At 32.2% G+C, this 57,671-nt stretch carries 62 protein-coding genes and 1 tRNA gene (1 of these 63 running past the window's edge); 33 read left to right on the top strand and 30 right to left on the bottom strand.

Annotation, left to right across the window (positions count from 1 at the left end):
- Positions 1-1,185, top strand: the 3' portion of a protein-coding gene (locus ACW9JY_RS05540) for a 2,3-bisphosphoglycerate-independent phosphoglycerate mutase (protein WP_103078894.1). The gene continues 27 nt to the left of window position 1, outside the view; only the last 1,185 of its 1,212 coding nucleotides appear in the window; its start codon lies off the left edge, out of view; it ends in the stop codon at positions 1,183-1,185.
- A gap of 92 nt (positions 1,186-1,277) precedes the next feature.
- A complete protein-coding gene (locus tag ACW9JY_RS05535; RefSeq protein ID WP_211286454.1) occupies positions 1,278-1,841 on the top strand; it encodes a biotin transporter BioY in 564 nt (187 codons plus the stop codon).
- 12 nt (positions 1,842-1,853) lie between these two features.
- Here ACW9JY_RS05535 and ACW9JY_RS05530 read toward each other — a convergent pair whose 3' ends face one another.
- The 4 genes from ACW9JY_RS05530 to ACW9JY_RS05515 form a co-directional block, all read right to left on the bottom strand.
- On the bottom strand, positions 1,854-2,918 hold the full coding sequence (locus tag ACW9JY_RS05530; RefSeq protein WP_457283644.1) for a YqeG family HAD IIIA-type phosphatase: 1,065 nt from the start codon (positions 2,916-2,918) through the stop codon (positions 1,854-1,856).
- Positions 2,893-3,147, bottom strand: a complete 255-nt coding sequence (locus tag ACW9JY_RS05525; RefSeq protein WP_457283643.1) for a DUF4911 domain-containing protein — start codon at positions 3,145-3,147, stop codon at positions 2,893-2,895. The genes ACW9JY_RS05530 and ACW9JY_RS05525 overlap by 26 nt, the downstream gene beginning before the upstream one ends.
- Before the next feature lie 65 nt (positions 3,148-3,212).
- Complete coding sequence (locus ACW9JY_RS05520; RefSeq protein WP_457283642.1) at positions 3,213-4,499, bottom strand: PhoH family protein; 1,287 nt, start codon at positions 4,497-4,499, stop codon at positions 3,213-3,215.
- A 2-nt stretch (positions 4,500-4,501) separates the two neighbouring features.
- Positions 4,502-5,065 (bottom strand): 3'-5' exonuclease, encoded by a 564-nt coding sequence (locus ACW9JY_RS05515; protein WP_457283641.1) that lies wholly within the window; start codon positions 5,063-5,065, stop codon positions 4,502-4,504.
- 99 nt (positions 5,066-5,164) lie between these two features.
- On the opposite strand from ACW9JY_RS05515, the gene ACW9JY_RS05510 reads away from it, so the two are divergent.
- From ACW9JY_RS05510 to ispE, 12 genes are all read left to right on the top strand, one after another.
- Positions 5,165-5,241 (top strand) — tRNA-Arg (locus ACW9JY_RS05510).
- Between the two features lie 54 nt (positions 5,242-5,295).
- The gene (locus ACW9JY_RS05505; RefSeq protein WP_103078897.1) at positions 5,296-5,568 is read left to right on the top strand and encodes a stage V sporulation protein S; all 273 of its coding nucleotides are present in this window, start codon (positions 5,296-5,298) and stop codon (positions 5,566-5,568) included.
- A gap of 136 nt (positions 5,569-5,704) precedes the next feature.
- Positions 5,705-6,025, top strand: a complete 321-nt coding sequence (locus ACW9JY_RS05500; RefSeq protein ID WP_103078898.1) for a coiled-coil domain-containing protein — start codon at positions 5,705-5,707, stop codon at positions 6,023-6,025.
- 34 nt (positions 6,026-6,059) lie between these two features.
- The gene (locus tag ACW9JY_RS05495) at positions 6,060-6,374 is read left to right on the top strand and encodes a hypothetical protein (RefSeq protein WP_103078899.1); all 315 of its coding nucleotides are present in this window, start codon (positions 6,060-6,062) and stop codon (positions 6,372-6,374) included.
- Between the two features lie 14 nt (positions 6,375-6,388).
- On the top strand, positions 6,389-7,165 hold the full coding sequence (gene murI / locus ACW9JY_RS05490; RefSeq protein ID WP_245857192.1) for a glutamate racemase: 777 nt from the start codon (positions 6,389-6,391) through the stop codon (positions 7,163-7,165).
- A gap of 15 nt (positions 7,166-7,180) precedes the next feature.
- Positions 7,181-8,035: an RNase adapter RapZ gene (gene rapZ, locus ACW9JY_RS05485; RefSeq protein ID WP_169999569.1), complete on the top strand. Its 855-nt coding sequence runs from the start codon at positions 7,181-7,183 to the stop codon at positions 8,033-8,035.
- Positions 8,036-8,065: 30 nt separating this feature from the next.
- Positions 8,066-9,001: a gluconeogenesis factor YvcK family protein gene (locus ACW9JY_RS05480; RefSeq protein ID WP_103078902.1), complete on the top strand. Its 936-nt coding sequence runs from the start codon at positions 8,066-8,068 to the stop codon at positions 8,999-9,001.
- Complete coding sequence (gene whiA / locus ACW9JY_RS05475) at positions 8,989-9,909, top strand: DNA-binding protein WhiA (protein WP_103078903.1); 921 nt, start codon at positions 8,989-8,991, stop codon at positions 9,907-9,909. The genes ACW9JY_RS05480 and whiA overlap by 13 nt, the downstream gene beginning before the upstream one ends.
- A 27-nt stretch (positions 9,910-9,936) precedes the next feature.
- Positions 9,937-10,389, top strand: a complete 453-nt coding sequence (gene nrdR / locus ACW9JY_RS05470) for a transcriptional regulator NrdR (protein ID WP_103078904.1) — start codon at positions 9,937-9,939, stop codon at positions 10,387-10,389.
- A gap of 35 nt (positions 10,390-10,424) precedes the next feature.
- A complete protein-coding gene (gene greA / locus ACW9JY_RS05465; RefSeq protein ID WP_103078905.1) occupies positions 10,425-10,904 on the top strand; it encodes a transcription elongation factor GreA in 480 nt (159 codons plus the stop codon).
- Between the two features lie 46 nt (positions 10,905-10,950).
- The gene (gene lysS, locus ACW9JY_RS05460) at positions 10,951-12,459 is read left to right on the top strand and encodes a lysine--tRNA ligase (RefSeq protein ID WP_103078906.1); all 1,509 of its coding nucleotides are present in this window, start codon (positions 10,951-10,953) and stop codon (positions 12,457-12,459) included.
- A gap of 12 nt (positions 12,460-12,471) precedes the next feature.
- Positions 12,472-13,245 carry a 4-(cytidine 5'-diphospho)-2-C-methyl-D-erythritol kinase gene (gene ispE / locus ACW9JY_RS05455; RefSeq protein WP_103078907.1) on the top strand — a complete coding sequence of 258 codons (774 nt, stop codon included), beginning with the start codon at positions 12,472-12,474 and terminating at the stop codon, positions 13,243-13,245.
- On the opposite strand, the gene ACW9JY_RS05450 is transcribed toward ispE, so the two are convergent.
- The 3 genes from ACW9JY_RS05450 to ACW9JY_RS05440 are packed head-to-tail and all read right to left on the bottom strand — an operon-like array spanning position 13,238 to position 15,410.
- Positions 13,238-13,501 (bottom strand): EscU/YscU/HrcU family type III secretion system export apparatus switch protein, encoded by a 264-nt coding sequence (locus tag ACW9JY_RS05450; RefSeq protein ID WP_103078908.1) that lies wholly within the window; start codon positions 13,499-13,501, stop codon positions 13,238-13,240. The genes ispE and ACW9JY_RS05450 overlap by 8 nt on opposite strands.
- Positions 13,502-13,508: 7 nt before the next feature.
- Positions 13,509-14,540 carry a low-specificity L-threonine aldolase gene (gene ltaE / locus ACW9JY_RS05445; protein WP_103078909.1) on the bottom strand — a complete coding sequence of 344 codons (1,032 nt, stop codon included), beginning with the start codon at positions 14,538-14,540 and terminating at the stop codon, positions 13,509-13,511.
- 18 nt (positions 14,541-14,558) lie between these two features.
- Positions 14,559-15,410 carry a DMT family transporter gene (locus tag ACW9JY_RS05440; protein WP_169926321.1) on the bottom strand — a complete coding sequence of 284 codons (852 nt, stop codon included), beginning with the start codon at positions 15,408-15,410 and terminating at the stop codon, positions 14,559-14,561.
- 180 nt (positions 15,411-15,590) lie between these two features.
- Here ACW9JY_RS05440 and ACW9JY_RS05435 point away from each other — a divergent pair, with 180 nt between their 5' ends.
- The 10 genes from ACW9JY_RS05435 (at position 15,591) to ACW9JY_RS05390 (ending at position 24,513) form a co-directional block, all read left to right on the top strand.
- Complete coding sequence (locus ACW9JY_RS05435; RefSeq protein WP_103078911.1) at positions 15,591-16,019, top strand: ribonuclease H-like YkuK family protein; 429 nt, start codon at positions 15,591-15,593, stop codon at positions 16,017-16,019.
- Positions 16,020-16,148: 129 nt separating this feature from the next.
- Positions 16,149-16,466 (top strand): hypothetical protein, encoded by a 318-nt coding sequence (locus ACW9JY_RS05430; RefSeq protein ID WP_103076460.1) that lies wholly within the window; start codon positions 16,149-16,151, stop codon positions 16,464-16,466.
- 6 nt (positions 16,467-16,472) lie between these two features.
- A complete protein-coding gene (locus tag ACW9JY_RS05425; protein WP_457283640.1) occupies positions 16,473-17,522 on the top strand; it encodes a V-type ATPase subunit in 1,050 nt (349 codons plus the stop codon).
- A gap of 4 nt (positions 17,523-17,526) precedes the next feature.
- The gene (locus ACW9JY_RS05420; RefSeq protein WP_103078913.1) at positions 17,527-19,383 is read left to right on the top strand and encodes a V-type ATP synthase subunit I; all 1,857 of its coding nucleotides are present in this window, start codon (positions 17,527-17,529) and stop codon (positions 19,381-19,383) included.
- Positions 19,384-19,404: 21 nt separating this feature from the next.
- Positions 19,405-19,851, top strand: coding sequence for an ATP synthase subunit C (locus ACW9JY_RS05415; protein WP_103078914.1), 447 nt, complete (start codon positions 19,405-19,407; stop codon positions 19,849-19,851).
- A 3-nt stretch (positions 19,852-19,854) separates the two neighbouring features.
- On the top strand, positions 19,855-20,169 hold the full coding sequence (locus ACW9JY_RS05410) for a V-type ATP synthase subunit F (protein ID WP_103076464.1): 315 nt from the start codon (positions 19,855-19,857) through the stop codon (positions 20,167-20,169).
- Positions 20,162-20,737 (top strand): V-type ATP synthase subunit E family protein, encoded by a 576-nt coding sequence (locus tag ACW9JY_RS05405; protein ID WP_103078915.1) that lies wholly within the window; start codon positions 20,162-20,164, stop codon positions 20,735-20,737. Before ACW9JY_RS05410 ends, ACW9JY_RS05405 begins: the two co-directional genes overlap by 8 nt.
- Positions 20,737-22,485 (top strand): V-type ATP synthase subunit A, encoded by a 1,749-nt coding sequence (locus tag ACW9JY_RS05400; RefSeq protein ID WP_103078916.1) that lies wholly within the window; start codon positions 20,737-20,739, stop codon positions 22,483-22,485. The genes ACW9JY_RS05405 and ACW9JY_RS05400 overlap by 1 nt, the downstream gene beginning before the upstream one ends.
- A gap of 11 nt (positions 22,486-22,496) precedes the next feature.
- Positions 22,497-23,867: a V-type ATP synthase subunit B gene (locus tag ACW9JY_RS05395; protein WP_103078917.1), complete on the top strand. Its 1,371-nt coding sequence runs from the start codon at positions 22,497-22,499 to the stop codon at positions 23,865-23,867.
- 34 nt (positions 23,868-23,901) lie between these two features.
- The gene (locus ACW9JY_RS05390) at positions 23,902-24,513 is read left to right on the top strand and encodes a V-type ATP synthase subunit D (RefSeq protein ID WP_103078918.1); all 612 of its coding nucleotides are present in this window, start codon (positions 23,902-23,904) and stop codon (positions 24,511-24,513) included.
- Here the strand turns inward: ACW9JY_RS05390 and ACW9JY_RS05385 are convergent.
- The 7 genes from ACW9JY_RS05385 to ACW9JY_RS05355 all read right to left on the bottom strand — a co-directional run bounded on the left by ACW9JY_RS05385 (position 24,494) and on the right by ACW9JY_RS05355 (position 32,680).
- A complete protein-coding gene (locus ACW9JY_RS05385) occupies positions 24,494-25,591 on the bottom strand; it encodes an anaerobic sulfatase maturase (protein WP_457283639.1) in 1,098 nt (365 codons plus the stop codon). The genes ACW9JY_RS05390 and ACW9JY_RS05385 overlap by 20 nt on opposite strands.
- Before the next feature lie 224 nt (positions 25,592-25,815).
- Entirely contained in the window at positions 25,816-27,315 is a 1,500-nt protein-coding gene (locus ACW9JY_RS05380) for a sulfatase (protein WP_103078920.1), read from the bottom strand.
- 22 nt (positions 27,316-27,337) lie between these two features.
- On the bottom strand, positions 27,338-28,321 hold the full coding sequence (locus tag ACW9JY_RS05375; protein ID WP_457283638.1) for a hypothetical protein: 984 nt from the start codon (positions 28,319-28,321) through the stop codon (positions 27,338-27,340).
- Positions 28,322-28,447: 126 nt separating this feature from the next.
- Complete coding sequence (locus tag ACW9JY_RS05370) at positions 28,448-29,278, bottom strand: carbohydrate ABC transporter permease (protein WP_103899315.1); 831 nt, start codon at positions 29,276-29,278, stop codon at positions 28,448-28,450.
- Entirely contained in the window at positions 29,271-30,131 is an 861-nt protein-coding gene (locus tag ACW9JY_RS05365) for a carbohydrate ABC transporter permease (RefSeq protein ID WP_457283637.1), read from the bottom strand. The genes ACW9JY_RS05370 and ACW9JY_RS05365 overlap by 8 nt, the downstream gene beginning before the upstream one ends.
- Positions 30,132-30,193: 62 nt before the next feature.
- Positions 30,194-31,453 (bottom strand): ABC transporter substrate-binding protein, encoded by a 1,260-nt coding sequence (locus ACW9JY_RS05360; protein ID WP_457283636.1) that lies wholly within the window; start codon positions 31,451-31,453, stop codon positions 30,194-30,196.
- Between the two features lie 36 nt (positions 31,454-31,489).
- The gene (locus ACW9JY_RS05355) at positions 31,490-32,680 is read right to left on the bottom strand and encodes an ROK family transcriptional regulator (protein WP_457283635.1); all 1,191 of its coding nucleotides are present in this window, start codon (positions 32,678-32,680) and stop codon (positions 31,490-31,492) included.
- A 284-nt stretch (positions 32,681-32,964) separates the two neighbouring features.
- On the opposite strand from ACW9JY_RS05355, the gene ACW9JY_RS05350 reads away from it, so the two are divergent.
- From ACW9JY_RS05350 to ACW9JY_RS05340, 3 genes are read left to right on the top strand one after another with little or no spacing between them, the layout of a single operon-like run.
- Positions 32,965-33,669, top strand: a complete 705-nt coding sequence (locus ACW9JY_RS05350; protein WP_457283634.1) for a GntR family transcriptional regulator — start codon at positions 32,965-32,967, stop codon at positions 33,667-33,669.
- A gap of 13 nt (positions 33,670-33,682) precedes the next feature.
- Complete coding sequence (locus tag ACW9JY_RS05345) at positions 33,683-34,246, top strand: chromate transporter (RefSeq protein WP_103078927.1); 564 nt, start codon at positions 33,683-33,685, stop codon at positions 34,244-34,246.
- Positions 34,243-34,758, top strand: a complete 516-nt coding sequence (locus ACW9JY_RS05340) for a chromate transporter (RefSeq protein ID WP_103078928.1) — start codon at positions 34,243-34,245, stop codon at positions 34,756-34,758. Before ACW9JY_RS05345 ends, ACW9JY_RS05340 begins: the two co-directional genes overlap by 4 nt.
- Here ACW9JY_RS05340 and ACW9JY_RS05335 read toward each other — a convergent pair.
- Both ACW9JY_RS05335 and ACW9JY_RS05330 read right to left on the bottom strand, forming a co-directional pair.
- Positions 34,745-35,704: a P1 family peptidase gene (locus tag ACW9JY_RS05335; RefSeq protein ID WP_103078929.1), complete on the bottom strand. Its 960-nt coding sequence runs from the start codon at positions 35,702-35,704 to the stop codon at positions 34,745-34,747. The two genes, ACW9JY_RS05340 and ACW9JY_RS05335, sit on opposite strands and share 14 nt — an antisense overlap.
- 76 nt (positions 35,705-35,780) lie before the next feature.
- Complete coding sequence (locus tag ACW9JY_RS05330; protein ID WP_103078930.1) at positions 35,781-36,893, bottom strand: KamA family radical SAM protein; 1,113 nt, start codon at positions 36,891-36,893, stop codon at positions 35,781-35,783.
- A gap of 241 nt (positions 36,894-37,134) precedes the next feature.
- On the opposite strand from ACW9JY_RS05330, the gene ACW9JY_RS05325 reads away from it, so the two are divergent.
- Positions 37,135-37,440 (top strand): hypothetical protein, encoded by a 306-nt coding sequence (locus ACW9JY_RS05325; protein WP_169999571.1) that lies wholly within the window; start codon positions 37,135-37,137, stop codon positions 37,438-37,440.
- Between the two features lie 156 nt (positions 37,441-37,596).
- Here the strand turns inward: ACW9JY_RS05325 and ACW9JY_RS05320 are convergent, their stop codons facing one another.
- From ACW9JY_RS05320 to ACW9JY_RS05255, 14 genes are all read right to left on the bottom strand, one after another.
- Entirely contained in the window at positions 37,597-38,487 is an 891-nt protein-coding gene (locus ACW9JY_RS05320; protein ID WP_457283633.1) for a DUF5685 family protein, read from the bottom strand.
- A gap of 97 nt (positions 38,488-38,584) precedes the next feature.
- Positions 38,585-39,796, bottom strand: a complete 1,212-nt coding sequence (locus ACW9JY_RS05315) for a hypothetical protein (RefSeq protein WP_103078934.1) — start codon at positions 39,794-39,796, stop codon at positions 38,585-38,587.
- A gap of 28 nt (positions 39,797-39,824) precedes the next feature.
- Positions 39,825-40,931, bottom strand: coding sequence for an ATPase, T2SS/T4P/T4SS family (locus tag ACW9JY_RS05310; protein ID WP_457283632.1), 1,107 nt, complete (start codon positions 40,929-40,931; stop codon positions 39,825-39,827).
- Positions 40,932-40,936: 5 nt separating this feature from the next.
- A complete protein-coding gene (gene ftsZ, locus ACW9JY_RS05305; RefSeq protein WP_457283631.1) occupies positions 40,937-42,064 on the bottom strand; it encodes a cell division protein FtsZ in 1,128 nt (375 codons plus the stop codon).
- Positions 42,054-43,367: a cell division protein FtsA gene (locus ACW9JY_RS05300; protein ID WP_457283630.1), complete on the bottom strand. Its 1,314-nt coding sequence runs from the start codon at positions 43,365-43,367 to the stop codon at positions 42,054-42,056. Before ACW9JY_RS05300 ends, ftsZ begins: the two co-directional genes overlap by 11 nt.
- 1 nt (position 43,368) lies before the next feature.
- Positions 43,369-43,860: a hypothetical protein gene (locus tag ACW9JY_RS05295; protein WP_103897920.1), complete on the bottom strand. Its 492-nt coding sequence runs from the start codon at positions 43,858-43,860 to the stop codon at positions 43,369-43,371.
- On the bottom strand, positions 43,860-45,785 hold the full coding sequence (locus ACW9JY_RS05290; protein WP_457283629.1) for a DNA gyrase/topoisomerase IV subunit B: 1,926 nt from the start codon (positions 45,783-45,785) through the stop codon (positions 43,860-43,862). Before ACW9JY_RS05290 ends, ACW9JY_RS05295 begins: the two co-directional genes overlap by 1 nt.
- Positions 45,786-45,808: 23 nt before the next feature.
- Positions 45,809-46,099 (bottom strand): DciA family protein, encoded by a 291-nt coding sequence (locus tag ACW9JY_RS05285; RefSeq protein WP_457283628.1) that lies wholly within the window; start codon positions 46,097-46,099, stop codon positions 45,809-45,811.
- Between the two features lie 31 nt (positions 46,100-46,130).
- Entirely contained in the window at positions 46,131-46,946 is an 816-nt protein-coding gene (locus ACW9JY_RS05280) for an aminotransferase class IV (protein ID WP_457283627.1), read from the bottom strand.
- The gene (gene mtaB / locus ACW9JY_RS05275; RefSeq protein WP_457283626.1) at positions 46,936-48,240 is read right to left on the bottom strand and encodes a tRNA (N(6)-L-threonylcarbamoyladenosine(37)-C(2))-methylthiotransferase MtaB; all 1,305 of its coding nucleotides are present in this window, start codon (positions 48,238-48,240) and stop codon (positions 46,936-46,938) included. The genes ACW9JY_RS05280 and mtaB overlap by 11 nt, the downstream gene beginning before the upstream one ends.
- Positions 48,230-48,670, bottom strand: a complete 441-nt coding sequence (locus tag ACW9JY_RS05270) for a CBS domain-containing protein (protein ID WP_457283625.1) — start codon at positions 48,668-48,670, stop codon at positions 48,230-48,232. Before ACW9JY_RS05270 ends, mtaB begins: the two co-directional genes overlap by 11 nt.
- 34 nt (positions 48,671-48,704) lie before the next feature.
- Positions 48,705-49,667, bottom strand: a complete 963-nt coding sequence (locus tag ACW9JY_RS05265) for a 1-phosphofructokinase family hexose kinase (RefSeq protein WP_103076487.1) — start codon at positions 49,665-49,667, stop codon at positions 48,705-48,707.
- Between the two features lie 246 nt (positions 49,668-49,913).
- Positions 49,914-51,362: a radical SAM protein gene (locus ACW9JY_RS05260; protein WP_103076488.1), complete on the bottom strand. Its 1,449-nt coding sequence runs from the start codon at positions 51,360-51,362 to the stop codon at positions 49,914-49,916.
- A gap of 12 nt (positions 51,363-51,374) precedes the next feature.
- Positions 51,375-51,947 carry a TetR/AcrR family transcriptional regulator gene (locus ACW9JY_RS05255; protein ID WP_169925096.1) on the bottom strand — a complete coding sequence of 191 codons (573 nt, stop codon included), beginning with the start codon at positions 51,945-51,947 and terminating at the stop codon, positions 51,375-51,377.
- 436 nt (positions 51,948-52,383) lie between these two features.
- Between ACW9JY_RS05255 and thiI the strand changes: the two genes are divergently transcribed.
- The 5 genes from thiI (at position 52,384) to ACW9JY_RS05230 (ending at position 57,613) form a co-directional block, all read left to right on the top strand.
- Positions 52,384-53,592, top strand: coding sequence for a tRNA uracil 4-sulfurtransferase ThiI (gene thiI / locus ACW9JY_RS05250; RefSeq protein ID WP_457283624.1), 1,209 nt, complete (start codon positions 52,384-52,386; stop codon positions 53,590-53,592).
- Positions 53,593-53,640: 48 nt separating this feature from the next.
- The gene (locus ACW9JY_RS05245; RefSeq protein ID WP_103076491.1) at positions 53,641-54,417 is read left to right on the top strand and encodes a lysophospholipid acyltransferase family protein; all 777 of its coding nucleotides are present in this window, start codon (positions 53,641-53,643) and stop codon (positions 54,415-54,417) included.
- A gap of 29 nt (positions 54,418-54,446) precedes the next feature.
- Positions 54,447-54,965 carry a bifunctional nuclease family protein gene (locus ACW9JY_RS05240; RefSeq protein ID WP_457283623.1) on the top strand — a complete coding sequence of 173 codons (519 nt, stop codon included), beginning with the start codon at positions 54,447-54,449 and terminating at the stop codon, positions 54,963-54,965.
- Between the two features lie 27 nt (positions 54,966-54,992).
- A complete protein-coding gene (locus tag ACW9JY_RS05235) occupies positions 54,993-55,859 on the top strand; it encodes a polyprenyl synthetase family protein (protein WP_457283622.1) in 867 nt (288 codons plus the stop codon).
- A gap of 68 nt (positions 55,860-55,927) precedes the next feature.
- Positions 55,928-57,613, top strand: a complete 1,686-nt coding sequence (locus tag ACW9JY_RS05230; RefSeq protein WP_457283621.1) for an esterase/lipase family protein — start codon at positions 55,928-55,930, stop codon at positions 57,611-57,613.
- Positions 57,614-57,671 lie beyond the last annotated feature (58 nt).

Below are 57,671 nucleotides of genomic sequence, written 5' to 3'. Positions count from 1 at the left end.
ATAAAAGACTTAGTAGTTAAGACCGATTCAAAGATAGTATTACTTGTCATGGATGGATTGGGAGATCTGCCAAAAGATGGTAAAACTCCTCTTCAAGCTGCATACAAACCCAACATGGATGCTTTAGCCAAAGAAAGTGATTTAGGGCAAAGTGTACCTGTTCTACAAGGAGTCACTCCTGGTAGCGGTCCAGGGCATCTTTCTCTTTTTGGCTATGATTCCTTAAAGTATGACATAGGAAGAGGCATATTAGAAGCTCTTGGATTAGGAATAAAAGTGAATAAAAAGGACGTTGTTGCAAGAGCTAATTTGACAACAATAAAAGATGGAATAATAGTCGATAGAAGAGCTGGAAGACCAGCTAGTGAAGAATCAAAGAAAATTGTAGAAATTCTCTCCGAAAATATTAAAAAAATTGAAGATGTTGATATTACTTTCTATCCAGGGAAAGAACATAGATTTGTAGTTAAATTTACAGGAGAGGGCTTATTTGATGAAGTAACGGATGCTGATCCACAAAGAGAAGGGCTGCCAATGGAATGGGCTAAGGCAACCAATCCTGATTCAGAAAAAATGGCTAATATAGCGAACAAATTGATAAAAGAGATAGGGGAAGTGTTGAAAGATCAACCAAAAATGAATTTCGCACTATTACGAGGATTTTCCAAGCATCCTCTATTGCCATCTTTTGAAGAGAATTATAAACTAAAGGCCGCTGCTATTGCCACATACCCTATGTATAAAGGACTTGCAAAATTAGTAGGGATGGAAGTGTTAGAAGCAGGACAAACAACAGAAGATGAGGTCGAAACATTGAAAAAAGTATGGAATGAATATGATTTCTTCTACTTTCATGTGAAAAAAACTGATTCCTACGGTGAAGATGGGAATTTTGAGGAAAAAGTGAAAGTAATTGAAAATACCGATAAAGCTGTGAAAGAAATTTTAAACCTCAATCCAGATGTTTTAATCATCACCGGAGACCATTCTACTCCTGCTTTACTCAAAGCACACAGTTGGCATCCTGTCCCTGTTTTGATTTATTCGAAATATGTAAGAAAAGGATTGTCTGTATCTTTTGATGAATATGAATGCGCAAAGGGAACCCTTGGAACGATATCAGCCTTGGATATTATGCCGTTAGCTTTAGCAAATGCTTTAAAACTAGAAAAGTACGGAGCTTAATCAAAGCGGGCCCTATGGCCCGCTTTTTAATAAAGCTGATTATTTTGAAAATCCTTCTTTTATCTCAATGTTTATATTTTTTGATATAATCTATGAAACTATTGAAAAAATTTAATGAAAGGAGAACTGGAATAACGATAAGAGCTAAAGAACTTTCTTTAATAGCCATATTTGTTTCTCTAATGTGTATAGGCTCACAGATTATTATTCCACTGGGTCCTATACCTTTTACTCTTCAACTACTTTTTGTGTTTTTGACGGGATACTTTTTCTCTCCAAGAAAGGCTTTTGCTATTCAAATTATCTACTTATTATTGGGTGTAATAGGTTTACCGGTATTTGCAGGCTTCTCAGGAGGGATTGTTCACATTTTAGGACCTTCTGGTGGTTTTTTAGTTTCTTTCCCCTTAGCTGCTATTTGTATTAGTTTTCTTAAATTCAAAAAAGGTTTTTCAGATTATTCCTCTGGTTTATTAGGATTATGTGTAATTTACTCTATAGGTTGGATTTGGTTAGGAATATATACGGAAAGCCTTCTTCTATCTTTTAAGGTAGGTGTATTACCTTTTATATTATTTGATCTCATCAAAATGGTTATTTCAATTTATCTGAAAAAATTGATAGAGTCAAGATTAAAACTGATTTCATCTTTTTGATACTTTCAAAAACTATTCGTTCTTTATCAAGGTCGGCTTTTTTCTTATCCATTTCAACGCTATTCTTTCAAAAAATCTCATAATTCGAGTCCATAATCCTTCTTTTTTAGACAGAGGGTTAACTTTTATTGTGTAAAATCCTAAGGCATTTCCCAAAGCAACATCCGTGAAAAGTTGATCCCCAATCACTACGCCCTCCCCAGGTTTGTAACCATGAAACTTTATTTTTTTTCTGATTTTAAACCTTAATGGCTTCATTGCAGAAGTTAATAAATCTACCCCTAACTCACTTAATTGTATATCTAAATTCTTAAAACTCTTTTTTGAACTATTACTTGCTATTAATATATAGAATCCGAGATCTTTTAATTTTAAAAAGAGGTCAATGACTTCTGGTTGTAAATAATCACTATGCCATTCGTTGAGGGTATTATCAAAGTCAAAAACTAAAATTTTATACCCCTTCTCTTTTAGGTGCTGGTAATCAATATCAAATACACTTTTTTCAAATTCATTTGGACCTACTAAATCAATAGCTCTAAAAAACCAACCTATCGTATAAAAAAACACGTTGTAAGCAAATTTCGTAAATCCAGCCATAAATTGTTTAAACTTATTTTCGAGGCCGTAAGTGTATGGATTTATCAAAATCGTATACAACCCCAGACGATTTCCTGCGCTAATATCTGTGATAAAAAGATCACCTATAATAACAGTTTCTGATTCTTTGGCATCAAGCCCTTCTAAAACAGATTTTAACTTTTTAGGATTAGGTTTTTTCATACTTGTATGTACTTTTACCCTTCCGTTAGTCAGTTTTTCAATTCTTTTTACCTTTTCCCTTTTGGCATTGGTAACTATTGCAACTTTAAAACCATCGTTTATTAATTTGTTTAAAAGATTCACGGTTTTGTCGGGAATGTTGTCGTCTCTCCAAACAGTAATTGTAAAATCATAATCCATAAGAATAGTATTGAAACCAAGCTTTTTTAATTTTTCATAGTCAACAGAGTATATATCAGGACTATATTCTCTAGGTATTGGAATGTATTTAAATAATCCCGTTATGCGGTTCAATACTTATAACCTCCACTTTTATGTCGGAATTTTTTAAAGAGTTGAGTAAAGTTAATGCTTCATCGACTAAACCTGCTGGTACTATTATTTTAAAATACCCATTCTCTTGTTTTTTCCTAACATTCATTATGTGAGCTTCAGCCTCGACCAGATAAATTAAAAGGTGAATATCTTCTTTTGCTATGTCTATATAAATATCGTATTCAGAATGCAATTTTTCTTTCTCCATTAACTTATTTTTCCTCCTAGTAACTAGTTTTAGCGCCCCTTTGGGTGTCTTTAGCTATCTTCATACTACAAAATTTCAGAAGATACAGTCGCTAATTCTGATCTTTCACCTTTTTTCATTGTAATATTGGCAGATAAAGGATTTTCTTTAAATTTTGAAGCGGTGTAGACTAAACCGTTAGATGAACTGTCCAAATAGGGGTTATCTATTTGATATGGGTCTCCAGTTAATACAATTTTTGTGCCTTCTCCAACTCGAGTTAAGATAGTTTTTACTTCAGCAGGCGTTAAATTTTGTGCTTCGTCAACTATCATATATTGGTTTGGGATTGTTCTTCCTCTTATATATGAAAGTACCTCTATCTCTAATAAATCTTTCTTAGTTAAATATTCTTCTGGTTTTTTACCGCTACCCTTGAATAACAAATCTAAATTATCATATATAGGTTGTAACCAGGGGCGCATTTTTTCTTCTATATCTCCGGGTATATATCCGATATCCTTCCCCATCGGTATAACAGGCTTTGAAACCAAGAGCTTATTGTACAACTTTTCAACTTGCACACAGTATAACCCTGCTGCCAATGCTAGTAACGTCTTACCAGTTCCAGCCTTACCAACTAGCGTCACAAAAGGTATGTCAGGGTTTAAAAGTGCATCCAAGGAAAAAACTTGTTCTACATTTCTAGGTTTTATTCCAAAAATTTCGCTTTCAAAATCTATCAAAATTGATTGAAACTTCTTTGACTTAGAATCATATCTTAAAAATAAGTCTCCATAGTTAAGATAGGTATTTGGAAAAGGTTCTTCTTTGAACCCTAATTCTGAAAAATCGTGCTCATCCTTTTCTTCAACCTCTTTATCTGGATTTTCTACAATATAATAACCATCAGGCAGAAGTTTTATATCTATTTTATCCGTCAAATAATCTTGACTTTCTAATCCTAATGCATCAGCTTTGATCCTCAGATTTAAATCTTTACTTACAATTATTGTTGGTAAGTTGTCTGTTTTTTTCAAAAACATGGCGTAATATAATATGAAATCATCTTTTGATTCCCCAAGGTAAGTAGGAATTTTATGTTTTTCATCATTTTTTTCGAGGGCTAAGATTTTCAATGTACCTCCGCTAGGCAATTTTATCCCTTTATGTAGTGGTGTCCCGTTCCTAAAACTATCTAAAATTCTGTTAACCTCTCTGGCGGATTTAGCTACTTTATCGCTTCTCGTTTTTAGCTTGTCAATTTCTTCTAATACTGGAAATGGTATTAAAACATTGTTATCTTGAAAATTGAGAATACTGTTAGGATCATGAATCAAAACATTTGTATCGATAATAAAATTCTTAACCAAAATCAATCACCCCATTTTTTAATAAAGTTGGTTATTCCTTCGAAAGAAAAAAGTTTAATATATTTTTGGAAAAGTTTGGCTGTAGATAAAGCATCATCCCAAGCTCTATGAAATTGTTTTATCCCTAAATTGAACTTTTTCGAAAGGAATTCAAGATTGTATGGACCTTTATCAAAATAGTATTTTGAAATCTCGAGAGTGTCAATATAGTAATTGTCAATTGAAAACATTCCACTTTCTTTTGCAGCAATATCTAAAAACCTTAGATCCATTTTTACGTTATGTGATACAATTATAGAATCATCAACATACTCTTTAAATCTTGGAAAAACTTCCGATAAAGATGGAGCGTTAGAAATATCTTGATTATTTAATTTATGAAATTTCGAGACCTCTCCCGGTATGAATATATTTGGATTTACCAAGGTATGAAATGCATATTTGAAATTAATTTTTTTATCGTATATAGGGATGGCAGCAATTTCTATAATTCTATCTCCAAACTCAGGGTTCAAACCAGTTGTTTCAAAATCTAAGGCTAAAAAAACTTTATCTTTAACTTTCATCCTGATCTTACCTCCACGAATAAATTATATCATATGATTTAAAAATTTTTGGTCTTGATTTAAATAGTCAATTTAAGGTATAATTATTACTAGTGAAGAGCGTCTGTAGCTCAACTGGATAGAGCGTCGGACTTCGGATCCGAAGGTTGTGGGTTCAAATCCCACCAGATGCGCCATTTCTTCTATATAAGTCGAAATTATAAACAAAACATTACAGGGAGGTATCATTCATGGCAGAAACGGAAGTACTAAAAGTAGCTGCTAACTCAAATCCAGTTGCTGTTGCCGGTGCTTTGGCTGCTATAATTAGAGATAAAGGAATCGCTGAGTTACAGGCTATAGGAGCCGGCGCAGTTAATCAAGCTGTTAAAGCTATAGCAATAGCCAGGGGGTACGTAGCTCCTAGCGGAATCGATTTGGTTTGTGTTCCAGCATTTTCGGATGTTGAAATTGAAGGGGAAGAGAGAACGGCAATTAAATTTTTGGTTAAAGCAAGAGACTAAAAGAGGCTATGCCTCTTTTAGTTTTTTTAGTTTTAAAATTAAAAATATTTGTATTTTTAGTTTTTTTTCATCTAGCTGTGTTATAATAACTTTAGTTTGACTTCAACAAATTATTATATAAAGGGGGAAAGTACAAATGGACGTTTTGAAGGAATTGGAAAATATGTTAGAAACGTTAGCCGACAAATACAACGAATTAAAAAAAGAAAAAAACGATCTTCAAACTCAGTACGATGAATTGTTCGGTGAGTATGAAAAAATAAACAATGAAAAAGAAGAGATGGGACGTGAACTAGAAGAATTAAGAAGAAAGAATGACGAAATAGAAAACCATCTAAACCAGTTAAAAAGTTCCCTTATATCAAGATTAGGAGATGAGTTTAGAACTGGAGAATTTGATAATCCGGCATCTTCAAATACCCCATTCCAAGATGAGCCGGATCAAAATCAGTATTAATTGATTCATAAAAAACATTTAAGGATGAAAAATCATGAAGAATTATCGCTCAATTGAAGTAAAAATCTTAGGAAAAGATTATAAATATAAAGTAGACGAACCTGAGGATGTTATAAACGAAATTTTAGAAAACATAAAATCCGAAGTTGAATCCTATGCAAAAAAAATCGGTGGAGAAGAAGTGGATTATATCTTTCTCCTATTGCTTCTAAACGAAAGATTAAACAGTATAAGAACAAAACAAGAAATTAAACATATGGTTGATAAATTCAGCGATATGTTGAATACCGCACTTAAAAGCAACGAAGAAGACAGTAAGGAACAAAGTAAAAGCATACAATGGGGGTAAGATATTTTCCAGTTATGAAAATAGGTCTTTTTGATTCAGGAATCGGTGGTTTAACGGTTTTAAAAAAAGTGATAGAAAATTTTGGTAATCATGAGTATTTTTATCTAGCTGATAATTTAAATGTACCTTATGGTTCAAAGCCTATTCCTTTTTTAAGAGAAAAATTAAAAAACATACTGTCTTTTTTTCACACGATGAAAGTAGAGCTTTTGATTTCTGCATGTAATACAACAGATTCCATTGTAAAAAAAACGAATTTTGACACGAAAAATTATAGCTTTACATATGTGAGTATAATAGAAAACGCCATAAAAACAGTAGAAAGAAACGATTCTGTTCTTTTATTAGCAACCGAAAACACTATTAATTTGGGTGCTTATAAGGAAGCTCTTATAAAGAAAAAAATAACCAATCTCGAAGAAAAAGCATGCCCTTTGTTCGTTCCACTCATAGAAGAAGGTTATTGGGATGGACAAATGGCAGAATCTGTTTTGAGATTTTATTTACAAGATTCCAAATCTAAGTACCACAAGGTAATATTAGGTTGCACTCATTATCCAATTTTGGAAAACCAGATTAGAAAATACACGAATTCTTCCATCGTTGACCCTGCAGAGGGAATAGTTGATTTTTTGAAAAATGAGATCAAATTAGAGAAAATAGATGGAAAAATTAGAGTGAATTATTTAGTTACAGGAAATACTGAGAAATTCAAATTGCTTTCCAAAATATTTATGAAAGACGTAAAGTATCATCCTATTTTTAAAAAAATTGAATTAGAAAGTACTTAAGGGCGATTGATAATTTTGCAAACAAAACCAACCGTTTTCATAATAACCGGTTTATCTGGTGCGGGTAAAACCTTATTATTACAATCTCTTGAAGACGAAGGGTATTATACAGTTGACAACATACCACCCCATTTAATAGAGCATTTTTTAAACATTTTATGTACAAGTAATGTTAAGAAACTCGCTATTGTCAGTGATATCAGATGGAAAAATCCCGATAAATTGAACGAACTATTTAAAAATGTTGAAAGTTTAGCCAAATGTAATATGGAAATTCATAAAGTCTTTTTAAAAGCTGATAAAAGCGAGTTAATCAATAGATACAAAAAAACCAGAAGGACCCATCCGTTAGGTCTTTCCTTAGAAAACGCCATAGATGAAGAAATGAAAGTTATGTCAGAAATAGAAAGTTCTTGTGACATAGTTATCGATACTTCCTCAACAGAACCGACTGAATTTAAAAAAAGATTCTTTCAGATGATAAAAGAAGATATGAAAAAATTAAAGTTAAATTTTATCAGTTTTGGATTTAAAAACGGTATTCCACAAATCTCTGATTATGTTTTTGACGTGAGATATCTCCCAAACCCCTTTTATTTTCCAGAGATGTATGAACTTACTGGTTTAGATATGAAAGTAATTGAATTCCTTGAAAAATTTAAAGAAACTCATGAAACTGTTGAGAAGATTGCTAATTTAGCCAAGTTCATCCAAGATAAATATTCTGAAAGTGGTCGTATAGAAGCATATTTTTGCATAGGTTGCACAGGAGGTCAACATAGATCGGTTTACGTTGCTCAAAAGGTTTATGAAATTTTAAAAAATGAAGGTAGAGAAGTAAGCATAGATCATAGAGACATAGAAAGATAACACGGAAATATTCTTTAGGTGGTTGATGCTGTGAAAAATATAGTAACAATTGGTGGCGGAACAGGGACAAGTCAAATATTAAGGGGATTGAAATGGAATCAAGATATAGATATTGTTTCCATCGTCACTGTTACAGATGATGGAGGAAGCTCCGGAATATTGCGTGAAGATTTTAATATATTGCCCCCAGGAGATATCAGGAACAATATACTAGCCTTGGCTGAACAAGAAACCCTTCTGACTAAATTACTTAAATATCGATTTAATGAAGGATTCTTAAAAAATCATAATCTCGGTAACATAATTTTGCTAGCATTAACTCGAATTAACGGTAATAATTTCCCCTTAGCTATAAAAACATTGTCGGAAGCTCTGAAAATAAGAGGAAGGGTCTTTCCTGCTTCTTTGGACTCTCTAAAACTTGTAGCAGAACTTGACGATGGTGAGATCATTTTTGGGGAAACTTCAATTGTGTTGAAAAACAAAAATATAAAAAGAATCTGGTTGGACGGCAATGCCGAAGCATTTGATGAAAGCGTTATGGCTATTCAAAAAGCTGATATAATAATTTTTGGACCTGGCAGTTTATATACCAGTATTATCCCTAATATATTGGTAGACGGAATAAGAAATGCAATCAATTTATGCAAAGCTAAGAAAGTATATATTGCGAATATTATGACACAACCAGGAGAAACGACCAATTATTCTTTAAAAGATCATGTTCAAGAATTAGAAAATTATTTAGGTGAAGAATTAGATTACATTATAGCCAACGAATCAAATTTACCATATGAAATAATTCTGAGATACCAACGAATGGGATCTATCCCAGTAAAATTAGATATGGAAGAAGATAGAAGAGTAATGATATCTGATTTGGTTTATATTTTAAACGATGAGGAACCAAAAATTAGACATGATCCAAAAAAAACATCAGAGTTGATTTTAAAATGCGTTCAATGAATTCCTTTTCAGAAGCGCTAAAAGTGAGCCTTGTGAATAGTGATTATATTTTCCCAGAAGCTGAGTTCTATGGTTTTTTCATAGGAAAAGGCGAAATTATTGAAAAAGAATCTGAAAAATTAATAAAAATATCCATAACATCTTTGAATAGTTTTAAAAGATTGTATAAACTTTGCAAATATTCGTTCACTGATAAATTCGAAGTACAATTTAACAACGAAAAAAGGTTAAATCTTGGTGGAACAGGTTCTATATTCTTAAACTATCAAACAATAGATAAAATATTAAAGAAAAGCAATCTTTATTTAAATGAAAATAAATTTTCCCCACCTTTAAAAAAAGATCCATTGATTTTTGGATCTTTTCTTAAAGGTTTATTGTTATCTTGTGGGTCTATATCAGTAAAAGAATCTTATCATTTAGAATTCAATTTGAAAACAAACAATATATTTAAAGAGGATTTAGTTAGAACATTTAAAAGTCTTTTGGGTGTAAATGCCAGATTTTTTAATAGAAGTAAAGGCTCGAAAGTATACATAAAATCACGCGATGACATTTTGAATATTCTTGAGCTTCTCAATGCCAAGGAAAAAGTAAAAGAATTAAGCGAATTGATGGATATAAGGGATCTACGAAGTAACGTAACAAGAACTATTAATTTAATATCTGCTAATTCATCAAAAACAGCTCATAGCTCAATAAAGCAAATTAAGGATATACAAATTATTCAAGAAAGTATAGGTTTAGATAGTTTACCATATGACCTAAAACAAATAGCAGCTTTTAGATTAGAAAATGAAGATGCAAGTTTGAGCAACATGGCAGAATCTTTATCAATGAAAAAATCTACTTTATACAACAAACTAAAAAAAATCTCAAAAATTGCCGAATCTCTAAAAAATACCTAATTCAGATAAAATGGTGGTGCAATAATTATGAAATGTCCTTTCTGTGGTTACGAGGAAACTAAAGTTCTAGACTCAAGACCAGCTAGTAACGGCACTTCCATAAGAAGAAGAAGAGAATGCTTGCAATGTCAAGCTCGTTTTACAACATATGAAAGATATGAACAAACAAGGATAAGAATAATAAAAAAAGACGGCAGAAGGGAACTTTACGATAGAAAAAAACTAATGAATGGGATCTTAAAGGCATGTGAAAAAAGGCCTGTGAGCACCGATCAAATTGAAGAAATTGTTGATAACATAGAAGAAGAATTAAGAAGAAGTGGCAATTCAGAAATTTACTCTTCTGAAATCGGTGATAAGGTTATGGAACAACTGAAATCAATTGATCAGGTTGCTTATGTAAGATTTGCTTCGGTGTATAAAGAATTTAGAGATTTAGACAGTTTTTTACAAGCTATAAGAGAATTAAAAAATAGTTAATCACCATTATTAGAAATGGGAGGAGCGATACAAAAGTGGCTGAACAAGTATACAAACTAACCAGAGAAGGGTACGAAAAATTAAAGAAGGAACGAGAAGAGCTTAAAAAAAGACTTATGGGGGAAGTTGCCGAAAGGATTAAAGAAGCCAGGGAATTGGGAGATCTATCAGAAAATAGTGAGTATGAAGAGGCAAAAAACGAACAAGGAATGATAGATTCCAGAATCAAAGAGATAGATTATATATTAGACAATGCTGAAATAATTGAAAATGGAGGCAATCACGATAATTCTACCGTAAGTTTGGGAAAAAAGGTGAAAATAAAAGATTATAGATTGAATAGAGAGCAGGAGTTCCTGCTAGTTACCCCTCAAGAGGCCAATATCGAAGAAAGTAAAATCAGTATTGAATCTCCTATTGGAAGATCATTACTAGGAAGAAGAAAAGGGGAAGTTATCAACATTAAAACAGCTAGAGGAAGCTCAAAAAAAATAGAAATCAAAGAGATAAGCTAAGACTTCATAGATCACAAAACTAATCTTACCAGGCAGGAGGCAAAGTATGGACCTTAGAAATATACGAATACATCAATTAAAAGAAATGAGGGAAAAAGGATACCATCCATATAAGTACAATTTTCAAAAAAATTATACTTCCCAACAAATCAAAGATCTTTTCGATAGTAAAGTAGAGGCTGGCCAACAATTACCGGATCAAGTTTTTAATTTCGCTGGAAGGTTGATGAATCTAAGAAAACATGGCAAATCTGCTTTTGCTGATTTGAAGGATGAATTTGGACGTATTCAGATATATATTCGTTTAGATCAAGTAGGACAAGAAAGTTATGATTTTTTCAAAGAATATATTGATATCGGAGACTGGGTAGGAATAAAAGGTTATCCCTTCAAAACGAGAACAGGCGAATTAACCCTTTTGGCTTTAGAAATAGAATTACTCTCAAAGGCCATTCGCCCTCTTCCTGAAAAATGGCATGGACTCAAAGATAAAGAAGTTCGATATAGACAAAGATATGTTGATATGATTGCAAATGATGACACCATTAAAACCCTCAGAACACGTTTTTTAATCATCAAATACATTAGAGAATACTTAAACAACAAAGGTTTTTTAGAAGTCGAAACTCCTGTTCTCCAAAGTATAATGGGGGGAGCAAATGCAAGACCTTTTATTACCCATCTAAACGTTTATGATATAGATATGTACCTCCGGATAGCCACAGAACTACATCTAAAAAGATTGGTCGTCGGGGGCATGGAAAAAGTTTATGAAATAGGGAAAATATTCAGAAACGAAGGTGTTTCAAACAAACATAATCCAGAATTCACAACTATTGAGTTGTATCAAGCTTTTGCTGACTACAACAATATGATGGAACTAACCGAAGATCTTTTGTACAACATTACAAAAAAAGTTCACAACAAAGCAAGAGTTACATATCAAGGAGAAGAAATAGATTTCACACCTCCTTTCAAAAGAATAAAGATGAGAGAATTCATACAAGAAAATCTTGGAATAGATATAGTAGAAGCTAGTGATCAAGAACTGAAAGAGTTTTTGAAAAACCAAGGTGAAGAGGTAGAAATAGAAGACAGATACCATTATCTCGATAAAGTATGGGATTTAGTCGAAGATAAGATCATTCAACCTACATTTGTTATGGATTATCCTATAGAATTATCTCCACTAGCAAAAAGAAAAAAAGATGACCCAAGGTTAACCGAAAGGTTTGAATTAATAATAAAGGGCAACGAAATAGCTAACGCCTTTTCTGAATTGAACGATCCTCAAGATCAATTTGAAAGATTTAAAAAACAAATGGAACTCAAAGAGTTGGGTGATGAAGAAGCTCAAATGATGGATCTCGATTTCATAAGGGCGTTAGAATATGGTTTACCTCCCACTGGAGGGCTAGGAATAGGTATCGACAGAGTTTGTATGCTGCTTACCGATACCCCGACTATTCGCGATATTATACCTTTTCCAATTGTAAAACCCGTATCTTTCGAAGATGAAGAAGCTATGTTAAATGAAGAAGAGACTAACGAATAAAAGAGGAGTTCAATGCATTTAAAAGCCTTTGGAAAAGTTAACCTTTACTTAGATGTAATTAGTAGGCGAAAAGATAATTATCATAATATTTTAACGCTTTTCCAATCGATTAATGAACACGACGATATATTTATTGAGTTTTCCAAAAGCGAAATATTTGAATCAGAACCATCTTTAAACATCTCGTGGGATAAGAATATAATAAAAAAGTCCATAGAGACCTTTAAAAAAGAAACGGGTTTTTACAATTTTAACTTAAAAATTAAGCTTATTAAGAATTTACCTATGGGTGGAGGATTAGGGGGCGGAAGTGCCGATTCTGCTGCTGTTTTAAACTTTCTCTCAAAGAATTTTAAAATATCAGAAAAAGAATTATTCGAAATAAGTTTCAAAATTGGAAGTGATGTCCCATTTTTGCTAAAAGGCGGAACAGCAATTGGTAAGGGTAAAGGAGAAATTTTAGAATTTTTGGAACCTTTAAAATTAAATATTCAAATATACCCTATGAACTATAAAATTGATACTAAAAAAATGTATGAAAAACTAGACCAAAATTGGGAAAGTATCGACCATTTTGGTGATCCATACAAATTGTATGAAGCCTTAAAAAATAACGATATTATAACAGCTAAACAAAATGCGTTTAACGTATTCGAACAAGTGGTATTCAAAGAATATCCTAAATTGAAACAAAAAAAGGAAGACATAGAAAAGGATGAAGGGATTATATTTGCTTTGATGACTGGTTCAGGTAGTACGTTATACAAAGTAATTGCAACTAACTGAACTCTTTATCCATCTTATAGACAAAAGCTATTATTTCAGCAGCTAATTCATACAATTCGTCAGGGATTTCTTCATCCAAATCTAAACCATAAAACTCTTCAACAGCTTTTTCGCTTTTAACTATTGGTATGTTTTCTTCTTCAGCTATTTCTATGATTCTTCTGGCTATTGAATCGATACCTTTAGCAACGACTTTAGGTGCTTCATCTGTTCCTCGTTTATACCGTAAAGCTACCGCTTTTTTTGAATTAGACATTTTTTCATCACTTCTTTAAATATTCTTTCATTGTTTCAACAATGTAATCCACGTCTTTTTTACTTACCCAATAATTAGTTACAAATCTTAATTCTCCATTTTCTGGTGGATTTATTTTGATACCTTTTTCTAAAAAAAACGATACCATTTCCCTAAAATTTATATCTTTGTTTATTCTGAAAAAAACCATATTTATATGAATATCGTCTAAGTTCACAGAAATTTCAGGGATTTCATTTAACCTTTCTCCTAGATATCTAGCGTTTTCATGATCTTCTTTTAGTCTGAATCTCATCTTTTCAAGGGCAATTAATCCTGCTGCAGCTAAAAATCCAGCTTGCCTTAATCCCCCACCCATCAGTTTCCGTTTCTTTTTGGCCTTTTGAATGAAATCTTTACTCCCGGCCAGTAAAGAACCTACGGGAGCACATAGACCCTTTGAAAGGCAAAACATGACTGAATCACAATATTGAGTTATCTCCTTGGGATCAACGTTCAAGTAGGTTGCAGCGTTGAATACTCTAGCTCCATCCAAATGAACAGGAATTCCTTTCTCATGAGCTGTCTCAGATATTTCTTTCATATTTTCAAGCGACACAACCCTTCCATTGGAATGAGCATTTTCTAGACATATCAATCCAGTAGATGGAAAATGAAGGTCGTCTTCTCCCTTTCTTATTCTATTTTTAATATCCTGAGGTGCCATAACTTCCTTATCACTATTTATAGTTCTCAATTGTACGCCAGCAATTACCGAAGCTGCCCCGACTTCGTGAACAACAATATGGCAACTATCATCAAGGATAACTTCATTTCCTCTTTCACAATGAGTAAAGATGGAAAGTTGGTTACCAAACGTTCCACTAGGAACAAAAAGTGCGTCTTCCTTTCCAACTACTTCCGCAGCATATTTCTCTAATTTTTTCATCGTTGGGTCTTCATCGTAAACATCATCCCCAACTTCTGCCTTAAACATCGCTTCTCTCATCTCTTGAGTAGGTTGCGTAACGGTATCACTTCTGATATCTATGTATCTCACTAAAACTCCTCCTCTTTCTTAAAGCTCTTTTAAATCTAATCTCTCTTTCAAATATTTATTAACTCTGTATGAAAAAGTAGTCAAAATTATTACTCCAATCATAATTGAAGCCCCAATCATCTGCAATCCAGAAAATCTCTCTCCCAAAAAAATAAATGAAAATAACGAAGCAAATATTGGTTCTCCAATGAATATAAGAACGGTTGAATTAGAACCAATTACCTTTTGATATCTAGCTTGCAGAAAATTCACAACTATGGTCGCTGCTATTGCAGTGTATATAGCGGTTAACCAAATTGGAGCACCTAATTTCCAACTAGAATTGAATGAAATTGACACATTGATTATAGCAGCAAATAAAAACTGATAAGCTAAAAGCGATGTTTCTTCAACAACTTTTGAAAATTTCGTTATTAAAACAATATGAACTGCAAACAAAACGGCACCCAAAAACGTTAAGAAATCCCCAAAATTAAACCCTGAAATACCTCCAAAAAGCATGTAAGAACCTAACAAAGACAAAGGAAAACATAACCACTGAATGAAGTTAGGTTTTTCTTTTTCAATTAAATAAGAAATTATAGGGGTAAATGGAATATATAAAGAGGTAATAAATCCACTTTTTGAAGCATCTGTAAAATTGATCCCATAAGTTTGCAGGGCATGTGCCAATCCTAAAATTATTCCTAAGGTTGCCCCATATTTGAAAGAATGCTTTTTCCAAATAAGGAAGGATAAAACAGCCGCAATACCAAACCTTATAAACAAATAGGGCAAAGTTTGAAGATCAGTTAACATTACCTTGTGAATTGGAAAGGTAGAACCCCATATTACAGTAACTAGCAAAAGCCATAAAAATGCTCTAATCAATCTATACTCCCTCGTCTTATTCACATATTTTAGTGTATTATACCAAAATTTTAATTCGAATTTAAGAAGTATTCTTAATTAATCTTAAGAATTTTTAATACAAATCGTTGCGTTTTGGTGTATAATTGAAGAAAACTTATCTAAAAAGGGGGTAACGTTTTCAAGTTAAAGAATCCAACTATAGGCACTGTAGAATTCAAAGAGTTAACTAATTTCATTAAATTATTTTTAGAAAACAAAAGTTACAAAGTGTGGGTAGGTACAGATAGCCATGCAAGAGATGGACATGTAACTTTTGCGACAGCTATAGTAATTTACAAAGTAGGCAATGGGGCTACATATTTTTATTATGTCACTCACGAACGTAGGTCATACGATATGTACTCAAGATTGATAAAAGAAGCAGAATTTAGTTTAAACACCGCAGAATTTATCGAAAATCACTTAAATTTAATAAAGCCAGAAATACACCTTGATATAGGTTTAAACGGTAGATCAAAAGAGGTTTTTAGTGTTATTACAGGCTACGTAAAAGGTTTGGGATATAATTATAAAATAAAACCAGAATCATTTGCAGCTACTAATGTTGCTCATCTATATACCAAGTAAAAATATTGGTATATTTTTTGTTTTAATTATATTCTCAACAATTATTTTTATTTTCTTAACATAAATAGGAGTACAATATACAAGTAGAATTTATTAGAAATAGTTATATATTTTCTCAGAGGTGGAATCATGAATTTAAATCCAAACGACGTTATAAAAAAGTTGATAGAAGCAGAAGAGAACTACGATAAAAAATTAAAAGATTTCCAAAAAAAATTGATTGAAGAACAAGAAGAACAAATTTCTCTTTTAGAAAAAGAAAAAGAGGATAAAATGCTGGAAGTTGATAATCAATACAAAGCCATCATCAAAAAAGCAGAAGAAAGATCAAGAGATCTATTGGACGAAGCAGATAGAGATATAAAGAATTATAAAAACAAGTTTGAAAAGTTGGAAAAAGATAAAGAAAAAATAGCCAAAAAAGTGATAGAAAATTTAATTTACTGATCGAGGTTGTTGAAATTGATGATCCCTGGACTAACATCTAAAGTTAAAGCACTGTATTCCAAAATCCTTAATCAAAGTGATTATCACAATTTAATAGAAGCGAGTTCGATAACAGAAATAGTCGCTTACTTAAAAAACAACACTCATTACAATGAAGTATTAGTAGGAACGGATATAGCAAATTTACACAGAAGAGACGTGGAAATATTGATACGAAAATCTATATTATCAGACTTTTACCATTTGTATTTTTATCTACCAGTCAAAGTTCAAAAATTATTTAAGTTAATAGAAAGGCGTTATGAAATTGAAAATATAAAATTTATCTTCCGTTCTCTACATTCTGGTCATTTAGAATATATTTCAAAGGAAAGACTTTTCCCCGTCAATCACAAAACCATTAGTGAAGAGACATTCATGGCGATAAAGAACTTTGATGACGCTTTAAACACATTTAAAAATAGCATTTACTCTGGTGTAATTACTTCTGCCTACGACAATTACAGAAAAACAAAAAAATTACAATATTTGTTAAACGCCATTGACTTTTGGTATTTTTCCAGTTTGGAATCAGAATTCAAAAAAACTCCAGAATTTTCTTCAAACTTGAGGGATTTATTCTTCAAACAAGTGGATTTAATAAATATTCAATGGATCTATAGAGCAAGGATTCTCTTCAAACTTTCTACAAGTGAAGTTTTAAACTTATTGCTCCCAATAACTTTTAAATTATCAAAAAGTGAAATAGAAAATCTTTCAACTTCGGAAGATCTCAATGATTTCATCAAGAAAGTTTCTTCAACTTTCTATGGAGAATATTTTAAGAATATTAACCAAAATATATTTTCCTACATAATAGAAAGGCTATGTAATAGAATATTGTTGAAAGAAGCAAAACAATTAATATCTGAAACCCAAAATGGTTTGACAGTTATGAGCGGATATTTATTTCTTAGAGAATATGAATATAAAGATTTAATTACTCTTATAGAAGCCAAAAGGTATAAAATTCCCAATGATAGATTCAACGCTTTTTTGCTGTTGATTGAGGAGTGAGTTCATGCAGGAAAGACTAAAACCGTTCACAATAATTTCCACCAAAACAGAATTAGAAAAAATTTCAAAAAGAATTATTGATTCTCAAAGTGTGGAAGTTATACCACTTGAAAAGATAGTGGATAAAAACCTATTAGAAAGAGTAAAAAAAGATAACGTCAACCCTTTTCAGGAAATATACGAAAATTTTAGAAATATCTTTGAATTTGTGGAAAAGAACCCCGAACCCAAAACATGGGAAGTCTCTTTCCCTACAAAAATTAAAAAAGAAGAAATAATCGAGTTTTCAAAAAATCTTATGGACGAGTTACACATTTTATCAGAAAGAATTTCAAAGTTGAAAGAAGAAAAAAAGTATCTGGAAAATAATCTGAATCTTTTTGATAAACTACAAAAGATTCAACTTGATGTTAAAAATATACAAAAAATACAAAACCTTAAATACAAAGTAGGCAAAATCAGCAGTATGTACTATGAAAGGCTTTTTAACAGTATAAAAAATGAGGATATTTTAGTATTAAAACTCAACGAAGATAAAGATTTCGTATGGCTTTTTATCGTATATGACTCCAACGAAGATATAGAAAAAACACTTTCAATTGCTAATTTTCTAGAATACGAAATCCCTAAGAATTATTCAGGAACGCCTTCAGATATATTGAAAACAATTCAAGACCAATTGAAGGCTGTTAAATACGAAATTGAAATTATCGAGATGTCTATAAAAAAGTTGTTCTACGAAAAGCGTAGATATATATACGAATATTCTGATTATGTTTTCGTCATGAAAAATATCTATGATTTAGTTCAGAATATTAGTTTCACTGAGGACTTTTTCATAATCTCTGGTTGGACCGATCAGGCAACATATTCAAAACTTTTTCATTATTGTAATTCAAATGATTATTCTTTACTTATTGAATGTAGTATTAAAGAAAAACAACCTACTTTACTTAAGAATAGAAGTTTTTTTAAACATTTTGAGTTCATTGTTAAGATGTTCAGCACACCATCGAGCGATGAAATAGACCCAACACCTATAATCTCAATATTATTCTTATTCTTTTTTGGGATGATGTTTGGTGACATTGGACATGGCCTTGTTCTTACTTTATTGGGATTTCTAATTTACAAAAAGAATAAAAGTGACTTATTTTACGTCTTAGGTGCTTCTGGAATCTCTTCGATGATTTTTGGAACGTTATATGGAAGTTTTTTTGGATTTGAAAATATCATTAAACCCTTGTGGAAAAGACCTATGGATAATATAAACTATTTTCTACTCACTTCAATTTACTTCGGGATAGCCGTGATAACTTTAGCTATGATTTTGAACATATTCAACAAGATTAAAAATAAGCAAACACTGGAACTTTTGTTCGATCCAAATGGCTTATCAGGGATTGCATTTTATTGGATAGTACTTGGAGGAATTTTTTATTATATGAGAAATGGTGCATTCCCAAAAATAAGTATAGGCTTTATTGTCGCATTGATAGTTGCCATATATCTTAATGGTATAATCTTTGAAAAAGGAAAATTAAGTGAAAAAGCTGTTCAAAGTTTTTTTGAGCTTTTTGAATCTCTACTTGGATACCTAAGCAACACTCTTTCTTTTATAAGGTTAGGAGCTTTTGCTTTAAACCATGCCGGGTTATTTCTCGCATTTTACATGATGTCTCAAATGGCAAGTAACTCAGTTGTTTCATTTGTTATATTACTCTTGGGCAATATTCTAATAATCGGATTGGAAGGCCTGGTTGTATTCATTCAAACCTTAAGGTTAGATTATTACGAATTTTTCACCAGGTTTTTCAAAGGTAATGGGAAAGAATTTAATCCAGTTAAATACAAATTTTAAAAATTTCCGGAGGTGTTAGTTATGGCATACGTTGTTTCATTAACAGCTTTAGTTGTTTTGACAATTATGTTTGGTTTTTATTTTTCAAAAAAACCCGAAAAGGCAAGATCTTTTGCAAAAAAGTTTTTTAGGGGAAACATTGCTGTATTTGGAGTTGTACTTCTTTTAGCTATAATTACTCTTTTTCCCACCCATGTTTCAGCTCAAACAACAACTTCTACAACTGGAACGAGCGTAACATCTGACACAACGAACAATAAAGGGTTAGGATTATTGGGCGCAGCATTATCTACAGGTTTATCCGCTATTGGTGCAGGTATCGGTGTTGCGATAGTAGGTTCGGCAGCGGTAGGAGCTATAAGTGAAAAACCCGAGTTATTAGGAAGAACGTTAATATACGTGGGTTTAGCCGAAGGAATAGTGATATATGGGTTGATCGTTTCGATAATGATACTGGGGAGAATCTAACAAATGAAATTCTTTCTAATAAGTGATAACATCGACACTGCCATTGGTTTAAGACTTAGTGGAATTGTTGGGACCGTTGTTCATGAAAGAGATGAGATATTAGAAGCCTTCAATAAGGCGTTGAGCAATAAAGAAATTGGCGTTGTTTTGATAACTGAGTTAGCTTCACAAAAGATACCGGAAGAAGTTAAAAAACATAAACTAGCCGGACAGTTACCTTTAATTTTTGTCATACCGGATAGGCACGGATGGCGAGGCGACAAAGATTTCATTACAAAGTACGTTGAAGGGGCAATTGGAGTGAAAATAAATGAATGAAATCGAAGATAAATTGGAATCAATGCTTGAATTATTAGACAAGAAATTTGAACAAAAATGTGATGAATTAAAAATTTCTTATAATAAGAAACTGGAAGAGGTTCAAAAGAGAATTGAAGAAGATATCAATAATTACAGAGATAAAAAATTAAAGGAAGCTAAAGAAGAGGCAGACCTTACTGAAAAAGTTAGCCAATCAAAAGCTAAGCTGAAGATAAAACAAGAAAGACTTAAGTTGAAAAACCAACTATTGGAAAGTCTTTTACAATTAATAAAAAAAGATCTTGTGACTTTGGATCCTGACAACAAAAAATATTTTTACCAAAAATTGTATATTGACGCAACTAAGCTGATACATAACGACTACGAGGTGCTCTGTAACAAAAATGATTATGAAACTGTGAAATCTATAGTTTTAGATCATAAAGTTAAAACAAGTAAAGAAATTGAAGGTGGAATCCTCCTAAAAAGTAATAATACAATCATTAACAACAGCATAGATTCATATGTAGAACAAAATAAAACAAAAATCTTCTCTCTGATATTGGAAGAAGTAGGTGATATATAATGTACATTAAAGAAATAAATGGACCTGTCGTTAAAGTTAAAGGCGTGGAAAAACTTTCGATGAATGAAATGGTTAAGGTAGGTAATCTGCACTTAATAGGAGAGGTAATTTCCATTGATGAAGATGAAGCAACTGTTCAAGTTTACGAGGAAACTTCCATGTTAAAACCTAAGGAACCTATTGAAGGGACAGGACAGATGCTTTCTGTAGCCTTAGGTCCGGGCCTTCTGGGAAGTATTTACGACGGTATTCAAAGACCCTTGAACAAATTAATAGAGAAAAGTGGATCCTTCATTGGCAGAGGAGTAGAGGAGTTTGGGCTAGATCTCTCAAAAAGCTGGGAGGTTGTGTTTTTAAAGAAAAAAGGAGATATTGTTAAGGGTGGAGATGTAATATCTCAAGTACAAGAAACTAAGCATATAGTACATAAAATTATGGTTCCAGCAGATATACAAGGAAAGATAGTTGAAATCAAACAAAATGGTTCCTATAAAGTAGATGAGGTTTTGGCAAAAATTCAAACTGAAGACGGTATAAAAGAAATAAAAATGTATCAATTTTGGCCTATTAAAGTACCTCGAGTTGTAAAAAATAAATTAGAACCCAATATACCGTTGATAACTGGTCAAAGGGTTATCGATATTTTCTTTCCCATCAGTAAAGGAGGAACTGCCGCTATCCCAGGAGGTTTTGGTACCGGGAAGACTATAACTCAACATCAATTAGCTAAATGGGCAGAGGCTGATATTATTGTTTACATCGGTTGTGGAGAAAGAGGAAATGAAATGACAGAGGTGTTGGAAGAATTCCCTAATTTACAGGACCCTAAAACGGGGGTCCCACTGATGGAGAGAACTGTCCTAATTGCAAATACTTCCAACATGCCTGTTTCTGCTAGAGAAGCGTCTATTTATACCGGGGTAACTATCGCAGAATACTATAGAGATATGGGCTACAACGTCGCAGTAATGGCTGATTCTACTTCACGATGGGCTGAAGCACTGAGGGAATTATCAGGAAGACTGGAAGAAATGCCTGCAGAAGAAGGTTATCCCGCATACCTTGCTTCCAGAATTGGCCAGTTTTATGAAAGAGCCGGATTATCGGAAAATCTCAACGATACGAATGGTTCTGTCACAATAATTGGAGCCGTATCACCTCCCGGTGGAGATTTTTCTGAACCTGTTACTCAAAGTACTACCAGATTTGTTAAATGTTTCTGGGGACTTGACAAAAACTTGGCTTATTCTAGACATTATCCATCTATAAATTGGATTACCAGTTATAGCGGATACGCAGGTGATTTAAAAGAATGGTTCACCAAAAACGTTACAAAAGACTGGAGTCAGTATAGAAATGAAGCTATGGAATTACTCAACCAAGACGATGCTCTTCAACAAACTATAAAAATTGTTGGGGAAGATGTTTTACCTGATATTCAAAAATTGGTAGTTTCAATAGCTAGAATAATAAAAATTGGAATATTACAACAAAACGCTTTCAGTGAAGTCGATTCGTACTGTCAATTAGAAAAACAACATATGATGCTAAAGATTATAATTGATACTTATTACAAGGCTAAAACTTTTATAAACAGGTCAGTTCCAATTACTCAAGTTCTACCCTCAGAAATAACAAGAAAGTTGCTAATAATGAAGGAAGATATCACAAATTTAAACGAATTCAAAAAAATTGAAGATCTTTTAAGTAAACATTTTGAAGAATTGGAAAAAAAGTATAACAGTTAAGAGGTGAAAAAATGGCAATAAGGGAATACGACCAAATTTCAGAAATTAGAGGACCTCTTATAATAGTTGAAAATATAGAAGATATCGGATACAATGAAATAGTGGAAATAGAGGAAAACGGAAAAAGAAGAGTGGGTTCCGTTATTCTTGTTTCTGAAAATAAAGCTGTTGTTCAAGTTTTTGAAGGAACACAAGGACTTTCTCTTACAAATTCAAAGATAAAATTCTTGGGCAGACCCCAAGAAATCAATTTATCTAGGGATATTTTGGGAAGAACTTTCAATGGCTTGGGAGAACCTATTGATGGAATGGGGGAGATTATTTCTCAAAAAAGTGCGGATATAAACGGATCAGCTATAAATCCTGCTGCTAGAGAATACCCCAAAAATTTCATTCAAACGGGCATTTCTGTAATTGATACAATGTTGACTTTAATAAGAGGACAAAAATTGCCGATTTTTTCTGGAAATGGTTTGCCACACAATAATTTAGCAGTACAAATTGCCAAGCAAGCGAAGTTAACTTCTAAAGAAGAATTTTCTATAGTTTTTGCTGCTATAGGGTTAAAAAAAGATGATGCCAACTTCATAATCAAAAATTTCGAAGACAGTGGAGCAATTCAGAATATGGTGTTATTCTTGAATTTGGCGAGCGATCCAGTGGTGGAAAGGATAGCAACCCCTAGAATGGCATTGACTGTAGCAGAATATTTAGCTTTTGAAGAAGATAAACACGTTTTAGTTATTTTAAACGATATGACAAACTATTGTGAATCCTTGAGAGAACTATCTAATTACAGAGGAGAAGTACCAGGAAGAAAAGGATTCCCAGGATATCTTTATTCCGATCTTGCCTCTTTGTATGAAAGAGCGGGAATAATCAAAGGGAAAAAAGGTTCGGTAACTCAAATACCTATTTTAACAATGCCCAATGATGACATTACCCACCCCATCCCTGACTTAACAGGATACATCACCGAGGGCCAAATAGTATTATCTCGTGATCTATTTAGAAAAAATATATATCCCCCTATAAACAGCCTTTCCTCCTTATCACGACTGATGAAAGATGGTATAGGAGAAGGGTATACTCGAGATGACCATCCAAATCTATCTTCCCAACTTTTTGCTTCTTATTCTCGAGTTTTTGAAATAAGGTCATTAGCGGCCATAATTGGTGAAGATGACCTGTCGGAAATCGATAAACTATATTTAAAATTTGGTGAAGAATTCGAACAGAAATTTCTTAATCAAGGTTTTCAAGAGAACAGAAGTTTGGAACAATCACTTGATCTTGCTTGGGAGATACTTTCCCTATTGCCAAAAACAGAATTAACCCGGATTAAAGAAAAAGAATTTGAAGAACATTATTCCAAGAAATAGTTTTTAAATCAACGCATTAGAGAGGGTGAAAACTATGATTTTCGATCAAACCATCCCTACAAAAGGTAATTTGATTGCTTTAAAACAGCAATACCAACTTTCACAAGAGGGCCACGATCTATTAGAAAAAAAGAGAAATATTATAATGAAAGAACTAGTTGATTTGATAGAACAAGCTAAAGAAATACAAGAAAAAATATTAACTACACTAGCTAGGGCTTATGAATCTTTACAGTTAGCAAATTTAGATCTCGGCATTGAAAATATAGAAGAATATGCCAATGGAATCCCAGAATATGATGAATTAAAAATAAGGTTCAAAAGCGTTATGGGAGTTGAGGTTCCAGAATTATTCAGACAAGAAAAACCCAAGTTGGAAATTCCTTACGAAATATATCGAACGGATGCCGCTTTAGATGAAGCTTACATTTCTTTTGAAACGGCTTTAGAATTAATAACAGAAGCATCTATGATTGAAAATAAAGTTTACAAGCTTGCTTATGAAGTTCAAAAAACAAAAAAAAGAGTTTCCGCTCTAGAAAATATTGTCATACCTAAGATGAAAGAATCTATTAAATTTATTCAAGATACGTTGGAAGAAACTGAAAGAGAAGAATTCTTCAAACTCAAAAAGTTGAAGAAGTGACACTTTCTGAAATCTTTTTCAATCTCTCATACGAATATTCAAAAAACTCTTTATAGGCATTACAAAAGTAGTACTTTTTACCATCATACCTATATCTTTTACAACCATTCCTACATAAAGAATACCATTCACAGTTTCTGCATTCATCGGGAAGTTCAAGGGAAGACGTAATGAATTTTTTGGCAGTTTCATTTTTTAATATTTCTTCCATGTTTTTTATCTCATTTATATTTCCAAGTTTATACTTTTCAAATACGTAAAAATCACATGGATAAACGCTTCCATCTGCTTCTATGACATTCTGTATGCTACACATTCCATTCATTTCGCATGCTTGAGGAGGATAACCTCCAATCATTCTTACTAAATTATCAAATAATCGAATACTTATATATTTTCCTTTTATTAAATCTCTTTCCCAGTTATCAAAAAGTACTTTTAGGAAATAGGCATATTCCTTTGGATTTAAAGAATAGGGATGGGAGACATTTTCTTCGCCATACGGCTCTATAACAGATATGAATTGAACAAAACCAAAGTTTTTCCTTTTATAAAAATTGTAAACTCTTTGAGGATGTTTGGCAAGTTGTGATGTAACAACAGTTAAAATATTGTAAGCAACCTTGTGTTTATCAAAAAGATCCACTGTTTTCATTACCCTATTATATGTGCCTTTACCTTCTTTGTCTACTCTGAATAGATCGTGAGTTTTTTTATCTCCATCCAAGGAAAGCCCCACCAAAAAATTATTCTTTTTAAAAAATCCCGCCCACTTTTCATCGATTAAAAGACCGTTTGTTTGAATGGAAAAATATGTTTTAATATTGTTTTTATTGTATTTATTAACAAATTCTAAAAATTTCTCATAGAATTCCAACCCAGCTAGAGTAGGTTCCCCTCCTTGAAAGGCAAAGGAGCAACTTAATTCTGAAGAAGCTATCGCTTTTTTCACAAGGTTTTCTAAAGTTTCTTCATTCATCTTGCCATAAGAAACTTTTTTTCTCTTATTAGCAATATCGTTGTAAAAGCAATAAGAACATTTCATATTACAATTACTGGATACAGGTTTTATAAGCAAACTAACAGAGCGCAAGTGGTTTCCCCTCTTTTCAAAATCTCACTTTTTGATTATATCAAAAAAATATTGTATTTTAAAAAATTCTATAAATCATCCATCAATGTAAGTTAAATCCAATATACTTTAGCACCTTTTGTCTCTTAGACCATATAAAAATAAAGGGGCCTTAACTCCTCTCCACAAATTAATTTACTGGGAAGAGAAAGGCCCGGCCTCGAAATAATTTAAAATTCCGCAGGATATTTCCTCTTCAATTCTTCTGCTGCTTTTTCCCTACCTGTTTCTTTTAATCTTTCGTAGTAAGTTTTCAAGTGACCTCTCGCGTGATAAGGCCCGCCTTCTTTTAAAACCGTTTGCAATGGATCTACTTGGTATCCTTCTGGTAATTCTTTCATCATCTCATCATGCCACTCATTTAAATAAGACAGTGCTTCCCTACAAATCTCTGGGCTTTCTTTGGCTATGTCATTTCGCTCGTGAGGATCCTCTTTTAAATTGAATAACATCTCTTTGGGGAAAAGGTGGTATCCATCGTGATAACTTCTCATATAAATCCAATCATCGAATCTCACGCTTCTTTGGCATACGTGTGCCATCTGACTTAAAATCAGATACTTTCTAGATATCTTTTCACCTTTAAATATTACATCTGCAAAACTTATTCCGTCCATTTCTTTTTTGAACATTTGAATATATTCTTCAGAAAACTTACTTTTTATCTCTGATTCAAATATTTCGTACAATGTTGATATTAGATCCAAATTGTATAAAAAGCCTTGATGTACATGGCTTTTTAATCCACCTGGCCATTTTATTATCAAGGGAATTCTAGAGGTTATGTTGTCAGCTGTCGCATGTTCTGCATATATACCCAACTCCCCTATGTTTTCTCCATGATCGGCAGATATTATCACAGCTGTATTTTCATATACTCTTTTTTCTTTCAACATATCTATTATCTTTCCAATCCAAAAGTCAGCATATCTAATACCTGTATCATAGCCATCTATTAATTGTTTCAAATCGTTCATGTTTTTTATTTCACCAGGTTGCCTTGGAAATCTTGGATCTTCACGATTGTCATACATATTTAAGTCTTGAGCAGTATGTGGACCAGCTAACTTTCTATGTCTTTTTATTAATTCTTCGTTATACCAACCGGGTATAGGTGAATTTTCAAAAGGGTCACCAAAGTCAGAGGGTGTTCTGTATGGCGTATGTGGATCCCAAACGTTTACATGTAAAAACCAATTGTCTGACTCAGCATTTTTGTTTAACCACTCTAGAGCTGAAGGAACAATCTCATCCGCTCTTTCAAGGCCACATTTTCCAGGGTTATAAACCTCATTGAATCCAGCATAAAACCACCAAGCAGAATGCCTTTCTCCAAAAGGACTTACCGTAACTGTATGAAATCCGATGTTTTTCAACAAAGCAGGTAAACTCATATATGCTAGTTTATCTTGAAAATCTCTATTCTTACCTTCTATTCGCATGTCAGCAGTTGTTCCACCGTGACCAACTAAACCTGTTTTTATACCAAATTTACCTGTAGATAGAGCTCCACGAGAAGGTAAACACGGGGCATCGGAACAATAGTAGTTATCAAATCTAATACCTTCTTTAGCCACATCATCAATATTTGGTGAGGTTTCTCGTAAGTATCCATAACTCCCAAGATGATCTGCCCTTAAAGTGTCAATGTCGATAAATAATATTCTCATCTTTACTCATTCCCCTCTAATTTTAAAATTTTTTCACTTTTGCCAATCTCAGTTCGTGAGCTTCGTCTTCTCTACAAAATTCGTAGTAATACCAAATTTCATCTTCTTTTTCAAGGAAATCAACATATCTTACTGAACGAGTGTTATAAGGAGACTCAAGTATAGGTCCATTAGGGGTTATACTTTCAAATGATTTTAAATCATAACTCATACATAATCCACATCTTTCTTCATAATTTTCTTTCTCTGATGAGCTTCCATCATAAAATCCAAAGAAAACAGGAGGAACATAAATTACCGAATTAATTCTTGCTTGATATTTGTCCCAACCATTTTTTGAAACATCTAATATCTTTCCTTCCCATTTCCAATTTTTAGCATCTAAACTCGTTGCAAGTCCCGTTGGATGGGTTGTTAAACCTGTAGTATAAACATCTCCACTTTCATGCAATTTTCTCTTTGTTTCTTCAGAAGGATTCTTTAGAGGTTCTGCATAACTTACAAGCATATAATATTTTCTTCCCACCAAAAAAACGTAAGGATCTTTTATACCTTCTATACCTAAATCTTCTGCAACAAAAACCTTTTTTCTTGTACTTACGTCAAAATTTTTGGGATGATCTGCTTCCATCATATCTATTCTCCATTTTCTTGTTTGCGGATCAACATAGCTTATATACATTCTATATATCCCATCCATGCACCTTAAAAATGAGGATCTTTCAATAGATTCACTGTTAAGCTGGTCTTTTTTAATAACTAGTATATCTTCAAATTTCTCTCCATCGACGCTTTGAGCAATTCTTACCTCTCCGCCACGAATTGGTTTTGGTTTTCTTATCCTATAGTATAAGAAGAATTTACCTAATATTTCATCATAAAAAACATAAGGTGCACCTACCCAATACCCATTTTCTTTCCCATATGGTTCTTTAATTGTGATCCCTTCAACAGGATCAAATAAAGACAGATTAGCAAAATATTTTGAAGAAAAAAGTTTACCCATAATTTCTCCTCCTCGCATAATGTGTATGATGTGAAACTTAAAAATTTGATTTAGATCCAATCTTGCAATCATTTAAAATCAAAACTGTATTTGTGAATATCTTTTTATTTCTAAAGCGTCTAATTTTTAATATTTTGTCGAACCTGCAGTTAAACCACTTATAATATATTTTTGAAATACAAGGGTCAGTAATATTATTGGTATGATTGCTAATACTATCGCACTACTAATCAACTCCCAGGGAAATGAATATTCACCAGGGTACAAGGAAATTCCAACAACAACTGTTCTCATTTCGTTTTTTGAGAGTAAAACCAGCGACAAAAGAAATTCATTCCAAGAAAATACGAAAGTAATCAATCCAGCTGCGATTAATCCAGGTAACGACATTGGAAGTAATATTTTAAAAATCATTTGAAAAGTATTACAACCATCTATTAGTGCGGAATCTTCAATGTTTTTGGGAAGCGTTCTAAAATAATTCATCAATATCCAAATCGCCAAAGGAAGATATAAGGCTGTATGACCCAATATTAACGATATATAATTGTTTATCAAATTCAAATTCCTAAAAATCAAAAACAATGGAGGAACTACCGCAACCGGTGGAAAAAGTAGCAAAGCCAAAACAATCATCATTAAAGACCTTTTACCTCTAAATTGAATCCTAGCAAAAGAGTATGCCGCTAAAGTTCCGGTAATTAAGATTAGAATGGTAGCACTCCCGCTAACAATAAAACTGTTTAAATAGTATCTCCCAAAAGAACCCATCTGGAATAAATTAACATAATTTTGAATGGTTGGTTGAGAAGGAAATATTTTTACTGGCCAAGAATAAATTTCATTTGTACTTTTAATAGAAGTTAAAAACAGCCAAACTATTGGGAATATTGACAGTAAAACTAGTAAAATAGCTATTAAATAGTTGAAACTCTTTTGAATTTTCAATTTATTCATAGATATCCCACCTTAAAGTTCTCAAGTATATTATCGCCAAGCCTAACAACAACAAAAACTGTATCAGGGCAATAGTTGAAGAATAACTAAAATCCAAATATTGAAAGAAATTATTGTAAGCAAAAACTGATAGAGTCTCAGTAGAATTTACTGGTCCCCCACCTGTAAGGTTATACGGTAATTCAAAACTTCTAAAAGCATCTCCCGTTCTAAAAAGCAAAGAAACCATTATTGAAGGTCTCACTAATGGAATTGTAATTTTTCTTAAGGCTTGCCAATTAGTAGCACCATCAATCTTAGCAGCTTCATACAATTCTGAAGGAATAGTTTGTAGCCCTGTTAAAATAAGAAGAGCCATAAAAGAACTTGTTTTCCATATAGCAACTATCATCATAGAAATCATAGCTAATGGGATTTGCCCTAGCCAATTTATGGGAGTGTCTATAATATTCAAATTTATCAATACTGAATTAAATAATCCATAATCGGTATTATACATCCATCTCCAAGCTAATGCATTTAGAGCTGTTGGCAACGCCCAAGGAATCAATAAAGCCACTCTGATAATTGATCTGCCTTTCATTGCTTTATTTGCAACTAAAGCCAAAAGAAAACCCAACAATAATTCTATTGGAACTGTAACTCCAACAAAAATAAGAGTATTATAAAATGCCCTCCAGAACGATGGATCACTGAAAAGTCTGGAAAAGTTACTTAAACCTGAAAATTCAACACCTGTAAATGAATAAGAAGAAAAACTTAAAACTATTGTGTATATTGTTGGACCAATAAAAATTGTTATTAAAATTATGAAAGCTGGTAATATCAGAAAAATTCCCGTTTTTTTATTCAACCTTCATCACCTTCTTTAATGGGTCCTTAGAATAAATCTAAGGACCCTCTTTGTAAATTTCCTTACCGAAGAAGCGCGTTTATTTGAGATACAGCATCGTCTAAAGCTCTTTGAGGTGTTTTTAGTCGTAATAATGCGGATTGTATCTCCCTTTGCATAATTTCAGAAACTTGAGTGTACTTCTCTCCAAGTTGAGCGGAGGGGCGAACATTTCCAACCATAAAATCTTCGTACTGTTTGTTGGCAACAGGAAATTGTTCTACTAATCTTGGATCTTCATAAACGGATTGTCTTGTTGGTAAATTTCCGGTTACTGCGGCTGTTCTTAGTTGAACTTCGTGGGAAGTTAGATATTCAATAAATTTCCATGCTTCTTCTTTATGTTGTGAATTTACATTTATCCCTAACAACCATCCTCCTAAACATACGGTGTTTGTATCAGGATATCCCTCAAAATAAGGCACTCTCATAAAATCAACCTTATCAGCTACTATGGAATCTGGGGCAGTTAAAATAGGCCAAACAAAGTCTTGAACTACCATAAAAACAGCTCTACCTTGTTGAAATAATATTCTAGCATCATCGGGAGCATAAGTTACGATACTTTCCGGAGCAAGGTTATATTCATATATCATATCAACCATAAATTGTAAGGCTTCTACTCCCTCTTTACTATTTACAACAACGTTTCCCTCTTCATCGAAAAACTCTCCACCTTTGCCCCAAAAAAACTGGAGATAATTCATAAATAGGCCTTCAATTTTGCCCCACATACTTATATATCCATATAAGTTGGGGTCTTTTTCTTGTTCCACTATATAAGAAGCCTGTTCCACCAGTTCTTCCCAAGTATTCGGGGGAGTAAATCCATATTTCTCAAGTAAATCCTTTCTGTAATACAAATGAAGACCGTTTATGTAGAGAGGTACTCCATAAACATCTCCTTCATATTTTGCAGCATCTATCATGTTTTCAATGAACTCTGCATGTTCCTCTTCCGGAAAATATTCATTTAATGGTGCTAACCATCCACGAGATGCAAATTCGCCAGGCCAGATGATATCCATAGCTATAATATCTGGCTTGTCACTTCCACCGAAAAACAAAGTCACATATTGACTATGTTGCTGACCGGGGACCCCTGGAACCTTCAACCATTCAATTTGTATGTCAGGATTTTGTGCTTCGAAATTCGAGATATGCTCATCCATTACTGCTCCTATTTCTCTCGGTGAAATCCCGATTTCCACGGACACCTCAGACAATGCAACAACGCCAAGCAAAACAACTAACACCAATCCAAAAAAGTTTCTTAATGCCATAGTACCGCCTCCTCGTATAATATGTATTGATACTCGTTAAATCAACATATCTTCTAGAACCATTGAAGCTGCTCCGATTGCAGTAATTTCTTCTCCCAATTCGGAAAGTTTTATCTGTGTGTTTTTTTCTATTAAAGGTAACGTTGTTTCATTTAACCCTTTGTAAAAATCCTTTTCTATAATATCCCAATACTTCTTTACTTCTCCAGTTAATACAACCGATTCTACATTTACGATATTTAAAACATTCCCTATAGCTTTGCCCAAATAAAATCCAGATTCTTGAAAAATTTGAATGGCATTTGGGTCTCCTTGGTTAGCATAATTAATTATTTTGCCTATATCATAGCTTTCATCCAATTTTTTATTACATTTTGTATAGTATTTCCTCACCATTGATCTAACCGAAGAAAAAGTTTCTAAGCAGCCTTTTTCCCCGCAACTACAAATATCGCTATCTTCGGCAACTTTTATATGTCCAATTTCTCCTGACAAGTTGTATTTTCCCCTAAACAACTGATTTTGAATAACTAATCCTGCACCTATTCCATAACTTATATTCACAAGAAGGAAATCATGAACTTCTTTTCCTATCCCATATATTAATTCACCTAATGCCTTCATATTTGCATTGTTATCAACTACTATTGGGATTCCTAACTTTTCAGAGAATTTATCAATTAACGAGAAGTCAAAGTATCTTTCTAAGTTTGGTGTGATTGATAAAGAATTGTTGTTTCTACTCACCAAACCTGGAAACGCCACACCTATACCCTTGATCGACTCGTTCGAAATATTCAGATCATGTTTGATCTCTTCTAAAGATTTAATAAATAAGTTCAATATTTCTGTTATATTCTTTAACGATATGAGCTTTTTCAAAGAAATAAAAGGTTTCTTCATTATTACATCTCCATTCAAATTCATAACAACGATCTCCGAATGAATTACAGTTAGGTCATAACCTATAACAAAAAATTTCTCTGTTTCTGGTATTAATAAGATAGGTTTTTTACCAGGTCCGGCTTTATCAATATTTTTATAACTCTCCTTAATTAAACCTTCCTCTATTAATCTCTTCACCAATTCAGAGACAGTTGATCTAGTTAATCCGGTTTTTTTAGAAATTTCAATTCTTGAAATTGGACTATTTTGCAATATTTCCATTAATACTAATCTAAGATTATTTTCTTTCACTTTCTTGTTTGAAAATTTATAGCCAGTCATTTAAAGTAACACCCCTAAAAATTAATTTGTTTTCTATACAAACAATTATAATCACTTTAATTAAAAAAACAAAATCTCATTATTAGTGATTAACGTCGATTAAATAGGATTAGGAACAATTAAAGTTGATTACATTAATTTTTCTTAATTTTTCATTTTTTGTAAATTTATATCTTTTTTGTACCATGTGAACTCTTGACATGATTCTTTTTATTTGTTATAATTGGTGTATACAAGTTTGAGTAGACATATTTGTATATCTTTATTGAAGGAAGGTATCGTAAATGGCTGATTATAAGACGCCAATCTATCAAAGGATTGCTGACAAAATAATTTCAAGAATATATGAAGGGGAATATCCAATGAACTCATTTCTTCCATCGGAAAATGAGCTGGCGGAGGAATTCCATGTAACAAGAACTACGATAAGAAAAGTTTTAAGTTTATTGAAGCAACAAGGTACAATAAAAAGTTACCAAGGAAGAGGGTATAAAGTTCAATCTCTTTTTTGGGAACAAAGTCTTTTAAAGTTTTACAGTTTTGGAAAAAGTATAGCCAGCAAGCTTGAAAATTCTAATACTAAACTAATATCGGTAAAAAACGTCTCTGGCTTGGAAGATGTAGATGAATTTAAAAACATCGAATTATGGGAAATCACAAGGTTGAGATTAGTTGGAGAAATCCCTTTAATATTGGAAAGCTCTTACATCCCTATTGACTTTCTAAGAAAAATGGATAATAAAAATCTAGAAACAAAACCTTTGTATGATTTACTTGCTAGAGAAGGAATAAGATGTGTCAATGCCAAAGAATATCTCGAACCTGTCCTACCTTCGCTAGAAGCCCAAGAATTGCTAGAAATTGATGAAAATATTCCTCTTTTTCAAACTACAAGATACACATATGATTCGGAAAATAGATTGGTAGAATTCAGGGAAAGCCTGATAAGAGCTGATCATTTTAGATTCTTTACTGAACTGAAATTGTAGGGAGATAATAGAAATGAGTGAAAAAGGCAAATCAAAAATAGTGTTAAAAATGTTCATTACGTTTTTTAAAATAGGGCTCTTCACTTTTGGCGGGGGGTACGCTATGATTCCTTTAATGGAGAAAGAAGTCGTAGAAAAGAAAAATTGGGTAGAAAAGGATAAGTTTACAGACACGGTCTCTTTAACTCAAACTATACCAGGAGCTGTGGCTATTAATCTTTCTATTTTAGTAGGATATGATATAAAGGGAATTTTAGGAGCTGTTATGTCAGTAATAGGGGTTTCTTTACCCTCTTTTATAATAATATTGGTGATAGCTTTTACTCTTACGAAAACAGCGGGACTTAACGTTTTACAAAGTGCCTTTGAAGGTATAAGACCTGCTATAGCCGCACTTATCGTATATGCTGCGATAAGTCTATCAAAATCGGTTAAATGGTCTATCGTTTTAGTTCTATTAACTGCAGGAGCTTTTGTTGCAATTGGAGTATTTAAAATTAATCCCATTTATATAATTGTTATCGCTTTCATTGTGGGGAGCCTTTCCTCTATGTCTGAAGGGAGAAAAAAGCCATGAAAACCTTATTTGGCTTGTTTTTTTCTTTTTTTGAAATTGGCTTATTTGGATTTGGTGGTGGTTACGCAATGATACCACTAATTCAAACACATCTAGAAAGAAGAGATTGGATGTCTATTCAAGAATTTCTGGATTTAATAGCTATAGCAGAGGTTACTCCCGGACCAATAGCTGTAAATAGTGCTACTTTTGTTGGATATAAGGTTTCTGGGGTAGTTGGTTCTTTGGTCGCGACAACTGCAGTCATACTGCCTTCGTTAATTATAGGATTACTGGTAGGCAGATATTTTAAAAACGGAAATGGCGATACTCAACAAAATATTCTTAAATTTCTAAAACCTGCTGTTATCGGGTTGATACTTGGTTCAGCATACACAATTGGTATCGCTAATATCGTAAATTTGGAGAGTTTTCTCATATTTATTGGGGTTTTGATGCTCCTTTTTTTCACAAAATTAAATCCGATTTTTATAATAATTATGACAGGAGTAGTGGGAATTATCTTTTATTAGGATTCAAATCTTTGTAACTGAGAATATTGTCAACTTTTCTTGCCGATTTGATAGCCCTTATAATAGATTTTTCTACTACTTCTGCTGCTACTTCTCCAATTAATGTAACGTCGCTTGATAAATCACTAGTAGATAAACAAAAAATAGTATCTCCATCGTACATAGTATGAACAGGTCTTATCGCCCTTGCCAACCCATCATGGCTCATTTGAGCAACTTTGTTGGCTTCCTCTTTGGACAATTTTGCATTTGTAGCTACGACGGATAGAGTTGTATTTTCACCTGGATTAGACTTAAAACTTGATTTTTTCATATATTCAGATATATTCAAAAAATTATTGTTATGGTCTATAGCCCCAGCTATTATTTCCCCTTCTTCGTAAACATCTCCTGTAGCATTCACAACCGTTATCGCTCCGACTATTATCCCGTTACCTAATTCAATGGAATAACTTCCTACCCCACCTTTCATAGCATTGTTAACACCTGCCGCCTTACCAACGAGTGCCCCAGTCCCTACACCAACGCATCCTTCTTCAACACAATCTGATGTGGCTAAATTTGCTGCGATATAACCAGATCTTTTATCGGGTCTAACATTTGGGTCTCCTATATCCAAATCATAAATAACTGCAGCAGGTACTATGGGGACTTTCACAGTACTTGTTTGAAAGCCTATACTATTTTCTTCTAAAAATTGCATGACCCCACTTGCTGCATCTAAGCCAAAAGCACTTCCACCAGTTAATAAAACGCCGTGTACCATTTGAACAAGATTCCCCGGTTTTAGTAAGTCTGTTTCTCTTGTACCTGGGGCTGAGCCTTTAACATCAACCCCACCTACCGCTCCATTTTTGGCTAGAACAACCGTACAACCTGTTAAGGATTTATTGTCAGTGTAGTGTCCTACTTTTATTCCTGGTACGTCTGTTATGCCATTTAACATGTTGAATCTGCTCCTTTTTTAAAATAACCATCTGAAAATTTTCATCCCTCAAGTAATGGAATCTTATCTATATATTTTAAAAACTTTTGTAATTATATATTTCCACCAATTCTTTGTAATCATCAAACCAATAGGCTTGTGGATCTCTTTTGAATACAAAAAATTTACCATAGTTATCAGGATTGTGCGATCTATGATAACGAAAGATAATATTTTTGCTAGTCAATGCGGCAACTTCTATTTTTCCAGATTCATGAGACATTACAAATCTAGGTCTTTTGGCTAAACCTGAGATATCTTCTAAAGATTCTAGGAATATTGAATAAGCTTTTTCTAAAGGAATAGTAAAACCTTTATTCCCCATGACAGGTCTATTTTGAAATACATAATAGGGAGGAATACCATTAAAGGATAGCTTTTTAAATAATGTCGATAATGTCTTAGGATTATCATTAATACCATGCAAAAGAGGAGTTTGATTTGCTATTATGGCTCCAGAATTTTGCAATATATTTATTCCCTGAATAGAAGCAGAAGTTAATTCTCTTGGGTGATTAAAGTGCACAATAAAATATAATTTTTTACCACTATTGGTAATTTTTTTAATGAAACTTGATAGTGTATCATCCGATATTATTCTGAAAGGGTTAAAAGCCGGAGTCTTTGTACCTATGCGAATGATTTTTATATGATCTATTTCATTAATAGATTCTATAATTGATTTAAGTTTATTAGTTGAAAGGAGTAAAGGATCACCCCCTGTCAGGAGAACATTTGTGATTTCTTCATGTTTTCGAATATAATCGAGATCTTGTTCAATTTCACGGGTTCTAACTACTTCTTTACCAACGTTCTTGAACAATCTTTTTCTAAAACAGAATCTACAGAAACTCCCACATACATCATTTACTAACAGTAAAGCGGTATCCCTATACTTGTGTTGCAATCCCTTACTTATTGTATATGAATGTTCTTTTGAAGCGTCTTCTAATCCCCATTCTTCCAATTCTTCAATATTTGGAATTATAATCTTTCTTATAGGATCGTTTTTGTCTTTCCAATTGATTAAGGCCAAGTAATATTCATTAGCTCTAAACTTATACTTTTCTTCAACAGGTTGAAGTTCTTTTAATTCTTCTTGTGAAATCCCTTTTACTTTTTCCAACTTAGTAACATATTCTGGATACATCGATATCACTCCCCTAATATTTTTCATCATCGGCTTTTTATATTATTCTTTTTGAGAAAAATTTTTCAATAATGAAGAAATCTCATATTTCAATCTCTTTAATAAATACCCATAAATATTGGTAAATATCAAATAAAGAAATATTATAAAGAATAGACCTTTTCCCTGAGTGGCAAAATCCGGAAGAAGTTCACCAAAAAAGGTAAACATAAGATAAAAGGCAAGAATCGAAAAAATTGTAATGAATAAGTGTTTAAATAACCTTTTTTCTACAACAATAAAAGCAAGGATTGGAAGAAAAAAGAGCAAAAATATACCAATTGCTTCAACAACAAAGCCACTGATAAATATTAAAAAGAAAATTGAAATACTGAAAATAAATGCATATCTTTTTTCTAAAAAGAAAACTCCCAGAGGAAGAATTAAACTAACAACGGTGGGAGCGATTCTCAAATACCTTGAAATAAGGAAAAGCAAGAAAAAAAAGATAACCAAAAAAGCAGTCTTTATAAGGGGATTTTTTATATCTAAATTCATAAACTTTTAAAACCAATTACACAAATCTCCGCCACCACATTCACAAAGGGTATCTAAACAGACAGTGGCTCCTAAACATTCTAAACAGTTACCACATCCACTTCTTCCATAGCTATAATAACCCGCTCTAAAAGTATCCATTTTTTCTCTAAACTTTTCATCTTCCTTATATTTTAAAAATAGGCTTTTGAACTCTCCTTTTTTTATTTGCTCTAGAATGGTTTGTTGCTCTTTCATCAATTTCTCCTCCATCTAAAATTTTTGTGACAGAATTTCTGTGATATATCAAAGAAAAAGTCGCTAGCTTTTTTACTAAATGATTGTTAAAATTTGCAACTTCTTCAACGTTTTCTAAGAATTCTTTTGAACATAAATCGTAAGTAAATAAAATTCTTTCTTTTTGATCCTGAGTTAATTCATCTAATTTTTTTACTCCAAAAGAACTTGCTATAGAGTTAAAATTTCTTTTTTTTATATCTTTGTTAAAATCGTACACACTATCTACCAAATATAGCAAATAAGCAGTCACAATAGGCATGGTAGCTGGATACCCTTGGGGAAAAAATTTTTCAAATAACATTTCCATAATCTCTTGAGATGGTTGGGCATAATCATCCAAATCTAAATTTTGTTCTTCTACCTTTTGTTGCATTCTTAATAGATGTTTGTATTCATTGATAGTCTTGGAGTCAAAGTATTCAAATAGTTTTGATTCCAATTTTTTTAAAATTTTTTTGGGTACTAACTTCCCCTCTAAGTTGTAATCTAAAAGTTTTCCATAGATTATGAGTAAGTTGAGATAAGCATAAGGTGTCATAAAAGAATTATTTGCGGGTTTAAATCGTTTTTTTAATCCTACATATGGACATCTGAATTCGTTTATATTCTCAAGAGGGTTGTTCAACATTGAAAAGAAAACCACTTCTTTTATCGTCGTGAGTCTATAAAACTCTCCTAAATTTTCTTTCAAAGAATGACATAATCCACAATAGTAATATAGGTAATTTTTTCTTTCTTCTTCGGTAGGGGTAAAATAGATAGATATGTATCCGTACATTATTTTAACCTCATTTGTATTAATTTTACTCTCTTTGGAAACTTTATTTTAGCGCTCCTTCGCCCCGCAGCCCGCCACACAATTATTCTAAGTGAATTTAATAAACTTCGACTGTATGTTTCTTTGAAAATATCTTATCTCCTATCTTCACACTGAATTGAATTTCATACTTTCCTGATCTATCTAAAGTTATAGTTTTAACATTCGATAAATCAAATACCCTGGTCGTTCCTAATTCTGGTATATATACCCTAGATAAGTCGTTATTCTCGTAGTTATAAATTAGTTGTTCTTCATAGAATAACTTAAACCGTACCTGTGAAATTTCAAATGCCCTAGGTTGTTTATTAGAATTTCTTAGTAAGCCCTCAAAATCAAGTTGATCTCCTCTGGAGGCTGCTGAAATAACATAAACTAGAAGGGATATATCATTGTAATTTTTATCTGTTTGATTCACTATATTCAAAGTAGTTGCATAAGTTTGCTCAAGGGAATTAAAGTCGAATAAAACATAATAATTTCCTGGATCCAACTTTTTATTGATTTCAAAATCTAAGGGTATTGAAGACAAAGGATTTAAATTTAATGTCCCAAAAGAAAATTTCTGTGAATGGATAACCTTTTCGTTTTGTTTTATTGTTAGCGTTCCAAATAATTCTTTGTTAAAGGTTTCGTTGGTTCCATTTACTGCTAATATGCTAACAGAAGGGAATTCCGTAGTGAGGTAGAACATATCTTTAGCAGAAACATCTATAATCAATCCCTTATTATAATTAAAGGTTTTAACAAGATTTACGTTTTCATCATTTAAGACAAAGGTCACTCGGGCTTCATAAGTTCCTTTGTCTAAATTTGAGATCTCCTTTTCTCTTAACAGATCAAAAACTAAAATTGTTTTATATGGCGAGATATCAGTTTCTACGGGTTGAGGAAATACATAACTGTATACAACCTCTGAATTTTCCTGGTTTACTATCAAAAAAGAAAAATTATTAATTGTTATATGAGAGTCTTTGTTGTTGGTGTTTTGTATAGTAACTTTTATATCTAAGTTATCTGGATAGTAATATTCTTCTTTTGATTCTAAGTTGATATGAATACCTTTTATAACTACATTGTAAGGCAGATCAAATCTTGAACCCCTACGTCCTATAATAATAAATATCAATGATAATATGGACAAAAAAATAACAATGTAAAATGTCCATCTAATTATTCTTTTTTTTGGTTGTTCTCTTCTTTCTTTTTCTTTTTTCCTTTCTTCATCATACTTTTGCCATTCTTCTGGGCTTTTTGAAAAATATTGCATGAATTCATCTCACTATTCTCAATATTATTTAGAAAAAAGATAAGTTACTTAAATACTGATCTTCATTGATTACCCCTTCATTAAAAAATTTACGAAGTGTAGGCAACGGATCTATATAACAATCAGAATTTTTGTATTTTTCACTTATAAAATTGATACTTTTACTCTGTGAAATATCTTTTTTTAAATTTTTTGAAATTATTAAACCTTCAAAAATAGTTATAAAACCTTTTTTCCCTGTATAATAACAGTTATGACACCCATTTCCTTGGCAAAAAGGACATTTTTTAGGGATTAATCTTTGATTAAGGATGAGATCTAAGCTTTCAGAGAGATTCCTTACTTCTATTCCAAACATCTTCAACCTTTGAAGTACTAAAAAAACATTTTTAGAATGTAAAGTGGAAAACACCAAATGACCCGTTATCGAAGATTCAAATAACAATTTTGCAAAATTTTTCTCTCTAATTTCACCCACAACTATTAAATCAGGGTCTTGTCTCAATATATATTTTAAAATATCTGCCTTGTCTTCCTCAATTTTTGATACTATTTGAATTATACCAGGATTAATATACTCTATTGGATTTTCTATGCTATGTACTTTTCTTTTTCTTTTGAACTTATTAACTATATACTGCATCGTTGTAGTTTTGCCAGACCCTGTAGGACCAGAAAAAATAAGCATTTTTGATTTTTGATCAATTAATTTTTCTACATTAGAAAGAATCAAAGGCTCCATGAAAACTTTAATATCGTTTATGTTTCTTAATTTTCTTAAGACACAACTTATTCCTTCTGAAGATCTAACAAAGGAAGCTCTGTAATTAACGTTCTGAAAATTAAAAGAACCGTCGATATTTTCAAAATCTTTTACTATATCATACCCACAATTGATAAGTAATTTGTTTAGCACTACTTCGTATTCATATACACCCATAGTTTCTAAAGTTATTAAATCCCCACAGTATCTGGCTTTAACATCTACCTTTTCTTCATGGGGCTCAAAATGAAAATCTGTAATATTTTCATTGTCATACTTTTTCAAAAAGTTATCTAAAATATTTTCTTCAACTTCATAATTTTTTAAGTCTTTATTATACAAGAGATAGAAATTAGAAGGTTTCTTTTTCATTATTATTATTGTTGTTGAACTTCTTCTCCTGGAATTTCTTCTACATGATCTTGTAAATACTTGTTCAATTTGGATATTTCTTCAGCAACGACACCTTTACCAAATTGTCTATATAATGCTGGTTGCTCATAAAGATCTAGATAGTTTTCTTCTCCAGGCAATTTGTCGTAACCGGATGCTATAACCGTTACCTTAATAACTTCGGGAGGCAAATCTATAATTGTAATTCCCATTTTTAGCCTTGCATCATCTATTGCGTATGAACGTAAAATTTCGTTAACAATTTTTACATCTTGTGTGGTTGGAGTCTTACCAGCAATGTTTACCAAAGCAGCGGTTGCATTCCTTACAGGATCTTCTAAGATCTTACTATTCAAGGCATTTTTTATAGCTTCTTCGGCTCTTTTTTCTCCTTTTGCAAGACCAATCCCTAGCATGGCAGAACCTTTTATACGTAATACCGAAGCTACGTCTGCAAAATCTAAATTGATCATACCTGGCTTCGTTATCAAATCAGAAATACCTGTTATTGCTTGAATAAGTATTTCATCAGCCTTCTCAAAGGCTTTATCAATGGGAATATCATCGTCGTTATCTATGAGTTTATCGTTTGATATTTTAATTAAACTGTCCACATACTTTTTAGTTTCTTGAAATCCCTTCAAAGCTATTCTTTCTTTTGTTGATCCTTCAAAGTGAAAAGGCAAGGTAACTATCGCCACTGTTAAAATACCCATTTGTGTAGCTAAATCGGCTATAATAGGTACAGCTCCTGTTCCTGTACCTCCCCCTAAACCCGCAGTTATAAATAAAAGATCCGTATCTTTTAAAGTTTCTTTTAAATCATCTTGACTTTCTAAAGCCGATTTTTTACCAATTTCAGGATCTCCGCCGGCACCTAAGCCTTTTGTTAACTCTTTTCCCAATTGAATTTTTGTAGGTGCGTCGTTACTTTCTAATACTTGAACATCCGTGTTAGCTGAAACTAATTCTACATCATCAATACCCTTTTTTATCATTCTCTGAATAGCATTATTCCCTGCTCCTCCAACACCAATAACTTTTATCTTGTAACTTGTTTTCCTACTAAATAATTTATCTCTTTTGTTGATTTCCTCCATTTCAAAGGGCATCTTCTTCTTCACCTCCCGTTATCTTCTTAAAAAAAGTTTTTAAGGCGGTTGTCGTTTTGTTGGAAGATTTACTTCTTTTGGGGGATTCCGAACGAGTCTCTCTACTTTTTTCATTAAGATTTTCTTCTAATAGATCAATTCTGTACCTTTCTATTAACCCAAAAACACTCTGAAACTCTGGATCTTTTACTAACTCTTCTGGAATATTCTTGAAAGAGTCGAAAGATACTATGGAACTCTTCCTGAAATTTTCACCCATCAGTTCTTTCACAGTGCTTTCAATATTTCTTATCTTCGAACCTCCCCCAGTCAATACTATTCCTCCCTGTAAAGCTCCTACTTCGAAAGTTCTTTCATAACCTATTTTTGAGAGTTCTCCATTTAGCCTGCTTATGATTTCTCTGACCCGAGCAAAAATGATTTTATTTAAAAGACTTAAAGGAACGTAAGAATAACCACTACCCGTCAATAATTGGAAATTCACCTTTTTCATTACTTTAGTCTCTCTTGAACATGCCCCTTCCTCTTCCAATAATCTATGCGCCTCTCTTTCAGAAACCTTAAGTATATTGGAAATATCTTGTAATACATATTTCATTCCATAGGGGAAAGTATAGAATAACTTTGGAATACCCTCTTTAAAAATGATTATCCTACAAGAATTGTAACCGAAATCAATGACAGTGATTCCAACATTTCTATCGTTGGGAGTGGTAATAATATAACTATTCGATAAAGTTGAATCGTATATAGGAATTTCAGAAGTATAGACAATGTCTTTTAAAACGTTAATTAACAATGAAAAAGAATTTTCATCTACCCAAACAATATTTAGCGTTGTAGTTAAAGATTTTTCGGCAAAAAAAGAAACTGGATTTTTTACCCTTTTTTCGTCAATATGAAATTTCACAAAGTTAGAATCTAAAATTATTTTTCCTTCGTCCGTGTATTTTTTGATAACGCTTTTCTTGATGTTTCTAAGTTCATTTTCTCTAATTTCTGTTCTTTTACTAAATTCAACGGTAAAATTCTCTTCGGTAATATTTAAAGAGTTAGTAGAATATCCTACAATAATTTCAGGATTTTTAACCTTTTTTGGAGACTCCTGATTCAACTTTTCTATAAGCGTTTCAATCGATCTACGTAACGATTCCATATCTTGAATTTCACCGTTAATAATACCATCAACTGGCAGTTTACTCAGCGAAATTGGTACTATATTTCCATTTTCGTCTGTTTCAAAAAGGACTCCTTTTAGAAAAAAACTGCCTATATCTATTCCAATTAAATAATTTTTAGCCATACTATAACCCCCGATCATCGATTTTAAAAAAACTATGGTTACTAATAAAATAATTCCCAGGTCCTAATAGCTCTATATCACTAAGTATCGCCAAAAAAACTTCAATTTCTGGTAATTCGAGGTATTTAATTCTTATGTTATTATAACAAAGTATTTCTTTATTTGGAAAATTTATTTCTCTAATCGAAGTATTGTAACATATGCCTTTGATAAAATTGAGTTCTTCCTCTTTTTTAATTTTATCTTTCGAAAAAATTACTTTGATGAATTTTGGTTGTGGATAATCGCTAACAAATGTTATTTTATCATAAATATCAAAATAAAAATATCTATTATTTATTTCTATGTAATAAATACTTTTCTCAATTTCTATTTTATCTTTATAAACAAAAAGTTCTTCTTGAGTTTCATCAAAAAAAGGGCTGAGATGGTAAAAACAAATTATTAAAAGTAGAAGGTAAAAAAAGGTTAAAGTTAACTTTTTCCATTGCACTAAATATCGAGCTCTTTCACCTTATTAGCATTAGATTCAATGAACTCTCTTCTAACCGAAGGATCGTATCCCATGAGTATTTCTATCATCTCTTCTGCCATTTCTAAATCTTCCATCTTTATTTTCACAAGTTTTCTAGTTTCTCTATCCATAGTGGTTTCTCTCAATTGGTCAGGGTTCATTTCTCCTAACCCCTTATATCTTTGTAGCCTCCATTTTTTATCCCCATACTTTTTCTTCAATTCTTCAAGTTCGTCATCAGAATAAAGATAAAAATGTTGTTTTCCAACTTCAAATCTATACAAAGGTGGTTGAGCAATGTATACATGACCTTCTTCTATTAGAGAACGCATATATTTGTGAAAAAGTGTCAATACCAAAGTTCTAATATGGGCACCATCAACATCTGCATCAGTCATGATAATGATTTTACCATATCTCAATTTGGACAAATTAAACTCTTCTCCTATGCCAGTTCCCAAAGCTGTGAAAATATTTGAAACTTGCTCATTTTTTAAAAGTTTCAAAAAATCAGTTTTCTCTGCATTTAGAATTTTCCCTCTTAAAGGTAAAATTGCCTGGTACATCCTATCTCTAGCTTGTTTTGCATTTCCCCCTGCAGAATCTCCTTCAACGATAAAAAGCTCTGATTCATTTAAATCCCTCGATGTACAATCTGCCAATTTACCAGGTAAGGTTGTATTTTCGAATATCGTTTTTCTTTTAATATTGTCTCTAGCTCTTTTAGCTGCCAGCCTTTTTTTGTAAGCAAAAAACATTCTCTCAAAAATGTTTTTAGCTTCTTTTATATTTGCATCGTAATATAAAGATAGTTTTTCTGTAGTTATTTGATTTACTGCTTCTCTAGCAACTTTAGACCCTAGTCTCCCCTTTGTTTGACCTTCGAAAACGGGATTGGGCATTTTTATATGTATTATGGCTAATAATCCTTCTCTTACATCTTCTCCGCTAAAATTATCATCTTTTTCTTTTAAAACGTTGTACTTTCTTGCATATTCATTTGATAATCTTGTTAGAGCCTGTTTAAATCCAGATTCATGTTCTCCACCATCGATAGTTCTAATGTTGTTCACAAAAGAAATAACATTGCTTTCTTCAGAATCGGTATATACAAAAGCTATTTCCACTTGAATTTCAGACTCCACTTTACTATATTGATATGATCCATACATATAAACCGGCTCGGAAATAGAATTCATTTTCCGCCGTTTCAAGATGTAATTTATAAATTCATTTAAACCACCTTGAAAATGAAATTCTTGCCTATAATCTCTTTTCTTATCTTCAAAGATAACTTTCAAGTTAGGATTTAAGAAGGCTATTTCCTTCAGCCTATTCTCAATTAATCGTGATTCAACGGTTATATCTCCATCATCGAATATTTCCTTATCAGGGAGAAATTTCACGATAGTTCCAGTTTTGTTTGTTTCGCCAATAACAATTACACCTGTTTGAGGAACACCTCTTAAATACTTTTGATAGTATATTTTTTCGTCTCTATAGACCTTTACCTCCATATATTCTGAAAGAGCGTTGACAACAGATGCTCCTACTCCATGGAGTCCTCCACTAACCTTATAAGCTTTTTTATCGAACTTTCCACCCGCATGAAGCGAAGTCATAACCAATTCCAACGTATTTTTGTTTTCAGTTGGGTGTATATCTACGGGTATACCTCTTCCGTTATCTTCAACTTCAATAGAATCATCTTCATATAAAGTAACTCGGATGGTATCACAAAAACCGTTAACATGCTCATCTATTGCGTTATCAATTATTTCATAAACCATATGGTTTAATCCCGTTTTACCCGTAGATCCTATGTACATGCCGGGCCTTAGTCTAACCGGTTCTAAACCTTTCAAAACCTTTATATCGTTTCCAGAATATGTTTTTTCTACCATTTAAACACCTCCACAAGCGTTTCTCAAGAAACAATTCTAATCCTATTTATCGTTTCATTTTCTAGAATAGAATTTAATGCATTCAACAATATTCTTTCCCTAAAGAGTATTTCCTGTTTAACATAATTATTAGAGCAAGCTATTTCCACTACCTTCTCTTTTGAGAGATAATTTTTAACTGTTACATGTTTTGATAAATTCTCAGGAATATACTTAGGTAATTCTTCTCTTAATTTTTTTATTATATATATTTTTTTGTAAACCAAATTTTTTTTAGAAAGTTGTTTTAAAACACCTTCAAATTTTTCTTCCATTTTGACCATCTTAGTAAATAAGATGTTTCCCTTAATCTTCTATTTTTTCTGTTATGAAATCTTTCCAATTGTCAAGAATAGCTTCAGTTACTACACCAGGTACAGTAAAAGTAAAATCAGGAAAAATTCTTCTAACAGGTACTACCCCTCTTGAAGTGTGGGTAAGAAACACTTCCTCGGCGGATAAAAGCTCCCACACTTGAACATTCGATTTCTCCTCAACTTCTAAAGATAAATCGTTTGCCAATTGAAGGACATCTTCTCTGGTTATCCCCGGTAATATTCCTGATGAAATATGAGGTGTCAATAAAACGCCACCACTGACGTAAAAAATATTAGAATAGGTGCCTTCGGTAATATTACCGAATTCATTCAAAACGATAGAATCATAGTAATAATCATATTTTTTATGCACGTATTTGATCGATCCATTTAAAGGTGTTTTTACATAATAGGGAATAATAGGAGAGGAACTTTTCCTTTCTCTAGCTATATTTACTACCACGCCTTCTTCAATTAAATCTACATCTTCTTTTAACTCTTCAACAAAGCAATAAAATGTTTTATATTTAGAAGTGAAAGGTGTTACATATATTTTAAATCTGAATTCTTCATAATTATGAATCTTTTTTGCCTGATTTAAAATTATTTTTATCTTTTCCAGAGGTGGTATTTCAAGTGCCATAAAATCAGCAGATCGCTTCAACCTGTCATAATGCCTTTTTAAATTGTAAGGAATACCTGAATAAGTTCTGAGTACATCATAAATGGAATAACCATTCACGAAACCTTCATCATCACCACTAACCAAGGGAAATTCTACCCACTCTCTGCCATTATAGAACATTCGATACCACCCCTTTATTTTCTTTAGATAAAGAAGATATCATCGTATTAAAAAACTGACCTTTTTCAATTTTTTTCTCATGAAATTGAATATTATGTGGGATATAATATTCGTCGTATCCAAAAAAACCATCTTTTAAGCGGTTTTCTGTCAATACCTTAACTCTAGACCCTATCATACCGTTAAGATAATTTTTTCTTGAAACATCAGCAATTTTATTCATTTGTGAAAGTCTGGCCTTTTTTTCATTTCCGGGTATTTGATTTTTCATCTTAGCAGCTACAGTCCCTTCACGTGGTGAATACCTAAAACTATGAACTTTCAAAAGCTTAAGTTCTTCAATTGAATCAAACATGATACCTAAATCTTTCTCATCTTCACCTGGAAAACCAACTATGAGATCACAGGTAATAGAAAATTTTGAGTCGTATTTTCTTAAGTTTTCAATGGCTGTATAAATCATTTTTCTATTATACTTTCTATTCATTGTTTCTAAAATTTTATCGGAAAAATGTTGAATCGAAAGATGTACGTGTCTTTCAAATATTGGATAAGCGTTCAATATGGCAGACAAATTATCGGTTATTATTTCAGGATATAGAGATGTTATTCTTATTCTAATTTCTTTATCAGCAAAACGCTTCCCAATTTGATTTAATAGTTCTTCCAAGGTTTCTGAATTGTCCACTCCATAATATCCCAAATTTGTTCCGGTAAGCACTATTTCTTTATAACCTTTTTCTATGAATTTTTCTATACTTTTAATAACTTCTTCTTTTGGTAAACTGACTATTTTTAATCCTCTCAAAAATCTTATTTTACAGAATGTGCAGGAGTTAATACATCCTTCCTCTATGGGTAAAAAAACCCTTGTTCGGTTATCGTACGGTTCGTTGGGAACTAATATGTCATATTTTTCATTATGGAGCCAAAAATGCTTATCTGAGTATATACCTTCTTCGTACAAAAAACGGTCTATTTGTTTTTTTTCAAAATTACCTAAGACCACATCGGCACCTAATTTATTTAATTCTTCGGGATCAGAAATAGAATAACAACCTGTTGCTATAATCTTTGAATTCCCATTTAATTTTTTTAATCTCCTAATTGTTTGTCTAATCTTCCTTTCAGCCTCTGAAGTAACAGCACAAGTGTTTAAAACGTATATATCACTTTCACCCATTTTTTCTTCAAATACAATATCAAAATGAGGAGATAATTTCTCGGCCATCGCCTGACTTTCGGCTTGGTTCATTTTACATCCAAAAGTAATAAAAGAAACTTTACGCTTCATATTCTATTTCACCGCTCAATGTTCTACTAAGTAAACCTATTCTCCTAATAACCCCTACCAATCTTTCATTATCATCAACGACAGGCAAAACCTTTAACTTATTTTTTATAATTACATCTGCCACATGCAAAACCGTATCATCAAAGTAAACCTTAAATGGCTTTTTTATCATAAAATCAGATACTGGACGATCCAATATTTTTTTCAATCCATTAAAAAATTGATGGCTATCCGGTATAAAAGAAGTAGTTTCCATGAGCTTCAAATACCCCGGAAGTGAGGCATCAATGATACCGCTTTCGCTTAAATACCCTACCAGTCTAAAATCACTTGTAACTATGGGAAGTGCAGATAAATTATGCCTTCGACATACAGTAATAAAACGCTCTACTTTCTCATCTTCCATTAAAGATGTTAGATCTCTCTCCATTATTTCTTTAGCTTTCAAGGTAAACACCTCTTTGTTATTCTAATCTTTCAATGGAAAACCTATTTAAACTTCTTTTTATATCTTCTAAAGTTCCTATCTTTTTTTCTATATAATCCGTTTTGGAAATGGCACTAGCCATACCGAATTTTGCAGCTTCAAAATAATTGAAATTATAATTTATTATGTAGTATAATATTCCCGACATAAATGCATCCCCCGCCCCAAAAAGATGTGACTTCTCAATTTTTTCCTCCGGATTAAAAAGCCACACACCCTCATTAGTTGTTATTACGTCACCGAAAATCTGATAACTCATAACAACTAATCTGGCACCATTTTCTATAATTTTTTTTGAAGCATCAATAAAATCATCAATACTTTCCAGAGTTTTTCCAAAAATTTCTGTTTTTCTTCTAAAGTCTGGTCTTACAACGGTAGGACAATTATTTAAAATAGCTTCTTCAAAACAAGGGCCAAATGATTCCATGTAAGTAGTTTTTCCTCTTTTCTTAGCTTCCAACATCAAATCGGAATAAACACTACTTTTCAAACCTGGAGGAACACTCCCAGACACTACGACATGTTCCACTAATGAAAGAGAATTTTTGTATCTCCTCAAAAAATGATCGTAATCCTCATTGTTAATAAAAGGACCTTTACTGTTTATCAATGTTATTACTTCTTTTAAGGGATCTATTATTTCAATATTTTCTCTACTTTCTTCGTCTGAATAAACAAAATTCATTGTTATATTATCATACGCTGAAAGTTTGCTCTGAATAACGTTACCTATGTATCCCCCCAAAAAACCTGTTACTATCGATTTTATTTGTAAATTAGATAGCATTATTGAAACGTTAATACCTTTACCTCCTGGTTCCATTTTGGAATTTGAAGGATTTTCTATTCTATACATATTCCCTACTTCAAAATTATCAATTATAACTTCTCTATCCAACGAAGGATTTAAAGTGACTGATAAAAAATCGTACTCCATCGATTTCCTCCTAATACCAATATTATTTTATTAGTTATAGAAATTCAAAACTTGCTTTTGACGACCTTCCTTCCCACACATCGTTTCTAGAAAAGGAGTATGTACGATAATTCTCTATTTTATTTAAATAATTTCTTCTTTTCTATATTATATCATAACAAACCTAAGTATAATTAACTGAAAAATTAAAATAACGGGTACAAAAGACCCGTTATTTTAAAAGATAGTATTATAATCAAAGGATTACTATTCAGCTTTTTTGTCCAATGCTAATTTTTCTTCATTTTCTGAGTACCTTCTCATCCTTACTTTGTAGTTATATACTCCTCTTTTTGAAGGATATTTTTCAGCATAGCCTTCTTCGTACCAAAGTTTATCGGCATATTTTTTCCATTCTTCGGCAAGTTGGTCTAATTCAGGCGCTAATTCATTCACAGTCCGCTCACTGCCTGGATGCTGTGGAATAGCGTTGAACTTCTTTACCATTGCCCTGAATACCTTGGGATTATCTATTATGGGACATGGTCTAAACAAATTATTGGAATAGGGGATAGTTCTCTTATAAGCCTCAAAAAATGGTGATTTTAAAATATCTACAATTCGTTTTTCCCTTATATTATCCACGGCAAACTGTTGGAAGACACATGGTTCAGCATAACCTTTGGCGTTTATATGTAAATACTTAGCTCCCGCTGCTAAACAACCGTTAGTTAAGAAACCATGATTCCAGAAATCGGCAACAAATGCAAACTTTCCACCTAACCTTAACTCTTCCAATTTGTAGAATCTTTCGTACCTTTGTTCTGCAGTAGGTACTAAATCCATCGAAGCATCCGCTCCTACGGGCATAAATTGGAAAACCCATGCATAACTCACATTGTTTTCTTTTAAATAATTCCAAAAATCATCACTCATTATAACATCGTGATTCTTTCTTGTTGCGGTGACGGAGGCTCCATATATAACCCCATTTTCACTTAAGAGCTTCCAAGCGTTTTGAATTTTTTCAAAAACACCCTTACCTCTTCTCCAATCGGTGTCAGCTTCATATCCTTCAACTGATATAGCTAATGTAGCGTTACCCAATTCTGCCAACTTTTTAGCGTTTTCTTCATTAATTAAGGTTCCATTCGTATAAATTAAAAAGTAAGAATCACTGAACTCTTCTAGTACATCGAATAGATAAGGATACACAAATGGCTCTCCACCCGTTATAATGAAGAAATAGATACCTAAGTCATTGAATTGTCGAATTACATCAAAAATTTCTTCTTTGGAAAGCATATACTTGTGACCATACATAGCAGCATAACAACCCACACATCTAAGGTTACATGCATATGTTGGAGAAAGTACAGCTAATTTTGGAAGGACGATCCCATATTCATGCATCTTTTCTTGTCTTGTTTTTTCACCAACAGCAAATTCGTTGATGATTAGATTGTTTATTATTTTTTCAACAACTTTGGGATTAGATTTCTTGAACAAATCAGCCCAATTCACCAACATCGGATCATGGTTTTCCGCCCCTGTTGCTAATTTTCTAAGTCCACTTCTCGCAGGTTCTTTAGAGAATTTCGATAATGTCCATAACAATTTCCCAAGTTGATCCACATCAGAATGTCTTACAACGTTGGTTATTAATTTAGAACTTTGTTTAAGTAACATGTTTTTCATTGAGTCCATAACTGCCATACCGGACACCTCCTAATTTTTGTTGTCTTCTGTAAGACTTAAAATCATTTTTTTGAAATTATCCTTTATCTCATCATCAGAGAATTCTACGCCTACGGCTCTATATATAACTAACCCATCAAACATCGCTTGTAACATAAATGCTTTAGTTTTCGAATTAAATAACTTTTCAAATTTGCCGAGGATCTTTCCGTAATTTTCTTTGAATGTTTGAGTTAAAATTTTCATCATACTTTGATCATGTGTAGAATTCATCAAAATTTCAAACAACCGCATTAATTCTTTTGAAGGAAAAGTACTTAAAATTTTTGAATAAAGATTTGCATAAAAATCAGCACTTGCCTCCACACAATCCTGAGAAAGCACGGATTCGTTTTCTTCAAAAAAATTTTGGACTTTTTCTAACAGCGCACTAAAAGCAGAAACAATTAGCGAATTTTTATTTTTGAAATAGTTATATATAGAACCTTTAGACAAATTACACGAAAGAGCAACATCTTCCATCGTTAGATTTGTCAAACCTTTTTCGCTTATTAATTCTAAAGTTTTTTCTGCTATGTATTTTTTGCGTTCTTGTTTATCCAAAACCTTTACCCCTGTGTTAATTTGGATCACCTCTTTTTCCTGACTGACTGGTCAGTCAGTTAGATTATAAACTATTGTGAAAAATAATTCAAATATGATTAAATTTATCCGATTTATTACCGTACGTTTTATAATAAGATATAATACTCTATTTATAATAGATAGACAGCAAATATATTAAACAGAACCAAAATCGTATTTTTTTAATTTAATATTTTCAGAAAAGACATTTTATTTACATATTGTTGCTGAAAATGTTACTTTTTATGTTTTTTTCAATTTGTCCTGTGCGCCCCTTCGCACCGCAGCACACACTTTTGAAAAATCTTTTTTATTTCTAAAGTTTCTCTTTAAAAAAATATAGCTCTAAAATCTCCATTATGTTATAATTTATATGTGGAAAATATTTTTTTATAAAATCTAAGGTGGGAAATGAATGCAAGTAGTGATAGTCAGGGTTGACGAAATTGGTCTAAAAAATAAGAACAAAATGTTTTTTATGCATAAACTCAAAGACAACATTCAAAGCAAAATTTCGCAGAATTTCATTTTCAAGGTTAACAATAACAGAATATATCTAATTCCTCAACAAAATATGGGAATAACCGTTAAAGATATCGACATTCTAAAAAAGATTTTCGGAATACATTCGTTTTCAATAGCTGAAAAAACTGAATCAAATATAGACTCAATTAAAATTCAAGTCTATAAAGTGGCAAAAAAATCTCTTGAAAACAATAATTATAAAACTTTTAAAATAAGTGTCAATCGAGCCAACAAATCATTCCCTTATAACAGCCAAGAATTCGCTGGTATAATAGGTGAATTTATACTGAATAATTTCCCCCAATTAAAAGTTGATTTAAATCATCCAGAGCTTAATATAGAAATAGATATTAGAAAAGAAGGTACGTTTATATTCAACAATCGTTTAGAAGGACCAAGTGGATTACCTGTAGGCACATCTTCAAAAGGAACCGTTTTGTTATCAGGTGGGATTGATAGTCCAATAGCTACTCTTTTAATGATGCGACGAGGGATGTTACTAAATGCTGTGAACTTTTATAGCCCCCCATTCACCGGTCCTAAATCTTTAAATAAAATTTTGAAAATTGGTTCTATAGTGTCAGAATTTACGTCTTTCCCTTTTTATTTGTACGTGGTACCCTTAACTAAGATTCAACTTCTTTTCAGAGATATAAAAGAAGATAAATATTCGGTTATTCTACAAAGAAGAGCAATGATGAGGATTACCAATAAAATTTCTGATATTACAAACACAAAAGTTCTGGTCAGCGGCGAAAGCTTAGGGCAGGTAGCCTCACAAACAATAGAAAATCTACTAACAATTTCTGACTCCAGTCAAAAAGTTGTGTTAAGACCACTTATAGGTTTCACAAAAAACGAAACCATTAAACTATCTAAAAAATTTGGATTGTATGAAACATCTATTTTACCATACGAAGATTCCTGTAGCGTATTTCTTCCTTCTAAACCCGCTACTAAATCAAATATAAATCACATAAAATCAATTGAGGATTCTCTACCACATTTAAGTGAATTAGAAAAAGAGGTTTTAGATGAAGCTAAAAAATATAAGATTGAAGATAGTAAAGTCTCTGAAATTGATCACTTTGAATCATAGTCTTATTTATATTAAACTAAAAAAAGGGACAAAAAAGGAGGACAGTTGATGAAAAAGGTATTAGAAACAATAAAGGCGATCTTCTTCACAATATGGTTAATTATCGGATTTTTCGGGGTTGTGATTGTATATGGAAGTTATGTGTTGATAAAAGCTAATATCTTGGAAAAACGGAAAGGGATCAAAGCCTCTCAAGAATATATTAGAAAAGTCGTATCTTGGTTTGGAAGAGTCACTTTTAAATTTTTAAATAGCAACATTTCGGTTTTCGGTGAAGAAAATATACCACAAGAAGGTCCTTATGTAATAGTAGCGAATCATCAAAGCATATTCGATATTCCTTTAATTTTAGGTTATATTTATCCCACAGCTTTTATAGCAAAAAAAGAGCTTTCTATGATTCCTATATTGGGAAGTTTTATCAAAAAACTTGGTTCTATCTTAATAGATAGAAGTAATGTAAAAAGTGGGGCTATAGCACTTAAAAAGTTCGCAAAATTATCTCGATCAGGAGAAATTATAACCCTTTTTCCTGAAGGAACAAGGAGTTTAAACGGACAAGTAGGTGAATTTAAAAAGGGAACTCTTTTGATACCTTTTAGGTATAATATAAAAATATTACCTGTCACAATAGATGGAACTATCAAAATGAGCAAAAAAGGAAGCGCCTTTATCAAGCCTTCGAATATTAATCTATTCATACACGAACCAGTTGAGCCAAAACTTTTCGCTAGTGAAGGGGAATTAAGAGAATGTCTTAAAAGCATTATCAGTGAAAAGGTTACAATTGAGCCTCAACTGGCTTTGAAAGAAACAAAAACGTAATTCCAGTTTTTTAAAGGGGGTTTTTAACCATGAAAAAAGTAAGCAATGTTACTATGGGAATAGATAAAGTTTCAAATTCACCAATAGTTTTCTTAAAGGTAGAAGATACAAACGTTGTTGTACCAATATGGATTGGACCATGTGAAGCTGGTGTTTTGGCTTTAATATTGAGGAATGAAGATTTTGAAAGACCTTTAACCCACGATCTCATTGGAAATATCATCGAACAACTTAACGCAAAACCTATTAAGATAGAAATTGACCAATTCAAGCAGGATATTTATTATGCTAAATTAGTCCTGAAAGATAGTGATTCTAAAGAGATATATATCGATGCAAGGCCTTCGGATTGTATAATCTTATCGTTAAAAAATAACTTACCTATTTACATAGAAGAAAAAATAGTAACCGAACATGGTATTGAAGCTTCTTTTATAAACACCGAAGAAGAAAGCGAATTCAGACAAGATATTGAAAATTTCGATATAGACGAGCTAAGAAGGAAGTTCGAAAATAAAAATAAAGATGAAGATGAAGATGACGAATAATTTTTTCTAAAAGCACGAGGTGAATTGATGGAATTTCTAAAATTATTAGAGTTTAAAGATTTCTTTGACAAGAAGATAAAGGATTTTTTCGAAAATTTGGAGCTGGGAAATCATTTAAAAAATCCATTGTTTTATTACATAGCAAACGGCGGCAAGAGACTAAGACCATGGATTATATATAACTTTGGGCAGCTAGCCTCCGCAAATAAAAAGAATTTAATGGACATTGCGATAGCTATAGAAATTTTACACTCTTCATCTTTAATACATGATGATCTACCTGCCTTAGACAACGCAAAGTTAAGAAGAGGAGGACTCGCAAACCATTTAAAGTTTGGAGAATATAAAGCCATACTAGCAGGAGATTATGGATTTACTCTTCCACTACAGATTATTTCCAATTTAGATAATATAAACGAAGGAAATAAACTTCTTTTAATGAATTATTTTATAAAGACCATTTTAAAATTGTTTGAAGGAGAAATGGAAGACTTAATCTTTGAAAAAGAAGATAGAGATGTGAGTGAAAAAGAAATTCTTGGAATGTATTCGAAGAAAACAGGTGCAGTTTTTGGCTTTTGTTTTGCATCTCCCTTTTTAATAAACGGAGAAGTACAGCTAGCTAAAGAAATGAATATAATAGGAACTGATTTCGGTGTTTCTTTCCAAATTTTCGATGATATAAAAGATGTCTTTACTACGGAAGAAGATATTGGAAAAGAAACTAATAAAGATGTAAACAAAAAAACTCTTTTAAATTTTTATAACTATAAAGAAACTCAAATAATTGCCGATAATATCTATAGAAGTGTTTTACAAAAATTGGAAGAACTTAACCTAAAAGAACTATCCATAATTTTGAAAGAAGTTCGAAAGACTATAGAAACAAGTTAACAATCTAAAAAGGAGTTGACTGAGTTATAAAATTCAAACCTTTTAACTTTTTAAATAAAATTAGATATATGGAAAAAAAATACAAAATTCTTTTATTTATTATTGTAATTGCTGTTGTGATACTTGTTTTTTCCCTCATTTTTAAAAACATCTTTTGGCCTTCAAATAAGATAACTCCTTCTTCTACAAATATTCAAATAGTTGTACCTGATTTTTCTTTTTCTTCAAAGAAAAACATTGACATTAAAGTCTTAGATAGAAGTTCTTCAGAATATCAAGAATTGATCAATTACAAAAATTTTTATGGGGAAATATATAAAATTACTTTCTCAGATGAAAGTAATGAATCCTCTATTTTACCAATTACTGTAAGATACAGAATTCCAAAAGATAATTACTTTGGAGATAACTTCGTTAATTTCTCCTTAGCTTACATTACACAGGAAGATCCTCCTGTTATCTCTGAATTCAGCGGGGAAAAAATAGTAAAAATAGAGGACGAGTATTACATAGAAGCACAAACATTCCAAATAACTAAAGTAAATTATATAGGTCTAGTCATTGAATCTCCACAAGAATCATCTAGTGGACTCAAGGTTATAAAAGAATCACCCCCAACTCTTGAACCTGATATTATTTTAATTCCTGGAACGGATCTTAACTTCCTTGGAAAGGTAATGAATATACCTGAAAATGGCTATCCACAATCTTTTTGGTCCTCCCTTTTTCCAAATAGAACCATTTGGAGTTACAATTACCCATTGACATCTACAAGAAGCAAAAATTACAATGATTCTTTTGTTAGTTTTGTTGAAAGAACAGGGATTAATAGCTATATAGAATTTGAAGGAAGGCGACTCGCTCAAGAACTTTCTAGATTTCCCAATAAAAAGTTTGATATCATTGCACATGGCATTGGTGGATTAATTGCTCGATATGCTTTAGAGTCCAGTCAAACAATTCAAAATGTGGAAAATTTAGTACTCATTTCTACTCCAAACAAAGGAAGCAATCTCGCAAATCCTCTTTTTTTCAATTTGCTCTTCGGGAAAAACACGGAAATATTATCTCAATACTTTAATGTTGAAGATAGCGCAATATTAAAAATCACCTTGCAAATCAGTTCTTACCTAGATCAAATCAATTCGTACTATGAAGATCTTATTCCTGACTCTGAGTTTCTAAATAAGTTAGACTCTTTTGGTATAAGAAATGACATCAGATATTTATCGGTTATTGGTAATAACCCTGAAATAGAGGAAGACTTATCGAACAAATATATTTCCAGACTGTATCCAGAATTTGTGCAAGGAAAGGGAGATGGAATAGTAAGTGTTGACAGCGCCAACTTAGAAGGTATTGAAAAAACTTATTATTCTAAAAAAAGCTTTTATGAAATTTACAATGATCCTGACGTTTTAAAGGAAATAGTTAATTTTTTAGAAGAATCTGTCCCATCATATTTAGTGGAGCCTTTTAAAGATGATAATTTTGTCGAATACACATACGAAACTGAAGAAGGAAACAGCTCTAGCGACCAAAGTAAAAATACCCACCCCAGTATAATTTCGTCTTTTACCCTTCCATCACAGTATAAGGAAAGTTCAATTTTACTAAATCCAGTGAAGCAAGGAGAAATAGATGAAGATACACTGAGCATTATTGCAGTGGGAGAAAATATTTATTTTAAAAGTCCTAATTCTATTTACAACAGCAAACTAGAAAAAATATTTTCGGTTCTATCACGAAAATAGTGGGTAATTAAGCTGGAGTTAAATTAAGTTTACCAAGGGCAATAAAGATAGTGATTTT

Source organism: Petrotoga sp. DB-2 (genome assembly GCF_054051725.1).
This window is presented reverse-complemented; position numbering and strand designations above follow the sequence as displayed.

Coding starts and splice junctions, on each gene's coding strand:
- ACW9JY_RS05535 (WP_211286454.1), top strand. CDS start 1,278: ATGAAACTATTGAAAAAATTTAATGAAAGGAGAACTGGAATAACGATA.
- ACW9JY_RS05525 (WP_457283643.1), bottom strand. CDS start 3,147: ATGGAGAAAGAAAAATTGCATTCTGAATACGATATTTATATAGACATA.
- ACW9JY_RS05515 (WP_457283641.1), bottom strand. CDS start 5,065: ATGAAAGTTAAAGATAAAGTTTTTTTAGCCTTAGATTTTGAAACAACT.
- ACW9JY_RS05505 (WP_103078897.1), top strand. CDS start 5,296: ATGGCAGAAACGGAAGTACTAAAAGTAGCTGCTAACTCAAATCCAGTT.
- ACW9JY_RS05500 (WP_103078898.1), top strand. CDS start 5,705: ATGGACGTTTTGAAGGAATTGGAAAATATGTTAGAAACGTTAGCCGAC.
- ACW9JY_RS05495 (WP_103078899.1), top strand. CDS start 6,060: ATGAAGAATTATCGCTCAATTGAAGTAAAAATCTTAGGAAAAGATTAT.
- murI (WP_245857192.1), top strand. CDS start 6,389: ATGAAAATAGGTCTTTTTGATTCAGGAATCGGTGGTTTAACGGTTTTA.
- whiA (WP_103078903.1), top strand. CDS start 8,989: ATGCGTTCAATGAATTCCTTTTCAGAAGCGCTAAAAGTGAGCCTTGTG.
- nrdR (WP_103078904.1), top strand. CDS start 9,937: ATGAAATGTCCTTTCTGTGGTTACGAGGAAACTAAAGTTCTAGACTCA.
- lysS (WP_103078906.1), top strand. CDS start 10,951: ATGGACCTTAGAAATATACGAATACATCAATTAAAAGAAATGAGGGAA.
- ispE (WP_103078907.1), top strand. CDS start 12,472: ATGCATTTAAAAGCCTTTGGAAAAGTTAACCTTTACTTAGATGTAATT.
- ACW9JY_RS05450 (WP_103078908.1), bottom strand. CDS start 13,501: ATGTCTAATTCAAAAAAAGCGGTAGCTTTACGGTATAAACGAGGAACA.
- ACW9JY_RS05430 (WP_103076460.1), top strand. CDS start 16,149: ATGAATTTAAATCCAAACGACGTTATAAAAAAGTTGATAGAAGCAGAA.
- ACW9JY_RS05420 (WP_103078913.1), top strand. CDS start 17,527: ATGCAGGAAAGACTAAAACCGTTCACAATAATTTCCACCAAAACAGAA.
- ACW9JY_RS05415 (WP_103078914.1), top strand. CDS start 19,405: ATGGCATACGTTGTTTCATTAACAGCTTTAGTTGTTTTGACAATTATG.
- ACW9JY_RS05410 (WP_103076464.1), top strand. CDS start 19,855: ATGAAATTCTTTCTAATAAGTGATAACATCGACACTGCCATTGGTTTA.
- ACW9JY_RS05405 (WP_103078915.1), top strand. CDS start 20,162: ATGAATGAAATCGAAGATAAATTGGAATCAATGCTTGAATTATTAGAC.
- ACW9JY_RS05400 (WP_103078916.1), top strand. CDS start 20,737: ATGTACATTAAAGAAATAAATGGACCTGTCGTTAAAGTTAAAGGCGTG.
- ACW9JY_RS05395 (WP_103078917.1), top strand. CDS start 22,497: ATGGCAATAAGGGAATACGACCAAATTTCAGAAATTAGAGGACCTCTT.
- ACW9JY_RS05390 (WP_103078918.1), top strand. CDS start 23,902: ATGATTTTCGATCAAACCATCCCTACAAAAGGTAATTTGATTGCTTTA.
- ACW9JY_RS05380 (WP_103078920.1), bottom strand. CDS start 27,315: ATGAGAATATTATTTATCGACATTGACACTTTAAGGGCAGATCATCTT.
- ACW9JY_RS05375 (WP_457283638.1), bottom strand. CDS start 28,321: ATGGGTAAACTTTTTTCTTCAAAATATTTTGCTAATCTGTCTTTATTT.
- ACW9JY_RS05370 (WP_103899315.1), bottom strand. CDS start 29,278: ATGAATAAATTGAAAATTCAAAAGAGTTTCAACTATTTAATAGCTATT.
- ACW9JY_RS05360 (WP_457283636.1), bottom strand. CDS start 31,453: ATGGCATTAAGAAACTTTTTTGGATTGGTGTTAGTTGTTTTGCTTGGC.
- ACW9JY_RS05355 (WP_457283635.1), bottom strand. CDS start 32,680: ATGACTGGCTATAAATTTTCAAACAAGAAAGTGAAAGAAAATAATCTT.
- ACW9JY_RS05350 (WP_457283634.1), top strand. CDS start 32,965: ATGGCTGATTATAAGACGCCAATCTATCAAAGGATTGCTGACAAAATA.
- ACW9JY_RS05345 (WP_103078927.1), top strand. CDS start 33,683: ATGAGTGAAAAAGGCAAATCAAAAATAGTGTTAAAAATGTTCATTACG.
- ACW9JY_RS05340 (WP_103078928.1), top strand. CDS start 34,243: ATGAAAACCTTATTTGGCTTGTTTTTTTCTTTTTTTGAAATTGGCTTA.
- ACW9JY_RS05335 (WP_103078929.1), bottom strand. CDS start 35,704: ATGTTAAATGGCATAACAGACGTACCAGGAATAAAAGTAGGACACTAC.
- ACW9JY_RS05330 (WP_103078930.1), bottom strand. CDS start 36,893: ATGTATCCAGAATATGTTACTAAGTTGGAAAAAGTAAAAGGGATTTCA.
- ACW9JY_RS05325 (WP_169999571.1), top strand. CDS start 37,135: ATGAATAAGTGTTTAAATAACCTTTTTTCTACAACAATAAAAGCAAGG.
- ACW9JY_RS05320 (WP_457283633.1), bottom strand. CDS start 38,487: ATGTACGGATACATATCTATCTATTTTACCCCTACCGAAGAAGAAAGA.
- ACW9JY_RS05315 (WP_103078934.1), bottom strand. CDS start 39,796: ATGCAATATTTTTCAAAAAGCCCAGAAGAATGGCAAAAGTATGATGAA.
- ACW9JY_RS05310 (WP_457283632.1), bottom strand. CDS start 40,931: ATGAAAAAGAAACCTTCTAATTTCTATCTCTTGTATAATAAAGACTTA.
- ftsZ (WP_457283631.1), bottom strand. CDS start 42,064: ATGCCCTTTGAAATGGAGGAAATCAACAAAAGAGATAAATTATTTAGT.
- ACW9JY_RS05300 (WP_457283630.1), bottom strand. CDS start 43,367: ATGGCTAAAAATTATTTAATTGGAATAGATATAGGCAGTTTTTTTCTA.
- ACW9JY_RS05290 (WP_457283629.1), bottom strand. CDS start 45,785: ATGGTAGAAAAAACATATTCTGGAAACGATATAAAGGTTTTGAAAGGT.
- ACW9JY_RS05285 (WP_457283628.1), bottom strand. CDS start 46,099: ATGGAAGAAAAATTTGAAGGTGTTTTAAAACAACTTTCTAAAAAAAAT.
- ACW9JY_RS05280 (WP_457283627.1), bottom strand. CDS start 46,946: ATGTTCTATAATGGCAGAGAGTGGGTAGAATTTCCCTTGGTTAGTGGT.
- mtaB (WP_457283626.1), bottom strand. CDS start 48,240: ATGAAGCGTAAAGTTTCTTTTATTACTTTTGGATGTAAAATGAACCAA.
- ACW9JY_RS05270 (WP_457283625.1), bottom strand. CDS start 48,670: ATGGAGAGAGATCTAACATCTTTAATGGAAGATGAGAAAGTAGAGCGT.
- ACW9JY_RS05265 (WP_103076487.1), bottom strand. CDS start 49,667: ATGGAGTACGATTTTTTATCAGTCACTTTAAATCCTTCGTTGGATAGA.
- ACW9JY_RS05260 (WP_103076488.1), bottom strand. CDS start 51,362: ATGGCAGTTATGGACTCAATGAAAAACATGTTACTTAAACAAAGTTCT.
- thiI (WP_457283624.1), top strand. CDS start 52,384: ATGCAAGTAGTGATAGTCAGGGTTGACGAAATTGGTCTAAAAAATAAG.
- ACW9JY_RS05245 (WP_103076491.1), top strand. CDS start 53,641: ATGAAAAAGGTATTAGAAACAATAAAGGCGATCTTCTTCACAATATGG.
- ACW9JY_RS05240 (WP_457283623.1), top strand. CDS start 54,447: ATGAAAAAAGTAAGCAATGTTACTATGGGAATAGATAAAGTTTCAAAT.
- ACW9JY_RS05235 (WP_457283622.1), top strand. CDS start 54,993: ATGGAATTTCTAAAATTATTAGAGTTTAAAGATTTCTTTGACAAGAAG.
- ACW9JY_RS05230 (WP_457283621.1), top strand. CDS start 55,928: ATGGAAAAAAAATACAAAATTCTTTTATTTATTATTGTAATTGCTGTT.